55 protein-coding genes and 1 riboswitch (1 of these 56 cut by a window edge) are annotated in these 56056 nt (G+C 57.2%); of the genes, 18 read left to right on the plus strand and 37 right to left on the minus strand.

Annotated features, from left to right (window positions below; genetic code table 11):
* Nucleotides 1-87: 87 nt before the first annotated feature.
* From ACKQTC_RS06150 to ACKQTC_RS06190, 9 genes are all read right to left on the minus strand, one after another.
* Nucleotides 88-516, minus strand: a complete 429-nt coding sequence (locus tag ACKQTC_RS06150; RefSeq protein ID WP_408977557.1) for a hypothetical protein — start codon at nt 514-516, stop codon at nt 88-90.
* Nucleotides 497-1069: a TetR/AcrR family transcriptional regulator gene (locus ACKQTC_RS06155; RefSeq protein ID WP_408977558.1), complete on the minus strand. Its 573-nt coding sequence runs from the start codon at nt 1067-1069 to the stop codon at nt 497-499. The genes ACKQTC_RS06150 and ACKQTC_RS06155 overlap by 20 nt, the downstream gene beginning before the upstream one ends.
* Nucleotides 1070-1209: 140 nt before the next feature.
* A complete protein-coding gene (locus ACKQTC_RS06160) occupies nt 1210-2178 on the minus strand; it encodes a hypothetical protein (protein WP_408977559.1) in 969 nt (322 codons plus the stop codon).
* A gap of 98 nt (nt 2179-2276) precedes the next feature.
* Nucleotides 2277-2540 (minus strand): 30S ribosomal protein S20, encoded by a 264-nt coding sequence (gene rpsT / locus ACKQTC_RS06165; RefSeq protein WP_408977560.1) that lies wholly within the window; start codon nt 2538-2540, stop codon nt 2277-2279.
* 137 nt (nt 2541-2677) lie between these two features.
* The gene (holA, locus tag ACKQTC_RS06170) at nt 2678-3679 is read right to left on the minus strand and encodes a DNA polymerase III subunit delta (protein WP_408977561.1); all 1002 of its coding nucleotides are present in this window, start codon (nt 3677-3679) and stop codon (nt 2678-2680) included.
* Entirely contained in the window at nt 3676-5082 is a 1407-nt protein-coding gene (locus ACKQTC_RS06175; RefSeq protein WP_408977562.1) for a D-alanyl-D-alanine carboxypeptidase family protein, read from the minus strand. The genes holA and ACKQTC_RS06175 overlap by 4 nt, the downstream gene beginning before the upstream one ends.
* Nucleotides 5083-5172: 90 nt before the next feature.
* The gene (locus ACKQTC_RS06180; protein WP_408977563.1) at nt 5173-7395 is read right to left on the minus strand and encodes a DNA internalization-related competence protein ComEC/Rec2; all 2223 of its coding nucleotides are present in this window, start codon (nt 7393-7395) and stop codon (nt 5173-5175) included.
* Nucleotides 7396-7427: 32 nt separating this feature from the next.
* Nucleotides 7428-8069 carry a helix-hairpin-helix domain-containing protein gene (locus ACKQTC_RS06185; protein ID WP_408977564.1) on the minus strand — a complete coding sequence of 214 codons (642 nt, stop codon included), beginning with the start codon at nt 8067-8069 and terminating at the stop codon, nt 7428-7430.
* 9 nt (nt 8070-8078) lie between these two features.
* A complete protein-coding gene (locus tag ACKQTC_RS06190) occupies nt 8079-9584 on the minus strand; it encodes a hypothetical protein (protein WP_408977565.1) in 1506 nt (501 codons plus the stop codon).
* A gap of 222 nt (nt 9585-9806) precedes the next feature.
* Here ACKQTC_RS06190 and ACKQTC_RS06195 point away from each other — a divergent pair, with 222 nt between their 5' ends.
* The gene (locus ACKQTC_RS06195; protein ID WP_408977566.1) at nt 9807-10670 is read left to right on the plus strand and encodes a hypothetical protein; all 864 of its coding nucleotides are present in this window, start codon (nt 9807-9809) and stop codon (nt 10668-10670) included.
* Between the two features lie 50 nt (nt 10671-10720).
* On the opposite strand, the gene ACKQTC_RS06200 is transcribed toward ACKQTC_RS06195, so the two are convergent.
* From ACKQTC_RS06200 to cls, 3 genes are all read right to left on the minus strand, one after another.
* Nucleotides 10721-11515, minus strand: a complete 795-nt coding sequence (locus ACKQTC_RS06200; protein WP_408977567.1) for a PhzF family phenazine biosynthesis protein — start codon at nt 11513-11515, stop codon at nt 10721-10723.
* A 79-nt stretch (nt 11516-11594) separates the two neighbouring features.
* Complete coding sequence (locus ACKQTC_RS06205) at nt 11595-12575, minus strand: DMT family transporter (RefSeq protein WP_408977568.1); 981 nt, start codon at nt 12573-12575, stop codon at nt 11595-11597.
* A gap of 127 nt (nt 12576-12702) precedes the next feature.
* Nucleotides 12703-14250 carry a cardiolipin synthase gene (gene cls / locus ACKQTC_RS06210; protein ID WP_408977569.1) on the minus strand — a complete coding sequence of 516 codons (1548 nt, stop codon included), beginning with the start codon at nt 14248-14250 and terminating at the stop codon, nt 12703-12705.
* Nucleotides 14251-14994: 744 nt separating this feature from the next.
* On the opposite strand from cls, the gene ACKQTC_RS06215 reads away from it, so the two are divergent.
* The 8 genes from ACKQTC_RS06215 to ACKQTC_RS06250 all read left to right on the plus strand — a co-directional run bounded on the left by ACKQTC_RS06215 (nt 14995) and on the right by ACKQTC_RS06250 (nt 21704).
* Nucleotides 14995-15678 (plus strand): ATP-binding protein, encoded by a 684-nt coding sequence (locus ACKQTC_RS06215; protein WP_408977570.1) that lies wholly within the window; start codon nt 14995-14997, stop codon nt 15676-15678.
* Nucleotides 15679-15708: 30 nt separating this feature from the next.
* Entirely contained in the window at nt 15709-15933 is a 225-nt protein-coding gene (locus ACKQTC_RS06220) for a 4Fe-4S dicluster domain-containing protein (protein WP_408977571.1), read from the plus strand.
* 7 nt (nt 15934-15940) lie between these two features.
* Complete coding sequence (locus ACKQTC_RS06225; protein WP_408977649.1) at nt 15941-17002, plus strand: 3-methyl-2-oxobutanoate dehydrogenase subunit VorB; 1062 nt, start codon at nt 15941-15943, stop codon at nt 17000-17002.
* Nucleotides 17002-17763 carry a thiamine pyrophosphate-dependent enzyme gene (locus tag ACKQTC_RS06230; protein ID WP_408977572.1) on the plus strand — a complete coding sequence of 254 codons (762 nt, stop codon included), beginning with the start codon at nt 17002-17004 and terminating at the stop codon, nt 17761-17763. Before ACKQTC_RS06225 ends, ACKQTC_RS06230 begins: the two co-directional genes overlap by 1 nt.
* A gap of 1 nt (nt 17764) precedes the next feature.
* Nucleotides 17765-18334, plus strand: a complete 570-nt coding sequence (locus tag ACKQTC_RS06235; RefSeq protein WP_408977573.1) for a 2-oxoacid:acceptor oxidoreductase family protein — start codon at nt 17765-17767, stop codon at nt 18332-18334.
* On the plus strand, nt 18331-18816 hold the full coding sequence (locus tag ACKQTC_RS06240; RefSeq protein ID WP_408977574.1) for a ferritin-like domain-containing protein: 486 nt from the start codon (nt 18331-18333) through the stop codon (nt 18814-18816). Before ACKQTC_RS06235 ends, ACKQTC_RS06240 begins: the two co-directional genes overlap by 4 nt.
* A gap of 228 nt (nt 18817-19044) precedes the next feature.
* The gene (gene brnQ / locus ACKQTC_RS06245) at nt 19045-20424 is read left to right on the plus strand and encodes a branched-chain amino acid transport system II carrier protein (RefSeq protein ID WP_408977575.1); all 1380 of its coding nucleotides are present in this window, start codon (nt 19045-19047) and stop codon (nt 20422-20424) included.
* Between the two features lie 92 nt (nt 20425-20516).
* The gene (locus ACKQTC_RS06250; protein ID WP_408977576.1) at nt 20517-21704 is read left to right on the plus strand and encodes an aminotransferase-like domain-containing protein; all 1188 of its coding nucleotides are present in this window, start codon (nt 20517-20519) and stop codon (nt 21702-21704) included.
* 214 nt (nt 21705-21918) lie between these two features.
* Here ACKQTC_RS06250 and ACKQTC_RS06255 read toward each other — a convergent pair whose 3' ends face one another.
* On the minus strand, nt 21919-22446 hold the full coding sequence (locus tag ACKQTC_RS06255) for a biotin transporter BioY (protein ID WP_408977577.1): 528 nt from the start codon (nt 22444-22446) through the stop codon (nt 21919-21921).
* Between the two features lie 88 nt (nt 22447-22534).
* Nucleotides 22535-23428, minus strand: a complete 894-nt coding sequence (locus ACKQTC_RS06260) for a DMT family transporter (protein WP_408977578.1) — start codon at nt 23426-23428, stop codon at nt 22535-22537.
* A gap of 136 nt (nt 23429-23564) precedes the next feature.
* Nucleotides 23565-23658: riboswitch (TPP riboswitch) on the plus strand.
* Between the two features lie 52 nt (nt 23659-23710).
* Here ACKQTC_RS06260 and thiW point away from each other — a divergent pair.
* Nucleotides 23711-24199, plus strand: coding sequence for an energy coupling factor transporter S component ThiW (gene thiW / locus ACKQTC_RS06265; RefSeq protein ID WP_408977579.1), 489 nt, complete (start codon nt 23711-23713; stop codon nt 24197-24199).
* A gap of 69 nt (nt 24200-24268) precedes the next feature.
* Nucleotides 24269-25471, plus strand: coding sequence for a putative hydroxymethylpyrimidine transporter CytX (gene cytX, locus ACKQTC_RS06270; protein WP_408977580.1), 1203 nt, complete (start codon nt 24269-24271; stop codon nt 25469-25471).
* 105 nt (nt 25472-25576) lie between these two features.
* Here cytX and ACKQTC_RS06275 read toward each other — a convergent pair whose 3' ends face one another.
* The 3 genes from ACKQTC_RS06275 to ACKQTC_RS06285 are packed head-to-tail and all read right to left on the minus strand — an operon-like array spanning nt 25577 to nt 28887.
* Nucleotides 25577-27628, minus strand: a complete 2052-nt coding sequence (locus ACKQTC_RS06275; RefSeq protein ID WP_408977581.1) for a hypothetical protein — start codon at nt 27626-27628, stop codon at nt 25577-25579.
* Complete coding sequence (locus tag ACKQTC_RS06280; protein ID WP_408977582.1) at nt 27603-28502, minus strand: ABC transporter ATP-binding protein; 900 nt, start codon at nt 28500-28502, stop codon at nt 27603-27605. The genes ACKQTC_RS06275 and ACKQTC_RS06280 overlap by 26 nt, the downstream gene beginning before the upstream one ends.
* Complete coding sequence (locus ACKQTC_RS06285) at nt 28489-28887, minus strand: GntR family transcriptional regulator (protein WP_408977583.1); 399 nt, start codon at nt 28885-28887, stop codon at nt 28489-28491. The genes ACKQTC_RS06280 and ACKQTC_RS06285 overlap by 14 nt, the downstream gene beginning before the upstream one ends.
* 350 nt (nt 28888-29237) lie before the next feature.
* Between ACKQTC_RS06285 and ACKQTC_RS06290 the strand changes: the two genes are divergently transcribed.
* From ACKQTC_RS06290 to ACKQTC_RS06305, 4 genes are all read left to right on the plus strand, one after another.
* Nucleotides 29238-29894: an HAD family hydrolase gene (locus tag ACKQTC_RS06290; protein WP_408977584.1), complete on the plus strand. Its 657-nt coding sequence runs from the start codon at nt 29238-29240 to the stop codon at nt 29892-29894.
* A 64-nt stretch (nt 29895-29958) separates the two neighbouring features.
* Nucleotides 29959-31095, plus strand: coding sequence for an LCP family protein (locus ACKQTC_RS06295; protein ID WP_408977585.1), 1137 nt, complete (start codon nt 29959-29961; stop codon nt 31093-31095).
* Nucleotides 31096-31106: 11 nt separating this feature from the next.
* Nucleotides 31107-31829: a WecB/TagA/CpsF family glycosyltransferase gene (locus tag ACKQTC_RS06300; RefSeq protein WP_408977586.1), complete on the plus strand. Its 723-nt coding sequence runs from the start codon at nt 31107-31109 to the stop codon at nt 31827-31829.
* Between the two features lie 145 nt (nt 31830-31974).
* Nucleotides 31975-32166 (plus strand): ferredoxin, encoded by a 192-nt coding sequence (locus tag ACKQTC_RS06305; RefSeq protein WP_408977587.1) that lies wholly within the window; start codon nt 31975-31977, stop codon nt 32164-32166.
* A 109-nt stretch (nt 32167-32275) separates the two neighbouring features.
* Here the strand turns inward: ACKQTC_RS06305 and ACKQTC_RS06310 are convergent, their stop codons facing one another.
* The 5 genes from ACKQTC_RS06310 to amaP form a co-directional block, all read right to left on the minus strand.
* Entirely contained in the window at nt 32276-34039 is a 1764-nt protein-coding gene (locus ACKQTC_RS06310; RefSeq protein ID WP_408977588.1) for a hypothetical protein, read from the minus strand.
* A gap of 158 nt (nt 34040-34197) precedes the next feature.
* Nucleotides 34198-35187: an Asp23/Gls24 family envelope stress response protein gene (locus tag ACKQTC_RS06315; protein WP_408977589.1), complete on the minus strand. Its 990-nt coding sequence runs from the start codon at nt 35185-35187 to the stop codon at nt 34198-34200.
* Nucleotides 35188-35251: 64 nt separating this feature from the next.
* Nucleotides 35252-35731 carry an Asp23/Gls24 family envelope stress response protein gene (locus ACKQTC_RS06320; RefSeq protein ID WP_408977590.1) on the minus strand — a complete coding sequence of 160 codons (480 nt, stop codon included), beginning with the start codon at nt 35729-35731 and terminating at the stop codon, nt 35252-35254.
* A 71-nt stretch (nt 35732-35802) separates the two neighbouring features.
* Nucleotides 35803-36156, minus strand: a complete 354-nt coding sequence (locus tag ACKQTC_RS06325) for a DUF2273 domain-containing protein (protein WP_408977591.1) — start codon at nt 36154-36156, stop codon at nt 35803-35805.
* Nucleotides 36157-36164: 8 nt separating this feature from the next.
* The gene (amaP, locus tag ACKQTC_RS06330) at nt 36165-36722 is read right to left on the minus strand and encodes an alkaline shock response membrane anchor protein AmaP (RefSeq protein WP_408977592.1); all 558 of its coding nucleotides are present in this window, start codon (nt 36720-36722) and stop codon (nt 36165-36167) included.
* A gap of 381 nt (nt 36723-37103) precedes the next feature.
* Here amaP and ACKQTC_RS06335 point away from each other — a divergent pair, with 381 nt between their 5' ends.
* From ACKQTC_RS06335 to ACKQTC_RS06345, 3 genes are all read left to right on the plus strand, one after another.
* On the plus strand, nt 37104-37244 hold the full coding sequence (locus tag ACKQTC_RS06335) for a hypothetical protein (protein WP_408977593.1): 141 nt from the start codon (nt 37104-37106) through the stop codon (nt 37242-37244).
* 70 nt (nt 37245-37314) lie between these two features.
* Complete coding sequence (locus ACKQTC_RS06340; RefSeq protein ID WP_408977594.1) at nt 37315-38814, plus strand: DUF1538 domain-containing protein; 1500 nt, start codon at nt 37315-37317, stop codon at nt 38812-38814.
* 3 nt (nt 38815-38817) lie between these two features.
* The gene (locus tag ACKQTC_RS06345) at nt 38818-39468 is read left to right on the plus strand and encodes a P-II family nitrogen regulator (RefSeq protein ID WP_408977595.1); all 651 of its coding nucleotides are present in this window, start codon (nt 38818-38820) and stop codon (nt 39466-39468) included.
* Nucleotides 39469-39542: 74 nt separating this feature from the next.
* On the opposite strand, the gene ACKQTC_RS06350 is transcribed toward ACKQTC_RS06345, so the two are convergent.
* The 15 genes from ACKQTC_RS06350 to dnaN all read right to left on the minus strand — a co-directional run.
* Entirely contained in the window at nt 39543-39746 is a 204-nt protein-coding gene (locus tag ACKQTC_RS06350; protein ID WP_408977650.1) for a DUF951 domain-containing protein, read from the minus strand.
* Between the two features lie 23 nt (nt 39747-39769).
* Nucleotides 39770-40819, minus strand: a complete 1050-nt coding sequence (locus ACKQTC_RS06355; RefSeq protein WP_408977596.1) for a mechanosensitive ion channel family protein — start codon at nt 40817-40819, stop codon at nt 39770-39772.
* Between the two features lie 13 nt (nt 40820-40832).
* Entirely contained in the window at nt 40833-41519 is a 687-nt protein-coding gene (locus tag ACKQTC_RS06360; protein ID WP_408977597.1) for a hypothetical protein, read from the minus strand.
* Complete coding sequence (locus ACKQTC_RS06365; protein ID WP_408977598.1) at nt 41516-42754, minus strand: BaiN/RdsA family NAD(P)/FAD-dependent oxidoreductase; 1239 nt, start codon at nt 42752-42754, stop codon at nt 41516-41518. Before ACKQTC_RS06365 ends, ACKQTC_RS06360 begins: the two co-directional genes overlap by 4 nt.
* Before the next feature lie 12 nt (nt 42755-42766).
* Nucleotides 42767-43666 (minus strand): ParB/RepB/Spo0J family partition protein, encoded by a 900-nt coding sequence (locus ACKQTC_RS06370; RefSeq protein ID WP_408977599.1) that lies wholly within the window; start codon nt 43664-43666, stop codon nt 42767-42769.
* Nucleotides 43653-44414 carry a ParA family protein gene (locus ACKQTC_RS06375; RefSeq protein WP_408977600.1) on the minus strand — a complete coding sequence of 254 codons (762 nt, stop codon included), beginning with the start codon at nt 44412-44414 and terminating at the stop codon, nt 43653-43655. Before ACKQTC_RS06375 ends, ACKQTC_RS06370 begins: the two co-directional genes overlap by 14 nt.
* A gap of 325 nt (nt 44415-44739) precedes the next feature.
* A complete protein-coding gene (locus ACKQTC_RS06380; RefSeq protein ID WP_408977601.1) occupies nt 44740-45612 on the minus strand; it encodes an NAD(P)/FAD-dependent oxidoreductase in 873 nt (290 codons plus the stop codon).
* Between the two features lie 216 nt (nt 45613-45828).
* Nucleotides 45829-46542, minus strand: coding sequence for a 16S rRNA (guanine(527)-N(7))-methyltransferase RsmG (gene rsmG / locus ACKQTC_RS06385; RefSeq protein ID WP_408977602.1), 714 nt, complete (start codon nt 46540-46542; stop codon nt 45829-45831).
* Nucleotides 46532-48421, minus strand: coding sequence for a tRNA uridine-5-carboxymethylaminomethyl(34) synthesis enzyme MnmG (mnmG, locus tag ACKQTC_RS06390; protein WP_408977603.1), 1890 nt, complete (start codon nt 48419-48421; stop codon nt 46532-46534). The genes rsmG and mnmG overlap by 11 nt, the downstream gene beginning before the upstream one ends.
* Nucleotides 48422-48435: 14 nt before the next feature.
* Entirely contained in the window at nt 48436-49800 is a 1365-nt protein-coding gene (gene mnmE, locus ACKQTC_RS06395) for a tRNA uridine-5-carboxymethylaminomethyl(34) synthesis GTPase MnmE (RefSeq protein ID WP_408977604.1), read from the minus strand.
* Between the two features lie 122 nt (nt 49801-49922).
* A complete protein-coding gene (locus ACKQTC_RS06400) occupies nt 49923-50204 on the minus strand; it encodes a hypothetical protein (protein WP_408977605.1) in 282 nt (93 codons plus the stop codon).
* Nucleotides 50204-52633 (minus strand): DNA gyrase subunit A, encoded by a 2430-nt coding sequence (gene gyrA / locus ACKQTC_RS06405; protein WP_408977606.1) that lies wholly within the window; start codon nt 52631-52633, stop codon nt 50204-50206. Before gyrA ends, ACKQTC_RS06400 begins: the two co-directional genes overlap by 1 nt.
* Nucleotides 52634-52661: 28 nt before the next feature.
* Nucleotides 52662-54584 (minus strand): DNA topoisomerase (ATP-hydrolyzing) subunit B, encoded by a 1923-nt coding sequence (gene gyrB / locus ACKQTC_RS06410; RefSeq protein WP_408977607.1) that lies wholly within the window; start codon nt 54582-54584, stop codon nt 52662-52664.
* A gap of 196 nt (nt 54585-54780) precedes the next feature.
* A complete protein-coding gene (gene recF / locus ACKQTC_RS06415) occupies nt 54781-55902 on the minus strand; it encodes a DNA replication/repair protein RecF (RefSeq protein WP_408977608.1) in 1122 nt (373 codons plus the stop codon).
* Nucleotides 55902-56056, minus strand: the final stretch of a protein-coding gene (gene dnaN, locus ACKQTC_RS06420; protein ID WP_408977609.1) for a DNA polymerase III subunit beta. It continues 958 nt past the right edge of the window; only the last 155 of its 1113 coding nucleotides appear in the window; its start codon lies beyond the right edge, outside the window — the gene reads right to left on this strand; it ends in the stop codon at nt 55902-55904. The genes recF and dnaN overlap by 1 nt, the downstream gene beginning before the upstream one ends.

Raw genomic sequence — 56056 nt, forward strand, 5'->3', positions numbered from 1 at the left:
CGGTCCCCAAGGACTGTCAACTGCTTTTCTGGTCTTTTTTGCTTTTTTGTAAAAAAAGCCTATCGCCGGGCGATAGGCGGGTCTAGCTTAGTAGGGTTTGGCTTGCCGGCCGGTTAGCCGGTACTGGCGGAAGAAGAGCAGGCCGGCCAGGCTGAGGGCGGCACCCAGGCCGCTGTAGAAGACGGCGATGCAGACATCCGGTAGGAGCTGGAGCTGGCGGAGGCTAATGCCCAGGCTGATCATGAGGGTCATGACGATGAAGCCTTTACGGTCTAGGAAGCGGTAAAAGGGCTGGAGGGTTGGGTAGGCGGTAATACGGGCGGTGTTTTTGCGGACCAGGGGCCCAAAGACAAAGTGGATAAAGGCGTAGAAGATGGCCAGGGTCAGGAGGCCGTCCGGGCAGTTGAGATAGCCGGGAAAGGCCCTAAGGCCGATGCGAAGAACATTTAGGCCGGCAATGAGCCAGACCAGGCCGGCGATAAAGAGGAGTTGCTGGTTAGTAAAGGCTGGACGCATGGGGATCCTCCTTTTCTAAAAGGGCGGCCAGGATGGCCAGGAGGTCCCGGCAATCAGCGCGGTGGTCACTGGCGGCGTATTTGAGGTGGGTCAGGGCAAAGTGGACGACTTGGTCCGGGGATAGGCCTGTCTTGGCGGCGGTGGCGGGCCAGTGGGGGTCGGCTTCCAGGGTCCGGACCAGGGCGGCTTGGATGTGGGCGTGCATGGCCTGAAGGCCGGGGCTGGTGGCCATGATGGTCCGGTGGTCATGGGCGGCCATGAGGTCGGGGTACCGGGCCTGGGCAGCCTGCATCCGACTGTAGACCCAGGCCAGGGCCGGCAGGAAGGCTTGAGGCTGCTGCTGGTTTTGACCATGGAAGACTTGGAGCCAGACGGACCGGATGACGGCTTCAATAAGGGCTTCTTTAGAAGGAAAGTAGTTGTAGACGGTGCCGATGGAAACGCCGGCGGCGCCGGCCAGTTTTCTGACGGTCAACTTTAAGAGACCGTCTTGGGCGGTGAGGGCCCGGGCGGTGGTCAAGAGGGCTTCTTTAGATGTAATGGGGCGGTTCATGGGCATTCCTCCATTAGGGCCGGCAGTTTCATAAAATGAACGTTGTTCATTTTATATTATAGCAGGCCACAGGACCGCTGAAAAGAGCCCGGCTTAAAAAGGGCATGAAAAAGCCCATCGCTGGGCGATGGGCGGATGATTTATCTGGGCCGGTTCATTTGAAGTTCTTCTAAGATATCATCAATGGTTTGCAGGTCTTTGCTGATGACGTCCATTTCCCGCTCGAAGATGTCGGTGACCTTGGCTAGGACAAGGTCGGACTGTTCCAGAGCGGCCTGGAGGGTTTTTTCGGCCCGGACCCAGTAGCCCTGGTAGTCATCTTCGGCCTTATCCATGTAGCGGTTTAAGATATCAACAGCCTGCTGGCGGGAGCTGGTTAGGGCGGTGCGGGCTTCGGTGAGCCGCTGTTGGGATAGGATTTGGGCCCCGTCCAGCTTGCTTTTAATATCGGCGTCGACTTCATCGTAGCGGGCTTTGATTTGCTCTTCGGTATCCTGGAGGAGCTCCTTGGACAGGACGCGGGCATCGTTAACAATATTGTCCGCTTGAACGGTGGCTTCGGCGATGACGACTTGGGCCCGGGCTTTGACCCGGCGTAGGGGTTTGTAGGTCTCATCCTTGTGGCCATCGGCGGTAAGGGCGTCCATGAGGTTGTCATCGGCAGCGGGGCCTTCAGACTCGCAGTAGGCCAGGAGCTCTTCGACCAGGGCTAGGGTTGAGGCCCGGTCGATGATGACGCTGTCTTTACGCAGGAGGGGGCTGGGGGCATCGATGAGTTCATCGGCCAGGGCGGAGAGTTTTTCCGTTAGGGGCCGGCTGCCGTCGGCGATGATGTCGCGGTGGCTGGCCGGCTGGTCGGGCGTGTCATCGGCTGCCAGGGCCTCTTCCAGATAGGGGTCGGCCGGGGTATCCAGGTCGTCTGTGGGGGCGTAGTCGTCGCCTTCATCTAATAAGCTTTCGTCCAGGGGGCTATCGGTAAAATAGACTTCGGATGGGTCTTCTTCATCTATGGCCCCCGGTGCCCGGGAGACGTCTCGCGGGTCCTCAGCCTGGGATGCGGACGCATCAGGCGGGATTTGGGTATGGGGCCGGTATTTATCGTCTGACATCTCTTTCCTCCTCAGGGTTCACCTAGTTGATGGGCATGGGACGGCAGGCTAAGGCCTGCTATAAAAAAAGCCACCGACAGGTGGCACAGCAAGCGTGATTACGCCATGTTGTTAAAAGCTTTTGCGATTCTGGATTTTTTGTTGGCCACGTTGTTTTTGTGTAAAAGCCCTTTGGAGCCGATTTGGTCAATGCGTTTGACAGCAATGGCCATGGCTTCCTTAGCGGCCTCTTTATCTTGAGCTTCAACGGCTTTGTCAAAATTCTTGATCGCGGTACGCATAGCAGTCAGTTTGCTGTTGTTGCGCACCCGGCGAACGTCAGCCACTTTAGCACGTTTTTTAGCGGATTTAAGATTTGCCATGCAAAACACCTCCCTTGCCTTGGGTTACAAATAGCATGGGCTTGCCCGATGCCATGAACCATTTATTGTAACAATCCTCATTATATCATTTGAAAGCTATGACTACAAGAAAAAGTTTGCAGGCATAAGGGACCGGTCTATTTTTTTCGGTCACTTGGCCGGCTGGTGATGGCGATAAGGGTTTCCCGGACGAGGGATTCTTCATCGAGGCCGGTCAGGGTCTTGGCCCGGATGTCCTGGTCCAGGAGGTAGCTGAGCCGGTCGACTAAGAGGTCGGTGGGGATGCCCCGGGCCTGGCTCAGGGATTTTTTGATGACGAAGGGGTGCTTGCCCAGGCGTTTGGCCATGTCGGCCTGGGTGCGGTGCTCGCTCTGCAGGCCCTGGACAGCCAGGAGGGTCCGGGTGGAGTCGATGAGCCGGGCCAGGACCTGGGGGGCGGACTTCATTTCGCCGGTGGCCAGGAGGTCGTCATAGGCGGCCAGGGCCTGGGCGGTTTGGCCGGTCATGGCGGCATCCAGGAGGGTAAAGATGGTGGTCTGGACGCTTTTGGAAAAGACCCGGGCCAGGTCCTGGGCGGTAAGCTTGTCCTTGTCGACGTAATAGAGAAGAACCTTGTCCAGCTCGGCCTGGAGGGTGGCGGCGGTCCAGCCCCGGGCGGCCTGGAAAAGGAGGGCATCGGCCTCGTAGTCCAGGCTTTTGCCGACGGCTTTGAGGCGGTCCCGGGCGGCCCGGTGGAGGCTATCGGGCTTGGGTTTGGTGCAGTCGTGCCAGTCGGCTTTTTCGGCCAGGGCTTTGAGGAACTTGCCGGGGGCGGCGTCGGTTTCCAGGCGGAAGATGAGGCCATGGACCGGGTTGGGGTTATCCAGGTAGGCCAAGAGGGCCTTTTGGTCCTCGGTCAGGTGGCCGCCGGGGCGCTTTTCCAGGGCAAAGGCGGGGTTTTTGACCAAGGTCAGCCGCCGGTCGGCGGCAAAGGGCAGGGTGGCGGCGGCTAGGATGACGGCGGCGGCCCCGGTATCCGGGCCCAGGGTTTCAAAATTAAAGGGGCGCACCTCTGCCGGGAGCGCCCCTTGGATATAGTTGTCAATGCCTGTGTCTAAGGCGTAAGCGTCGTCACCGTAGAAGACAGCGAGGGCCTTCATCGGTCATCACCCGGGTATTCCCGGTGGATGGTGTAGGTGGTGCGGCGGTTTTGCTCCTTCCGCACCCGGTCTTCCAGGCCGCGCCGGCCCCGGTCAGACCCCTGGGAGGGGTTGTGAGGCAGGCTGGGCTGGGCCGGCTGGGCACTTTTCAGGGCCCGGGTCGGGGGCCGGCGTTTTTGTCCCTGCTTGGGTCTCTTGGGTTGGCTGGGCGGGTTGGGCCGCCGGCGGCTCAGGGCGTAGAGGCGGATAATGACCAGGGCCAAAAGGGCTAATAATAGGACAATGGCCAGGCACTTCCACCAGTCGAAGGGTTTTTTCACGTCATCCAGGGCGACCAGAGGGACGCCGGTGGCCTTGCTCCCCTCACCGACCTTGGCTTCCCCGACGACGTCCCCTTTTTTGATGGGGAGGTCGATTTTATTGAGGACGGTGGCGACATCCGGTCGGAGGCTGTTGCTGGAGACGGTGGTGACGCTGACGTCCTTTTGGGCGGCGACCCGGAGTTTCTGGTCACCGGCCAGGGTCAGGGTGGCCAGGGGGGTGTCCTTGCTGATGAGCTTCATGCTCTTGGTGTTTTCCATGCCGAAGGTGAGCAGGTTTTCGATATCGACATAAAGGCCCGCTTCGCTTTCGGCACCGGCTACGACAGCAATGACGGTCCGGCCGCCATGGGTATAGCTGGCAGCCAGGTGGAGCTTGTCTTCCTTGCTGCCCTTTTCATTGGAGAGTTTGAGGCCAATGCCGTCTTCCATGATTTGTTGGAAGCCATTGGCATTGGGGATATTGTCATGGGCGAACATTTCGCCATTCCAGTTCATGGTGGGCTTGAGGGTGTATTCGACGTATTTTTTCAGGCTGGAGGCCTTGGCGGCCAGGAGGGCCATGTCGTGGGCGGTACTCTTTTGCCCCTTGGCGCCACCGTAAACACTCTTGAATTCGGTGCTGTTCATGCCCAGTTCCTTGGCCCGGGCATTCATCATGGCCAGGAATTTTTCCTCGGACCCGCCAATGTGGACAGCTGCGGCATAGGCGGCGTCATTGGCATTGTAGACCAAGATGGCTTCCAGGAGCCGGGAGAGCTTGAATTCTTCATTTTTCCGCAAGAAGACGGTATTGCCGGAATTGATGGCGGCCGGCATTTCCGGGGCGGTGACGGTATCTTTTAAGTTGCCCTTTTCGATGATGAGGACAGCGGTCATCATTTGGACCAGGCTTTGGGGGTCAAAGGTTTGGTCGTATTTTTTACCAAACAGGACTTCATGGCTATCGCCGTCCATGACCACGTAAGAGGCCCCGGCCACTTCAGGCAGGCCTTCTTTGAGGACATCGGCATGGGCTGCCGGCGGCAGGATGCCGGCCACAAGGGATAGCAGGAGCCATAGGGCTACAAGCTTCTTCTTCATTCGATCACTCCTTGACACAGGGTTGGATTTTTTTATCATTATACCGCTTTTTTATAAGAATATCCATAGGCAAGACCGGGGCCGGTCTTTTTAGGCATAGGGGGTGTGGACTTCCAGGCCTTCCGGCATCCGGAAAATGTAGAGGCTGCCGGCCTCGGCGGTCAGGTAAAAGGGGATCTCGGCTCGGCGGTAGGCGGCCCGGACCTGGGGATGGGGGTGGCCGTAGCGGTTGTGGGGGCCGGCGCTGCAGCAGGCCAGCTGGGGCCGGTGGGCCCGGAGGTCGGCCGGGTCCAGGCTATAGCGGCTGCCATGGTGGGGAACCAGGAAGATATCGGCCGCGGGCCGGTCCCAGTGGGCCAGGCTATCGGCCGGGCTGTCACCGGGGGCGGCCAGGGAGAGGCGACCGTCTGCCAGGTGGGCGGCGAGCTGGTTGGCATTGGCCTCGTCTTCGCCGCTATTCAGGAGGGTCAGGCGGAGGGCCAGGTCCTTGAGGCTGAGCCTTTCCCGGTCGGCCACCGGGACCAGGGCCGTATCAGTCAGGCGGGGGGCCAGGGCTTGCAGGGCCTCTTCCTTCATTAAAGGCGCGGGGATAAAGAGCCGGTCCACCCGGACGTCATCGAGGAGCCGGGCCAGGCCATTGATGTGGTCGCTGTCGCCATGGCTCAAGATGACCCCGTCCAGGCGGTTGACGCCCAGGGCCCGCATGGCGGCGGCTGCCCCATCGGTGCCGGGGCCGGTATCCAGAAGGAGCCGGGTGCCAGCGGGGCTCTGCCAGAAGGCGCAGGACCCCTGGCCCACATCCAGGACCAGGCAGCTGAGGTCATCCCGGACCGGGGCCCAGAGGAGGGCCACCATAACCGCCGGCAGGGCCAGGGCCAGGACCCGGTGGCGCCAGTCGATGGCCTTGAGCCGGTGGCTGACAATCAAGCCCAGGATGAGCAAGGCGTAGGCCAAAAGGACCATCTTAAAGCCAGGGGCGCCGATGTTCACGTGCCGGTCGGCCAGCCAGGCCCCGGGGACCTGGACCAGCCAAATGAGGAGGGCTGCCAGCCGGTCTGCCAGCCAAAATAGGAATAAGGATAAGGGCGGCAGGAGGGGGCCGGCTAAAAGGCCCAAAAGGACCAGGGGCACCAGGACCCCGACTATCGGCACAAAGAGGACATTGGCCAGGACGGATAAGGGGGTCCAGAGGTTGAAGTAATAGGCCAGGAGAGGCGCCCCGGCCAGTTCGGCGGCCAGGGCCACAGCCAGGGCACTGCTTAAAGCCGGTGGCAGGGGGGCCAGCAGGCGCTGAAGGGGCCGGATGAATAAGAGCAGGCCGGCGGTTACGGTAAAGGACAGCTGGAAGCCGATTTGCCAGAGGCAAAAGGGGTCCATGAGGACCAGGGCCAGGCCGGCATAGGCCAGGATGCTGGGCGGGTCCCCATAGCGGTAGCTGCCCAGGGCCAGAAGGGCTACCATAGCCATGACCACCGCCCGGATGGCCGATGGCGGGGCCCCAACCATGAGGGCATAGCCGATCAAAAGCGGGGCGGCCAGGAGGAGCTTGGCCCAGGGCGAGGCCACTTGCAAAAGGTGCAGGATGGCCATAATGAGGCCCAGAATCATCCCCACATGGAGGCCGCTCACCGCAAAGACATGGACCATGCCCAAGAGCTGGGCCCGGTGGTAAAAGTCCGGGTGGAGGCCGGCGGTTTCCCCCAGGAGGATGGCCCGGCTCAGGGCGGCCCCTTCCGGGGAGAGCCGGTCATCCAGGCTGGTCTGCATATACCGGGTCACCCGGTCGGGCAGGGTATCCGCCGGGGGCAGGGCCCGGACCGCTTCCTTGGCCCGGGCCACAGCAAAGGCCCCCTGACCATGGAGGTATTGGGCCTCATCAAAGCCGCCCGGGGCCCGTCTTTGGCCGGGGGATTCCAGGCTGGCGGCCACCCGGATCCGCTGGCCCCGGCGGAGAAGGTCTTCATCCCCGTAGGCCCGGCGGAGGGAGACCCGGAAGGGGTCATCCAGGGGCCGGTCATCGACCCGGTCCACTTGGACCAGCTGGCGAGTCGGGGTGCTTTTGACCACCTGGGCGGTCAGGAGGACTTCCTGGCCGGTATCCAGGGGCACCGGGGGCAGGGCGACCGCCCCCTGGCCCCAGAGGCCGCCGACCAAGGCGATGATGACGGCCAGGGGCAAGGCCCACCGGGCCGGTCGGCAGGCCCAAAGGAGGAGGGGGACCGCCAGGAGGGGCCAGTAGACGCCGGCCACCAGGAGGCGGCCGATGATAAAGGCCAGGGCCAGCCAGGCGCCGGTCCTTTTCAGATGCCACATGCTATCACCCCCGATGCTGGGTCGTCAGTGTACTAGAGTTGGATATCAGCCGCCAGGCGTTCGTAGGTTTTTTCGCCAATGCCGGAGACTTCTTTTAATTCTTCCAGGGCCCGGAAGCCGCCATGGGCCTCCCGGTAGGCCACAATGGCCTGGGCCTTGGCCGGGCCGACGCCGGGCAGTTGTTGCAATTCTTCCACAGAGGCGGCGTTGATGCTCACCGCCCCGGCTCCGGTTGACCCGGTGCCGACGGTACCGGGTGCCGGGGCCGGGGGCGTTTCTCCCTGGCGGGGGACGGCGATTTTGGTCCCGTCGATGAGGGGCTGGGCCAGGTTAAGGGCATCCAGGTCGGCCTCGGGCAGGGGGCCGCCGGCCACTTGGATGGCGTCATTGACCCGGGCATCCGCCGAAAGGGTGTAGACGCCGGGCTTGGCCACGGCCCCGCTGACGTGGACAGTGGCCTCGGTGGGCTTGTCCTTGTCCTCATCCAGGGCCTCAAATTCATCCGGGCGATCGGTCTTGATGAGCTTGGCGTTATCGGCAACGACCGGCAGGCGGTCTTCGCGCGTGGGGCCCTGCTGCCAAAACCAGGCCCCGGCGAACACCAGGGCCAGGATGACCAGGGCCCAGGTCTGTCGACCGCCATGGTCATCCAGCCAATTGAAAAACTTCTCCATGGTCCCCTCCTAGTCTGTGACAGAGAAACGGATGATCCGCCACTGGCCGGCAAAGAGCTGGTAGCGGATGGCAACCTTCCGCCATTCACTGCGGCCGGCATCGTCTGTGGCCACCAGCTGGAGGTTGCCTTCAGCCAGGCCGGAGACCGGGTTGATGACCCCCTCTGCCCAACTGCCTTCCACGTGACGGTTGGCCGCCAGGGGCTTGTCGGTATCGCACTGGTCGGCCATGGTCTGCTTAACCAGGTCTGTGCCGGCCAGGTCCTGGAGGCTGGCCAGGGCCGCCGGGTCGCCCAGGAGGCCGTCACCAAAGTAGCGGACGGTATCGGCCAGGGCCTTTTCCAGGCCCAGGGGGGCGTAGAGCCAGGGGCTCTGCCAGGTTTTTTCGGTAACCAGGCTGCCGGTGGTCAGGTCCACCTGTTCGGCGGCCGGTCCGGCACACTGGGCCCTTTTGCCGGTCGGGTCGACCAGGAGGCCGGCACCGGATAGGGTCAGCCGCTTCTGCTCGTGGCCATCCGGGGCCAGGATATGGCAGAGGTAGGCATCGTTATCGGGCTTGGCAGCCTGCTGGATGCCGTTATCCCCAATCCAATAAATGCCGCCATCGGCAAAAAAACCGGCCTGGTAGACGTATTGGTCGGTGATTTTAAGGGCCTTTTCCGGGGCATTGAAGTCGGTCACCAGGGTCAGGCCAAAGCGCTGGTCGCCCAGGATGAGGACGCCGGTGCCATAGGCATCCAGGTAGCTGCCCCGGCCCAGGACCCGAACTGCCTCCCGACGGTTATCGGCAATAACAGTCCAGAGGCCCTTTTCCAGGTCCTTTTCTTCCTGCCGCCATTGGTTGGCGTAAAAGTAGGTCTTGCTCAGGGGGGCCATGTCGTAAATCCGCTCCTGCATTTCATACAGGGGAACGCTCCGGCCGGTATCCGGGTAATAGGCAAAGGTGCCCCGGCCCTGGGGGGTCATGTAGAGCTTGCTGGATTCCGAGGGGGAAATGAAAAGGTCAGCCAACCGGGTGGGGCTGGTCATATCCGCCGGGCCATCCAGGCTCTTGCGGCGGAGGTCTCCGGTGTAGAGCTGACCGCCGGCCAGCCAGTAGAGGCGGCCGGTGGCCCGGTTGACCCGGACCTGGTCCGGGGCCGGCACATAGCTGTCTAAAACAGACCGGGTCCCGGTTTGGAGGTCTTCTATAAAGAGGGTACCCCAGGCGGTGGGCGGGGCCAGAATCCCGGTGGATTCGAGGCCCATGGGGTTGGAATCGGCCCGAAAGAGCCACATGACCTGGGCATTTTCATCTATATAAATAGGCACTTCATTGGGGGCCGGCGTCACCCCTAAGAGGGCATCGTCCTTAAAGGGCTGGGGCCCGTCAGCGGTAATGACGCTCACCAATTCGTCTTTATTGGTCTCCCCCCGGTTGACCATGTAGACCTGGTCGTCCCGGTAGAGACTGTTCTGGCATGCGCTGGTCAGGAGCAAGATGGCCAGCAAGCATGCTGTTCCGGTTTTTTTCATTGTAACCTCCTCCGGCCACACCGCCACCCGGGCCGGTTTATCGTCGCCGGGTGGGAGGATCCCTGACCCGGCCCTTGTATATTCGCTGCCGTATCCTTATAATAAAGCCACCGCCCGGGACGGGACAGAGATGGCCCGGTCCGGCCCGGTGGTGTAAGATTATCTTAAGTATACCTATTGGCGCGGCGCTCGTCTAGTAAGGCCGGCAGAAAGGAGACCGCCATGGCATTTTACCCCCAGCTCTTTAACGCTTCGCTCCCGGGCAAGCGGGATGACACCTTCTACCTCCACCACGACCCGGCAGCCTTTGAGGCCCTCTGGCAGTACCCGGACAACCGCTACCACAGCCTGGCCGCCTGGCAGGGCCGGTATGACCTGGTCAGCCTGCCGGTGGCCCATGACCTTATTGATATCATTATCTACCGGCCGGAAGGCAGCGGGGCCCTGCCCAGCTACCACGCCCATATGAACGGGCCCTCGGTCTGGGAGCTCCTGCCCCAGTATGCCGCTGTCCAGGACCTGCCCGAGGCCCATGTGGCCACCATGATCATGGGCCTCTTTACCCCCCATGTCCAGGTGGTCCTGCCGGTGGATGTGCCCACCCGGCATGTCCTGACGCCGGAGGCCCAGATAGAACCCTTTTCCGCCCAAATGTGCCTCCTGGCCAAGTCCCTGGACCTCTTCCGGACCGAGAAGGAATACCTGAAGACCCTGGTCCAAACCGATGGCCTCCCGGTCATGCCCGGGCTCATTGTGGCCCCGGCCTTTGCCATGAACCGGACCACCACCGAGGACGGCGACTATGTCATTGACCATGAGGCCCACTGGGCCGCTGACCGGGTGGACCGACGGGAGAATTATGTGGTTGGCTGCGGCCAGGTCCGCTACCTAGAAGACCTGCACCTGAACGGAGCCCCCTTCGCCTGTGCCATCCAGCTGAATACCTTTTTTGGCGGACTCACCCTCTGGGCCAGCCCGGAAAGCCTTGACCACCGGCAGGCCCAGCCCGGCGACTTATGCTACTTTATCGGGAACCTATCCGCTGACTGCGCCATCTATGCAGCAGCTGGCGGTTTTGGCCATTAAAAAACCCGCCCTTGGGCAAGTTGAGCCGAAGGGCGGTTTTTTTTGATGCTTTATTCGTCACGCTCATCATCCGGGAGGAAAATGTCGCTTCGGGAAAAGAGGGCTGCCTGCCCACCGAGCTGGACCCGGTCACCGACCAGGCGGCCATCGATTTCGCCACCGCGGGCTGAGGCCTGGTAGCCCTTGAAGGCCGTTTGGTCCAGGGCCCCGGCCCAGTAGGGGAAAATATGGCAGTGGCCGGACCCGCAGACCGGGTCTTCCGCAATGCCAATCTTAGGTCCGAAGGACCGGGAGACCATGTCATAATCCTCTCCCCGGGCGGTCACATGGACCAGGAGCCCGTCCAGGTCAGCCAGTTTATCCTGGTCCGGGATCAGGTCGCGGACCTCCTCTTCCCGGTCCAGCCGGCAAAGGAGGTCCCTACCCAGGTAGGCCTTGGTCGGGCGGACGCCCAGGGCCTCGGCCATCTGGTCTGTTACCGGGACCTCGGTCAGGTCATAGGCCGGAAAGTCCATCCAGAAGAAGCCATCCTCCCGGCGGACGGTCAGGGTCCCGCTTTGGGTTTGAAAGGCCACCTCATCCTTGTCCGGAGTCAGGATGGTCAGGACCACAAAGGCAGTGGCCAGGGTGGCATGGCCGCAGAGGTCTATTTCCGCTTCCGGGGTGAACCAGCGCAGGCGGTAGCCGCCTGCTTCTTCGGTCAGGAAGGCCGTTTCGGACAACTTGTTTTCAGCAGCGATGTTTAACATGGTTTCATCGGTCAGGGGCCGGTCCGGCAGGCAAACCGCCGCCGGGTTCCCTTTAAAGACCTGGTCAGTAAAGGCATCTACGATAAACTGTTGCATAGCAATCCCTCCTAAGATAAACGTCGGGGCTTTGCTCACTACTTACCCATGGAGCCGGGCCTTTTAAAAGGCAGCGGTCTTAGTCGAGGGCCTTTTCCCGGGCCAGGCTTGTCCGCCGGGTGGCCGACCGGCCAGCCCGGAAACTTTCCAGGGTAATGACCAGGGAACCGACGGCGACGATGATAATCCCCAGGATGGCCAGGAGGCCCTCCTCTTCCCCTAAAATAAAGTAGCAGAGAACCGGGGCCAGGACCGGCTTAATAAGGAAGGCAATGGAGGCCACCGTTACCGACCCATGCTCAATAGCCAGGCCATAGGCGGCAAAGCCGAGGCCGGTGACAAAGATAGAAATATAGAGCAGGAGGGGCAGGCCGGCCAGGCTGATGCCGGCGAAAAAGGGGACCTTGACGAAGGCCTCCAGGCCCAAGCCGGTCAGAAAATCGCCCACCGGGGCCAGGTGGGTCAGGCCCATGAGAACTAAGAGCTCAGCGGTCCCCAGGAGGAAGGTGTAGGCCGTCGGAATGAGGCCATGGTAGGCACTCTTGCCCTGGCCCAGCTTGACCAGGACCGCATAAATGGCAAAGAGGATGGCCGACCCGATGGCCAGGAAAATCCCCAGGGCGTCCCCGCCCATGTGGAGGGGGTCCATGAGGATAAAGAGGCCGGTAAAGGCAATGGCCAGGCCCAGGCTCGTGGCCCGACTCACCGGCTGGCGGAGGAAGGCGGCGGAAAAGAGCACCGCAAAAAAGGCATTACAACTGAAGATGACCGCCACTGTCGAGGCATCCGTATAACGGATGGACAGGAGGTAAACGGTCATGGAGAGGACAATACAAACAAAACCCGTGAGCCCGTAAAAGGCATACTCCCAGAGCGGCAGGCAGCGGGGCAGGTCCCGATTCTGCCGGTGGGCCAAGGGGAGGAGGATCAGCCCCCCGATTAAAAAGCGCAGGGCATTCAATTGTAGGGGCTGGTAGCTGGTACCCGTCATCTTGAGGGCAATCTCCATCGAACTGAAGAGGAGCGCTGCCAGCAGCATATAAAAGATTCCTTTTTTCATTTTTAGCTATTCCCTTCTTTCTTCCACCCCGTTATAACGCCGGCGGCGGTAAAAGTCAAGGCAAAGAAAAAAGACCGCCCTGAGGCGGTCTGGCGGCATAATCCCCGGTAAACAGCGGCCCGGCCCTCTACATGAGGGGCCCGAAAATCCGCATCACCCGGCCAATGGCCCGGTGGTGCCAGGGGGTCATATTGTAGTCATCGATGGTCATCTGGTGGCTGACTTGGGCAGAAGCCTGGAAGTCAGCCTCGACCTGGGCAGCAAATTCATCGTTATAGACCAGGACCCCGTTTTCAAAGTGGAGGTAGAGGGACCGGTAGTCCAGGTTGATGGTCCCTACCACCGCCAGGCAGTCGTCAGAGACAAAGGTCTTGGCGTGGACAAAACCCGGTTCGTATTCTAAAATCCGGACCCCATGGCGGATCAGCTCCGGATAAAAGCTGCGGGCAATGTAAAAGGGAATCTTCTTGTCCGGCACATGGGGCATGAGGATGGCCACGTCTACCCCCCGCCGAGCGGCAAAGATCAGGGCCTGGACCATCTCATAGTCCAAAATTAAATAAGGGGTCATAATATGAACATAGCGGGTGGCCATGTTCAGGATGTGCATGTAGACATGCTGGGCCAGGATAGCCCCGTCCTCCGGGGCGTCCGCATAGGGGATGACCCAGTTGGGCTCATCGACCGGCAGGACGTGGGGCTTCCGGTCCAGCCAGCGGGCGTAATCAGTCCGGTCCTCCTCTTCTACATGCCAGAGCTGGAGGAAAATGGCCTGGAGGGACTGGACAGCATCCCCTTCCAAACGGATGACCGTATCCTTCCAGTGGCCGAACCGTTCTTTTTCATTGATGTACTCATCGGCCAGGTTAATCCCCCCGGTGTAGCCGACCTTGCCGTCAATAACCAGGATTTTCCGGTGGTCCCGGTTGTTCTGGTAGGTGGAAAAAACCGGCTGGAGGGGGGAGAAAATCCGGCAGTTGATACCGGCATCAATGATCTTCCGCTGGAAGCCCTTGGGCAGGGAGAACATATTGGTCCCGTCATACATAAAGCGGACGGTGACCCCCTCGGCAGCCTTACGCTTCAAGACCTCAAAGAGGGCATCCCAGAATTTTCCCTCCGCAACGATGAAGAACTCCATGAAGATGTACTCTTCCGCCTTTTCCAGGTCCTCGAGCATGGCCGGGAAGGCATCGTCCCCCAGGGGATAGTAACGGGTCCGGGTATCCGTGTAGGTGGGGTGGACGCCAACCTTAAAGAGATAGTCGGCCAGGCCGGCAAAGCGGGCACTGTGCTCTCGCAGGCTTTCAACGGCGGCCTTGTTTTGGGGCAGGAAGTTGGACGTAGCCCGTACCCGCCAGGTCACCCGTTCCGCCAGGCGGCGGGTCCCGGGGATGAGCTGGATGACCAGGAAAAAGAGCCCCCCAAAGATGGGCATCAGACACATGATAATGACCCAGGCGATTTGATAGGCCGGGTTTTGATGTTTATTCAGCAGGTAAATGACCAGGCTAATGGCCAGGGCATACCAGACAGCTGTCGCAACTTCCAGGTAACTGCGCAGGAGGTAATACCCTGCAAATATCAATAAAATCTGTAAAACCAGAAGGATGGCCATAATGCCAACCGGCTTCATGATAACCTCTTTTGGCTTACTGGTATTGATTTTAGACACTGGACGCCCTCCTTTTTAAGGCTTCTTCAAAGCATTTCTACAAAAGACCTCTACAAAAGGTTATAACTCTATTATATGAAATAAGGCCAGGGGTGACAAGGCTCTTTCACAAGGCCCCCAATCGGGCGGGGCTATCCATTTGAAGATGTAAGCGGAAGGTAATATATATTGTCCGGGGCCGCCAGTCTTTTAATACGTAAAAGGGCTCGGCCTAAAAATCGGCTATAGACCGCTTATTTCATACTCAGCAAAGTCATGTTAACCGGCCAGTCAGGACTTTAATCACATCTATTAGTTTTGCTTATATATCCTTTTTTGTTCTTATTTGCATGAAACATTTATTATTTTATTGGCTAAATTAGTCTATGTGTGGGTAATTGTGCAAGTTTTCTCATAATTGTTATACAATACCTTTACAGATCAAAAATACCCCTATCCGGGGGCAAGGGGGCCCCTAAACCCCGATAAAAATAACTTTTTTCCGCTATTTCTTAACTTTTTTTGTATATTATGAACCCCTGAACCAGGTCCTTAAAAACTTGTTTAAATTTTCCCGGAAACTGTATTATAATATCTATTCGTTGTATATTATTTATGTCTTTGCATTCATTTTATCTGAGAGTTTTACGTATTCCCTGTTTTTCATCTTCACCAATTGTTGATTTAAGCCCTTAATTGAGATATTATAAAGGTAAAAGATATCTAAATTATCGCATTATTCAACCTCTTGAAAGGGGGACCGCCATGGAAAATAAGCAAGGTCAAGCACGGATCCACCTGATTAGCGGTCATTACGGCAGCGGTAAAACAGAGTTTGCTCTGAATTATGCCCTCCGCCTCCGTCAAGACCACCAAAAGGTGGCCATCGTGGACTTGGACATTGTCAACCTATATTTCCGTAGTCGTGAGTATGAAGATATGCTGGCAGCGCATGATATCCAGGTCTTTGGCAGTTCAGTAAAGGGCAGTCAGGTCGACTTACCGGCCCTGGCCGCCAATATCCAGATGCCGCTCCAGGATGCAGCCTACCAGGTGGTGGTCGATTTAGGTGGAAACCCTGTCGGTGCACGTGTGCTCGGGTATTACCGCGATGTCCTGGAAGGGCGCAGTGCGGAATTATTATTTGTTGTCAACCGCCACCGGCCTGAAACGAGTAACCTGAAGGATACTGAAGTCTTTATGCAGGATATTGCCCGTCTGGCCCGGATGCCGGTCAGTGCCCTGGTCAATACCACCCACCTGCTCAAGGAAACAACCGTCCAGGATATCTTATATGGCCAGGAACTTTGCGAGGCCATCCGGGATAAGTACGATATTCCCATTCGTTACATTGCTTGTCGCTCTGAAATCTGCGATAAATTGCCTGAAAATTTAGATGGCGAGGTCTTTCCTCTAAAGATTTTCATGCGCGCAGATTGGATGCTATAAATATGCCAAGAGGCAATTGGAGGTAATCAAATGGCAAAACCAAAAGGAAAGGTCACATTCGATTCTAACCTGTGCAAGGGGTGTGGCGTCTGCGTGGCATCATGTCCCGTGGGCATTTTAGCCCTGGACACGTCCGTCATCAACGACAAGGGCTACAGCCCGGCCGTTTGTGTCGAGCCGGACAAGTGCATCGCCTGTGCCAGCTGTGCAATCATGTGCCCAGACTCAATCATCACTGTTGAAAGAGTTCAGTAGGAGGTAAATTATGGCAAAAACACTAATGAAAGGGAATGAAGCCTTGGCAGCTGCGGCCATTGCCGCTGGCTGTAAATACTTCTTCGGCTATCCAATCACCCCTCAGAGTGAAGTGCCCGAGTATTTCTCCCGGGAACTACCCAAGGTCGGCGGGGTTTACCTGCAGGCGGAATCCGAAGTGGCTTCTATTAATATGGTTTACGGGGCTGCCGGCGCCGGCGCGCGGGTTATGACCTCTTCCTCCAGCCCGGGGATGGCCCTCATGCAGGAAGGGATTTCCTACATTGCAGGCGCCGAACTCCCCTGCTTAATTATCAACATGATGCGTGGGGGCCCCGGTCTCGGTGGGATTCAGCCTTCCCAGACTGACTACTATATTGCCACCCGCGGCGGCGGTAACGGGGACTATCGCCTGATCTCCTTCGCCCCGGCCAACCTCCAGGAGATGGTTGACCTCATCGGCGAAAGTTTCGACATTGCCGATAAGTACCGGAACCCGGTTATGATCATCGGGGATGGGATGCTCGGGCAAATGATGGAACCGGTCGACATTAAAACCCGCGACCAAAAGGCCATCGAAAAGCCCTGGGCAACGACCGGTACCGAAGAAAAACGGGAACCGAACATCATCAACTCCCTCTACCTGGACGTTGAAGGCCTGGAAGCCCACAACAAACACTTACAGGAAAAATATGCGGAAGTCACCAGAAATGAAGTTCGTTATGAAACCCAGGACCTGGAAGGGGCCGAAATCGTCCTCTGCGCTTATGGGACGGTCAGCCGGATTTGTAAGTCTGCCATGCAGCAACTGGCCGACGAAGGCATTAAGGTGGGCCTGATTCGCCCGATTTCCATTTGGCCTTACCCCTTCCAAGCCTTTGAAGAAATTGATGACACAACTAAGAACCTCTTAGTTGTAGAAATGAACACCGGGCAAATGCTCGATGACGTCAAGATTGCTTCTAACGGCAGATGGCCGGTTCACTTCTACGGTCGCCAGGGCGGGGCTATTCCGTCTATCGAAGAAATTGTCGACGAGGTCAAAAAGATTGTGGGAGGGACGAAATAATGTCAACGATGACACAAGACAACATTGTCTATAAAAAAAGCAAGGGTCTGACTGACGCCGTCCTCCACTACTGCCCGGGCTGCACCCACGGTGTGGTACACAAACTGGTTGCAGAATGCTTAGTGGAACTTGGCGTCTTAGGAAAGGCTGTCGGTGTGGCCCCGGTTGGCTGCGCTGTCTTAGCCTACAAGTACTTTAACTGCGACATGCACGAAGCCGCTCACGGCCGGGCACCGGCTGTAGCCACAGGCATTAAGAGAACCCGCCCGGATAACTTCGTCTTCACCTACCAGGGGGACGGGGACTTGGCCTCCATCGGGACGGCTGAAATCGTTCAAGCCGCTCACCGGGGCGAACACTTCAGCACCATCTTTATCAATAACGGGATTTATGGGATGACCGGCGGACAAATGGCCCCGACCACCTTAGTGGGCCAGGTCACCACGACCAGCCCCCTGGGCCGCGACCAGGCCCACTGCGGGAAACCGATCCGGATTGCTGAAATGCTGGCCACCATTGACGGGGCACGGTTTGTTGAACGGGTCGCTGTCAATAACCCGGCCAATGTCCGTAAGGCTAAACGGGCCATTATGAACTGCTTCAAGAACCAGCTGGAAGGTAACGGCTTCGGGCTTGTTGAAGTCCTGTCTACCTGCCCGACCAACTGGGGCTTAACCCCTGTGGATGCCCTAAAACGGGTGGAAGAAGAAATGATGCCTTACTATCCGCTTGGCAACTTAAGAAACGGGGAGGGCTTATAATATGGAAGAACGTATCTTATGTGCCGGTTTTGGTGGCCAGGGCGTTATGGCCATTGGCCAGATGCTCACCTATGGCGGCATGGTAGATAACTATGAATGCTCCTACCTACCGTCTTACGGCCCTGAAATGCGCGGGGGCGCAGCCAACTGCTCGGTCATCCTATCGGACAAGCCGGTGGGATCACCAAACGTTACGGCACCCGGCGTCCTCATTGCCATGAATAAACCGTCTTTAGAAAAATTTGTACCGACTGTTGTCCCCGGCGGGGTTATCTTCGTCAACTCCTCCTTAATTGACACCAAGGTAGATCGGACAGATGTGAAGGTCTTCTACATCCCGGTTACGGATATTGCCCGGAATGATATCGGCAATACCAAGGCTTCCAACATGGTTATGCTCGGGGCCTACCTGGGCTACAGTAAGCTCCTTACTGATGAAGCTGTCAAGGATGCCTATATGCATGTTTTTGGTGAACGGAAGGCTAAATTCTTTGACATGAACCGTCGGGCCATGGACGCTGGCATTAAAACTGTTCAAGAACAGCATGCTGAAATGGAGGGGGCAAAATGACTGACATCAAAGATATTATCAACCAGGCCATCTTAAATGAAGTGGAAGGCGCCCAGTTTTATCGGATGGCCGCTACCCAAAACACCACCCCTGAGGCTGTAGAAGCCCTCAATAAGCTGGCTGAAGAAGAGCTGGCCCATATTGACTACCTGAAACGCTTTAGCGATGAAGTGGCCGGCGGCGATATTACTGTCGATGAAGCCTTAAGCGCTAATGTTCCTTCCCCGGAAATTTACAGCTGGGGTAAATTGGACAAACAAAGCCTAAACCTAGCTCTTTCTGTCTTTAGCGTTGGTATGCAGATGGAACGCGACTCCATCGCCTTTTATGAAGATGCTAAAAAGAAAGTCGATGATCCTAAGGCTAAAAAAGTTTTTGACGAACTCATCAAGTGGGAACAAGTGCACTTAGACCAATTTGCTACCCAGTATGACATTCATAAGAAAGAATGGTGGGCTGACCAAGGCTTCTCTCCCTGCTAATCCTCCTGTGCTACCCTAGAATATAATCAGATAAAGTGATCGCGCCCTCGAGATTTTGACAATTGTTAACTCTTTTTGCTAAAAGGCTCGACAGGCGCGATTCTTTTTGCTATTATATAACACACCTATCTCTAAGAGGCCTCTCCCAGCTTCTTGTTATAGGTCATAAGGCAACTATGCCGGCAATGGGCAAACACAGCCTATATCACTGAAAAGAGGGGAAATTGTATGAACAAGAAAACAAAAGACGTCATTATTGTAGGTTTTGCATTATTTGCCATGTTCTTGGGCGCCGGGAACTTAATCTTCCCGCCCTACCTAGGCTTTAACTCCGGGACGGCCTGGCCCATCAACTTATTTGGCTTTATTCTTACCGGGGTAGGTTTACCCTTCTTAGGGGTCTACTCTACCATGAAATCCGGCGGTAACGTCATGACCCTGGGCCGGTATGTCGGTCGGGGCTTCTCCATCGTCCTTGGGGTGGCTATTATCTTAGCCATTGGGCCCTGCTTCGCTATTCCACGGACCGCAGCCACCACCCACGAAGTCGGCGTTATGCAGTTTGCACCCAACCTGCCGCCGATTGTTACCAGCTTAGTCTTCTTTGGCCTAGTTATTTTCTTCTGTATCAACAGTGCTAAAGTTATTGACTATATCGGTAAGTTCCTAACACCCTTTTTGATGATTACCTTGTTCTCCATCGTTATTCTAGCTGTTATTAGACCCATTGGTGCCCCTGTTGAATTAACTGGCGAAAACGTTTACAACTTTGCCGGCAGTTTCACTGAAGGTTACCAAACCCTGGACGCCTTGGCTGCTACCATGTTCTGCGGGACGGCCTTAGCTTCTATCGTCAGCCGGGGCTATAACACCTTAAAGGACCAGCTGAACCTAACCATTTACTGTGGGATCATCGCTGCCGGTCTCCTGGCCATTGTTTACGGCGGCCTGCTCTATGCCGGTGCTTCCGCTTCCGGCACCATGACCTTCCCGGAAGATGTTACCCGTCCGCAAATGCTGATCCAAATCGTTCAAGAGATCTTCTCCGGCGTGGCCACCAGCTGGGGGCCCATCGGTGCCGGCCTCTTGGCTTTAGCCGTTTCCCTGGCCTGCCTGACCACGGCTGTTGGGCTCGTTACCACCTGTGCCCAGTACTTCAATAAGCTCTCCAATGGTAAATTAAGCTACCGGATGCTGGTCCTAGTCACCACCGGTTTCTCCTTCCTGGTCTCCATCATGGGCGTTACCTGGATCATCAACGCCGCTGTACCGGTCCTCTATTTAATGTACCCGGTCCTGATCGTCCTCTTGATCTTTACCGCCTTTGATAAGTTTATCCCGAACAAAAACGCCTACACCGGCGGCATCATCGGCGCTTTCTTAATTTCTATCATCGACGCCCTGGCGACCTTGCAAGGCGGCTTCGGCTTTGAATCCAGCTTCATTGACAGCTTAGTGGCCTTCAAGAGCCGGATTCCCCTGGACAGCTTCGGCTTAGCCTGGGTCATCCCGGTTATCGTCTTAGCCGTCATCGCCAGCTTCTTACCGCGTAAACGGGTTGACCAGGAAATGACCGAACTGGTTTACTTCGAAGAAGGCACCAAGTAATCACCTAACTGTAGATCGGAAAGAGGCAAAGTCATTTGCCTCTTTTTATAAAAGATACTGTCCGACAGACGATTGAAAGGAGTCTTAACGTTATGGCACTTAAATTTGCAAAGCGCATGGACAACATGAAGGCATCGGAAATTCGTGAACTTTTAGCCCTGACCGCTAAACCGGAAATCATCTCTTTTGCAGGTGGCCTCCCGGCCCCGGAGCTTTTCCCGGTCAAGGAGTGGAAGGAAGCTGTCAATAAGGTCTTAGACGAAAGAGGCCAACAGGCCCTCCAATACGGCCCGACTGAAGGCTATGAACCCCTCCGCAAGCACATCGTCCAACGGATGAACAAGGTTGGCGTGAAAGACGCGAAACCGGACGACTTCCTGATTTTATCCGGGTCCCAACAGGGCTTAGACTTTATGGCCAAGGCCTTTATCGACCCCGGTGACCAAATCATCGTCGAAAGCCCCACCTACCTGGGCGCCTTAAACGCCTTCAAGGCCTATGAACCCTCCTTCCTGGAAGTTGAATTGGACGACAATGGCATGAAGATGGACCAGCTGGAAGACCGGCTCAAAAATAATGACCGGGTGAAATTCATCTACGTTATTTCCGACTTCCAAAATCCCTCCGGCAAAACCTGGACCATGGACCGCCGGGAAAAACTCATCGAATTAGCCAACAAGTATGATGTAGCCATCCTGGAAGACAACCCCTACGGGGAATTACGGTTCGAAGGGGAAATCCAGCCTTCTCTGAAGTCTCTGGATACCGAAGGCCGGGTCGTCTTCATGGGGACCTTCTCCAAGGTCTTCTCCCCCGGGATCCGCTTAGGCTGGTTCTGCGCCGCCCCTGAAATCTTAGACAAGTTCAACAAAATCAAACAGGGCGCCGACCTCCAAACCTCTACCATCTCCCAGATGGAATTAGCCCAGTGGCTGGACGACAATGACCTGGAAGCCCATATCCAGAAGATCATCGACGTCTACGGCAAACGTAAAAATGTCATGGTTGACGCCATGAAGGAATACTTCCCTGAAGGCGTCACCTTCACCAACCCTGAAGGGGGCCTCTTCCTCTGGGTTGAACTGCCGGACTATATGAATGCCCGTGACCTGGCTGTTAAGGCCATTGACAAGAAGGTCGCCTATGTACCGGGCGGTGCCTTCTTCGCTGACAATATCCGCGAAAACTGCTTCCGTTGCAACTACTCCTGCATGGACGAAGAAAAGATCGTCGAAGGGGTTAAGCGGTTGGCAGAAGTCATCAAGGCTGAAATGAAATAAGACCAAGGCCCCTCAAGGACCTAAAATCCCATAGCTAAAAGTCCCTCCTCAATACGAGAAGGGACTTTTTCTTTGTATGTAACCGAACCCGGTAATCGGCAGGTAGACGCCTGGTGACGGACCGCCAGCGGTCGGCATAAAAAAGGCGGGTGAGAAGGATAAGGCCTTCTCACCCGCCTCCTGGCTTATCGATTTTTGGCCGCCGGCCGCCCGCTTACAGGGGCAGGCGCCGACGGATTTGTTGGGCCAGGAAGTAGCCCAGGACAATGCTCAGGACGTCTTTAATGACGAAGGGGGCCACGCACATGAGGACCGCTTCGACCAGGCCATTGCCGGTCAAGAGGATGAATTGGAAGACCCCGGCGGCGTAAAGGACCAAAAGGCCCAAAAAGCCGCTGGCCAGAGCCGGCAGGGGGCCGGCGTCTCTTTTAAGGCCGCAGAATAAGGCAGCCAGCCAGAAGGCCCATAAGAAGCCCCCGGTCGGCCCCAAGAGGGCGGCGGCTCCGGCTTTAAAGTTGGCAAATACCGGGACACCTACAGCCCCTAATAATAAGTAAACCAGGACCGCTATAGCCCCCCGTTTGGCCCCCAGGGTATAGCCGATAAGGGCCAGGGCAAAGGTTTGCAGGGTAATCGGTACCCCTGACGGCATGGGAATCGCCAGTTGGGATAATACAGCCAGTACCGCTGCAAACACAGCTATGAAGGTCATATCTCTTGTTTTTATTTTTTGAGCAGTCATTACCACCCCTCCTTAGTGGCATTAGTATACGCCGGCGGCGGGTCTATTGTCAACCTTTTTATTTTTAATGGTTGACAATAACTTTTATCTACTTGGCCAGGAGGAAGATGGTAGCCATGATACAGGCAAAGCCTAAAATATCCATGTCCGTAAAGACCGTCCCTAAGAAGACCGCCGAGCAAATGGCCGCTGAAAGGGGCTCGGTTGAGGCCAGCATTGAGGCCCGAACCGATCCGACCATGACCAGGCCCTGCATAAAGATGATAAAGGCCCCGATGGTCCCCACCAGGACCAGGACCAGGCAGCCCAGGAAGACGCCCAGGTCCCAGTTAACTGCTGCCTGCCAGGGGTTTTTCATTAGGGACAGGAGGATGCCGGCCAGGACCAGGGCACTCCCGGTGGCGGTGGCATTCCCCCAGCGATGAATCAGGGGCTCAGAGGTGATGAAGTTAATAATGAGCCCCAGGGCGGCCAGGAGGCCCCAAAAGAGGGCCGCCGGCGACAGGGATAGGGAACCGATGGACCCGTGGGTAGCAATAAAGAAGGTCCCGGTGACCGCCAGGATAATGGCGGCCAGCTCCCGGCCCGTCGGCCAGCGCCGGGCGATTAGGCACTGGTAGAGGAGGACCCCGATGGGGCCGGTGTACTGGAGCATGGTGGCCGTCCCGGCATTCGAGGCCTCAATGGCCAGGACATAGGCATACTGGGCCAGGTTCATGCCGATAAAGCCGAAGGCCAGGAGCCGGAGGACGCTGGGCAGGTGCCGCCAAAGGGCAAAAATCCCCAGGCCCTGGCCCTTAAAGGCATAGAGGAGGATAATCCCCCCGCCCAGGAGCATGCGTAGGACAGAAATCCAATCGGCCGAGAGGCCCTTGTGGGCCATGAGGTACTCGGCGGTGGTGCCGGAAATCCCCCAGCAGATACCGCCGATGACGCAGTAAACCGTCCCCATGACCAGGGCTTGCTTGTCACTTGTTCCCATCTGATCCCCTCCTGGGCTCATTTTAGCCACAATTTCAGAGACCGTCAAGCAGGCCACCGGCCCGGGGTCGGTCACTTTCGACCGAGGATTTTGCCATCAGGGCTAGCCTTTAATAGATAAGGTATGCTATACTATACAGCAACACTAGGGGCGTCTTGAGAAAGACTGAGAAAGCACTCTTTGAACCTGATCTGGCTGAGACCAGCGTAGGGAAGTGACATGACTGTTTTTTGAGCGCCTACAGCTTGTAGGCGCTTTTTATTTTAGAAAGGAAGGAAACCGATGAATCGAACAAGGAAATTGGTAACGGCTGGCTTTTTTATTGCCCTGAGTGTGATTTTCAACGCCCTTATTGTCTTTCCCATCGGGGTGGCCAAGGTGGCCCCGGTCCAGCACCTGATGAATGTAATTGCAGCGGTCTGGCTGGGCCCCGGCTATGCCCTGGCCTGTGCCTTTGTCACCTCGGTCATCCGGAATATGACGGGCATGGGGTCCATCTTCGCCTTTCCGGGCAGTATGGTTGGGGCCCTCCTGGCGGGCCTGGCCTACCAGCGGTTCAAAAAAATCAGCCTGACCGTCTGTGGGGAAGTTTTAGGGACGGGCATTCTCGGGGCCATCTTAGCTGGCCTCATCGCTGTGCCCCTCATGGGCAAGGAAATGACCCTCTTCGTCTTTTTGCCCAGCTTTTTTGTCTCCTCCCTCGTGGGAGCGGCCATTGCCGGGGTCCTCTTAAAGGCCCTGGAAAAGCGGGGTTTATTGGATAAAAGGTAGACAAGCGGACTGGTTTTGAACAATTAAAAACAAATGACGACCCTGGTCGTCAAATCAAAGGAGGCTATTATGAGCGACGATACACGTACTTCTGTGACAACAAATGGGATGCTATGGCTGGGGGCCGCCATCGGCATTGCTGAAATTTTTACCGGGACCCTCTTTGCCCCCCTGGGCTGGCAGACGGGGCTCCTGGCCATTGTGCTGGGCCACCTGATTGGGGGCGTCATGCTCTTTTTGGTGGGTCGGATCGGGGCCCAAACGGGCCGGACGGCCATGGAGACCCTAAAGATTGCCTTTGGTGAGAAGGGCGGCTTATTTTTCGCCGTCCTCAATGTCCTCCAGCTCCTCGGCTGGACGGCGGTCATGATTGTCAGCGGGGCCAGTGCCGTCAATGTCCTCTTTGGCCGGCCTGATGCCAGTGTCATTGGGGGCTGTGTCTTTATCGGCCTCCTCATTGCCGCCTGGCTCATGTATGGCCCCCATTCCCTGGGGCGGGTCAATTCCCTGGTGGTCCTGGGTCTGGCCGCCCTCTGTATCTTTTTAAGCTACCGGATTGCGACCACCGATGTGGTCACCAGCCAATCCTTTGAGGCCATCAGCTTTGGGGCCGCTGTAGAGCTGGCCGTGGCCATGCCCCTGTCCTGGCTGCCGGTCATTTCAGACTATACCTCCCGGGCGGAGAAACCGGTCTTGTCCAATACGGTGAGCAATATCAGCTACTTTATCGGGTCCTGCTGGATGTACACCATTGGTATGGGGGCAGCCATCAGCACCGGCTATACGGACTTATCCATGCTCATGCAAATGATGGGCTTTGGGGTGATTGGCCTGGGGATTATCGTCTTCTCCACCGTCACCACCACCTTTTTAGATGCCCGATCGGCAGCCATCAGCTTCCGCAGCATCAATACCAGGATCGCCGAAAAGCCCCTGGCCCTCCTGGGGACGGCCATCGGAACCCTGGTGGCCTGCTTTGTGCCCATGACTTCTTATGAGTCCTTCCTTTACCTGATTGGGTCCTGCTTCACACCCATGGTGGGGATTTTACTGGCCGAGTACTACCTCTTAAACCATAAGGAGGTCCGCCAGGCCATCAGTGGGGTCAACTTCATCATCTGGTGCCTAGGCTTTATCATCTACCGGGTGGTCCTGGGCATGGCCCCGGTCACCGGGATTACCCTACCGGTGGTCCTCTTGATTACCCTCCTCACCTATCTTGTCCACCGGATCCTGGAAAAAGAGGGGCCCGTCAGGGGCCTGTCCCATTAGAGCCTGTCCAACCCTTAAATCGCTATAGACTGACAAAAGAGACGCATCCAACCGGGTGCGTCTCTTTTGTCTTGGTCTATTTTTCATGCCGTCAGGCTGGATTGGTTAGTTTTGACCTTTTTCCAGGCCCTGGGGTTCATGGCCCCGTAAGACATAGAGGACATCGATGAGCCCCCCTCCGTCCAGGGTGTAGGCCTTGTTATAGTCCAGGCCCGGGCCAATGAGGTATTCCGGCACCGTAAAGGGCAAGAGGTCCCGGATGGCAGCCGGGTCAGTGACCTGGAGAACTTCCTCGCCATCGACGGCCTTCCGCAGGGTGAGGCTGCCGGGTTGCAGGCCGGGGTCAGCCAGGTCTTCGGGCCCATCCAGGTGACCGGTAAGGGTCAGCCGGTTTAAGAGGGCCATAAGGGCCTGGTCATCGGCGTAGATGGGGATTTCCATATTGAAGGCAGATTGCTTTTCATAATTGCCCCCGTCTTCCAGCCTAGGTGCAAAGATGAGCTCGGCCACAGGTGGCTCTTGGCGGATGAACTGCCGCCGGGCCGCCAGGTCTTCTTTGAGGGCGGTGATGATTTCGGCCCCGGAGACCGGTTGGCCGCCAACCGGGTTGGTGGTGTAGGTATCCCGGACATTTGGCTCGCCATGGTAGAGGACCTGCTTATATTGGAGACTAAGACTTTCCAGCTTTTTGGGCAGGTCCTCGCTAAAGAGGTCCTTGTAGAGCCGGGCCCGGTAGGCGTCATCGGCGTAGACCGGGGCATAGGCTTCATTTAAGCTGGGCCGGTCCATGGTGTAACGACGGACAATGGTCTGGCCATTGTCAAGTTTCCAGGTCACCTGGCCCCCTTCCAGGGCTTCTTCTGCCAGACGCCCCGCTTGGACCCGGTCGGCATCCTTGGCATAGCCGGCCTGGAGGTTCTTGGCCAGGGTCAGACCCTGGGGTAGGAGCGGCCCGGATAGGCGGACTTCCTGCTTGGGGTTTTCAATAAGGGTCCGGTTGCCGCTGGCATCGGTCACGATCACCTGGCGGACATCTTGATCTTCAGGCAGGTAGTCGTCAAAGCCGAAGATATCCTGGTGGAGGACTTGGAAAATCCCAAAGGAAATCAGGATACAAATCCCGGTGGCGATGAGGCCCCGGTGCAATTGGTGGACATTCCGGTGGAAGAGGAGGCTCAAGATGACGTGGAGGATAACGCCCCCTATAATGAGGCCCACGATAAAGGCCGGGACGGCGTCTTCGGTCATACTGTAGAAGGCGAGACCGGCCAGGAGGGTCCCGGCAACGACCACCAGCCCCTTGACCGGGTACTCGGTCACCGGGTAAATAAAGGTATAGCCGCTCCGTTCAGAGGGCCGGCGCCGGTAGAGGACCAGGGACAGGGCCAGGGCCAGGATAATGACAGCCAGGAGCCAGAGCCGGGTCCCCATGGGCAGGAGGGCAATCCCGCCTTCGCCATAATCCAGGCCAGTCAGGAGGAGGGTAGGTAGGGACCACATGGCCAGCTTATCCAGCCAGTCGACACTGACAAAGGTATCCAGCTCCATCTGCATCCATAAGGTCAGGATCAGGGCCACCGTCGGCAGGCCCAGGTGGAAGAGGGCGGCCATGCCCACATGGCCGACCATGTTGCCGGTCAATTGGCCGGCCAGGAGGGTCACTGCATAGGCGGCCAGGTAAAAGATCAGGGTTTCCAGCATAAAGCGGAGGTGGAGGACCAGGGACATGTCCGGGTAGAAGGCCCGGCAAATGATATAGCTGGCCGCCCCCATAACCAGGAGGACCCCGGCAAAAATCAGGAGGCCGGCGGTGGAATAGAGGACCATCCAGCTGGTCCGCTTGACCGGCAGGGCATGGCGGTAGTCCACCTGGACCCGGTCGTGCTGGTAGGCACTGAAGATAAAGGCAAAGGCCAGGCCCAGCATAACCGCCACCAGCATGCCGGGCAGGTAGAGACCGCCCTCGGTCAGCTGCCGGTAGGCACCCGCCCGGTCAGCCAGCTGGAGGGTCGACCGGATGCTGTAGAGGCTAAAGTAGGCCAGGACCGGACCGGCCAGGAGCATGAAGAGGCCGGATAAGAGACCCAGCCACCAATAAGCCTTCAGATAAAGGCCCAGGCTCCGGCTAAAGCTAAAATGCGACGATTTCGGTGTCATAACCCTGCACCTCCATTTCTGCTATAAAGACTTCTTCCAAGGTCAGGGGGACCTGTTCCAGGTAGAGGGGGTTCAGGGCCCGGACCTGGGCCATAACGGTCGCCAGGTCACCCCGGCAGATAAACTGAACCAGCCGGCCCCTTTGGCTGAACTTGACCAGGTCCAGGGCCTTAAAGGCTTCAGCCCCGAGGGGCTCGTCAAAGGCACACTGGATGTGGTGGAGCTGGTCGGTGAGCTGGCCCATCTCCCGGTCTAGGACCAGCCGGCCCTCATGGAGGAAGGCGATGTGGTCACAAAAGTCCTCCAGTTCCCGAAGGTTGTGGGAGGTGATGATGACCGACCGGTCGCCATCGGCAATGAGGTCAGCCAGGATGCGTTTAACCAGGAGCCGCTTGACCGGGTCCAGGCCGTCAAAGGTTTCGTCACAGAGGATGTAGGGGGTATTGGCGGCCAGGGCCAGGATGATATGGGCCTGGCGCTGCATCCCCTTGGAGAAGGTCGACAGCCGGGCGCTTGGATTGAGCTGAAAGCGCTTGGCCAAGTCCTGGACCTGGGCCAGGTCATAGTTGGGGTAGTACTGGCTGTAGTCCCGGGCCAGGTCATTCAGGCTGGCCCCACCGGGAATATAAAAGGCATCGGGGATAAAGAAGATATTCTCCTTGGCGGTGGGGTTTTCAAAAATATCCGCCTGCTTGTAGAGACAGCGGCCCTCATCTGCCCGGTAGACCCCGGCCAGGAGGCGTAAAAAGGTACTCTTCCCGCTGCCATTAGACCCAATCAGGCCAAAGATGCTGCCCGGCCGGATCTGGCTAGTGACCTTGTTTAGGGCGGTATGGTCACCAAAGGCCTTACTTAACTTGTCAATCTGAATCATCTGCCGCCCTCCTTTCGCTTGTCTGGGCATAAATGCGGGCCAGCTCCCGGCTGGCTTCTTCTTTTGTCACGCCGACTTCTTTGAGCTGGAAACCGGCTTCCTGAAAGCGGACCAGGGCCTCCGGCCGTCGTCGGGCTTGGAGCGCCGCCCGGTCCAGGGCGATAAAGGATCCCCGGCCCGGCAGGGAGTAGATAAAGCCGGATACTTCCATGAGTTGGTAGGCCTTGGCAATGGTATTGGGGTTGATGGCCAGGTCCTTGGCCAGGGACCGCACACTGGGCAGCTGGTCTTCCCGCTTGAGGGCGCCAGCCAGGACCAGGGCTTCAAAGCCGGTCTGGATTTGTTCATAAATCGGGACCCGGCTCCGGTGGTCGATATGAATCATGCCCGTGCCTCCTTTCTTTGGCTTGTCATTCAGCTAGACACTGTTAATGGTGTACTAGTTGTGGTAGTACAGTTATTATACATCCGGCCGGTCCGTCCTGTCAAGAGACAACCAGAGGAAAGGGACCTATATGTAAGCTTAACAAGATGTTATTATTTTCTACACAAGTTTGTTACGATTTCTTAACGCCCATCCCTTATACTAATAACCAAGACGAGGTTTTCTCTCCCTTTCCTCGTTGCACAACAACCAACCATACATTGCAATCCTTGACCGCCGCCATCCCCCTGATGGCGGCGGTCTCCTTATGTGGTAAAATAAGAAAATACATCTTGGACAAGGAGCTTATGATGACAGCCTTATTAATTGATTGTGACGGGACCCTCTGCGATACCCTCTCCATTTGGACCCACCTGGCCGAAGATGACCTCATCGCCCGGGGACTCAAGCCTGAAGCCAGCTTAAAAGAAGATATTGCCCCCTTCAGCATGGCCCAGGCCGCTTACTTTATCTGTAGCCGGTATGGCCTGGGCTGCGGGCCTGAGGCCGTTATTGCCGCCTGGGAGGACCAGCTCAGCCACTTTTACCGGGCAGAGGCCCCGGCCAAGGCCGGCGCCCGGCAGTTTTTGGAAAGGGCCAGCCAGCTTGGCCTGCCGGCCTATTGCGTCACCCTGACCCCTTTGAGCCTGGTCGGCCCCCTCTTGGACCGGACCGGCCTGGCCCCCCTTCTGGCCGGAATCTTTAGCGGCCATGACCTCCGCCTGGGCAAGGACAGCCCGGCCCTCTACAGCTATGCCGCCAAGGCGGCCGGCCGGGCGCCTTCCCAGTGCCTGGTCATTGAGGACTCCCTCTTTGCCCTCCAGGTGGCCATGGATGCCGGTTTCCAGGGCTGGGCCTTTATCGATGACTGGCATGGCCCGGACCAGGCCGAGGCCTTAAAGGCCCAGGCCCAGGCAACCCTCTACCGGTGGCCAGAAGCGGAAGCCTTACTAACCGGCCTAAAATAATGGCCGGGGTTCTTGCAGTGGTCCATGGCCTCTGCTAAACTGATACGGTAAAGGAGGCTTTCCTATGCGAAGCTCAGATGAAACCATCCGCCTGGATCACCATCCGGCGGTTGACGATACCCGCCGCCTGCCCCGGCACCGGTCCCAGGGCGGGCGGCCCCACCGGCAGGGGCCTGCCCCTCGCCGCCAACCGGCCAGACCGGTCCAGCACCGGCCTGTGGCCGGCCAGCCCCCGGTCCAACGGCGGCCGGCCGGTCCCCCACCGGCCCAGCCGACCCCGCCTAAGAAAAACCGCCAAGCCCCACCGGGCTGTGGCTGCCTGGTGACCCTTCTGGTCATTTGCCTGGCCCTGGCCGCGGCCTTCGCCGCCTTTTGGTTTTTCTCCGCCCGGCAGGTGCCGGCCCCCATCGATAGCCTACCGGCCAGCGAGCAGAAGGCCGAGGCCATCCAGCGGGCAGGTAAGAATACCAGCTTTCTCCTGGTCGGCGATGACGAACGGACGGAAGGCGAGCAGGCCCGGAGCGATACCATGCTCTATATGGTCATGCGACCGGTCGATAAAAAAATCAGCCTGGTCTCCCTCCCCCGGGACTCCCTGGTCACCATTCCCGGCCATGGCGAGGACAAGCTCAATGCAGCCTTTGCCTATGGCGGGATAGACCTCCTCTTGCAGACGGTCACCGACCTCATCGGCCCCAAGGCGGACCATACGGTCCTGGTCAACTTCACCGGCTTTGAGAAGATGGTCAATGCCGTCGGCGGGGTCACCATTGATGTCCCCCAAAAGATGTATAAGCCGGAAGAAGGGATTGACCTGGAAGCCGGCCGGCAAAAGCTCAATGGTCATGATGCCCTAGCCTTTGTCCGCTGGCGGGATGATGGCCTGGGGGATATCGGCCGGATGGACCGGCAAAAGGAATTTATGGCGGCCTTTGCCAAGGAGTGCCGGCTGATGTGGCCCTGGCAGGCTGTCCGCCTGGCTTGGGCCCTCCACCAGGCTGTCGACACTGACCTCTCGGTCCTGGACAGCCTGAAGCTGGTGGTGGACATGGCCGGCATGGGGCCGGACGCTGTCCAGGTAGACCATTTCGAACTCAACCCCCAGTACATCAATAATGTGAGTTACGTCCTGTTAGACCCGGCCGACGTCCGCCGCACCATCGAACGGGTCTACTATGGCATTGAAATCAGTTCAATTTAGGAGGATAAGGGATGGAATTATTCGGTATCCGGATTGATTCGGTGACCCGGGCGGAAGCCCTGGATCAGATTATAAGGGCCTGTCAAGACCAGGCCAGCCTGCAGGTCATTACCGCCAACCCGGAAATTGCCCTGGCGGCCAAGGAAGACCCGGCCCTGCGGGACCTGATCAACAGCGCCGGCCTGGTCACCCCTGACGGCAACGGGATCCTGCTGGCGGCCCGGCTCTTAGGCGACCGCCTGCCGGAGCGGGTCACCGGCATCGACCTGGCGGAAGACCTCTGCCGGATCAGTGGCCAAAAGGACCTGGCCCTTTACTTTCTAGGCGGCAAGCCCGGGGTGGCCCAGGCGGCCGCCGACCGGATGGCCCGGCTCTACCCGGGGGTCCGGGTGGTCGGCAGCCGGCATGGTTACTTTAGGGGCCATGAGGAAGAGGTCCTGGCCGATATTAAGGCCGCCCATCCGGATATCCTCCTGGTGGGCCTTGGGGCCCCGGCCCAGGAAAGCTTTATCCGCCGCTGGCAAAAAGACCTGGCTGTGCCGGTGGCGATCGGGGTCGGGGGGTCCTTTGACGTCATGAGCGGGCAGATCCGCCGGGCCCCGGACCTGGTCCAAAGGCTCCGGCTGGAATGGGCCTGGCGGATTTTTTCCGATTGGCGCCGCCTGCCCCGGCTCCTGAATTTGGTCCGCTTTGTCGGGGCCGTCTGCCGGGAGAAGGTCCACCGGCGCCGGTAAGCGAGGCTGCCTATATATTTTTCTTATGATAGGCATTTTGCCCCTTTTTGGCTGCTTTTTGCCTTGAATTGGCCTTTTATCTATAGTACACTTTGAGTGGTGAGATACGACACAATATTTGTATTTTTAAAGGAGAGATAGAGTTATGTGGTTAATGGTAGATCAAGATGCATGCTTAGGTTGCGCTTCCTGCGAAGCAGTTGCTCCGGAAATTTTCAGCATGAACGCTGACGGTAAAGCTGAAGCTTTAAACGAAGTGACCGAAGATCAAAAAGCAACGGCTCAAGAAGCCATCGACATTTGCCCGGTTTCCTGCATCAGCTGGGACGAAGAATAATTTATTGTTAGGGCCCCTTAGGGGGCCTATTTTTTTATGCCTGGACGAACCGGATACCAGAAAAGCCACCTGCGCGCGCAGGTGGCTTTTCTTTATCATTTGAAGGTCCTCATTCTTTATCCTTATCTTTGGCCTTTTTCTCGGCCCGCTGGTCTTTTTGCTTGTCCGGGGCCTGGCTCTGATACCGGTCATTAAAGTCTTCCCTGACCATAATATCGACCACTTCCACATGGCAGGTATGGACGCTGAGACCGGCCTGGTCTTGGAGGGCGGCGTCCAGGCTGTCTGACAGGGCCCGGAAAACTTCCTTACCCTTGGCCCCATAGGCGAGGACTGCCTGGAGGTTCAGGTCAACCTGGCCGGCTGCCTGACCGGCCTCACTGCTAGCCATGTGCCCGTCTAGGGCCAGGAGCCCGTCAATATCTGCAACGGCCTGGGCAAAGACCTTCTGCAGGGCCTCCCGGCTCAGGGAGAAGGTCCGAGACTGGCCTTGGCCCTGGTCGCCGGCCGGCTGGCCAGCAGCCGGGGCACTTACCTGGGCGGGTTGAGCCGGCTGGGCTTGTTGCGCCTGTTGGGCCTCTTGGTCAGCTTGAGGCTGCTGGGCGCTCTGGGCGGTCGGGCCCTGGTAGTTGATGGCGCAGTAGCCGTCATCGCCGCCGGTGCCATAGTAGCAGTCGTAGGCGTTGGCGCCGTAGTCGCCGTCGGCATGGGCCGGGGCCCGGTGGGGGGCTTCCTGGAACATGCCGGGCCCTTGGGGGCCGGCCGGGCCGGCTTGGCCGAACTGCCAGTCGCAGTAGCCATCGTCCTGGCCGGTGCCGTAGTAGCAGTCATAGGCATTGCCCTGGTAGTCGCCGGTATAGGTCATGGGGGCCTTGGGCCCTTGGGCCTGTTGACCAGCTTGAGGCTGCCGGCCGCTCTGGGCGGTCGGGCCCTGGTAGTTGATGGCGCAGTAGCCGTCATCGCCGCCGGTGCCATAGTAGCAGTCGTAGGCGTTGGCGCCGTAGTCGCCGTCGGCATGGGCCGGGGCCCGGTGGGGGGCTTCCTGGAACATGCCGGGCCCTTGGGGGCCGGCCGGGCCGGCTTGGCCAAACTGCCAGTCGCAGTAGCCATCGTCCTGGCCGGTGCCGTAGTAGCAGTCATAGGCATTGCCCTGGTAGTCGCCGGTATAGGTCATGGGCGCCTTGGGCCCTTGGGCCTGGTAGCCAGCTTGGGCCGGCTGGCCGCTCTGGGCGGTCGGGCCCTGGTAGTGGATAGCGCAGTAACCGTCATCGCCGCCGGTGCCATAGTAGCAGTCGTAGGCGTTGACGCCGTAGTCGCCGTCGGCATGGGCCGGGGCCCGGTGGGGGGCTTCCTGGAACATACCGGGCCCTTGCGGACCGGCCGGGCCGGCTTGGCCGAACTGCCAATCGCAGTAGCCATCGTCCTGGCCGGTGCCGTAGTAGCAGTCATAGGCATTGCCCTGGTAGTCGCCGGTGTAGGTCATGGGCGCTTTAGGGACCTGGGAACTGCCCTGGCCCGGCTGGACATACCGGTCATAGGGGGCAGTGGCCCCGGTATACTCCCGGCCGTAGGCGCTGGCATAGTCACCATAGCGGACCGGGATCTGCCGGCTGGTTTCCAGGCTGCCCCGGCGGAGGCCGGTCGGCCCTTGGGGGACATTTTGCTGGCCCTGGCGCCCATGCTCGCCGCCGCGGGTCCGATGGACCAGGGGCGGGACGCTATCGCCGGAGACGTAGGCATCATAGGGGTTGTGGCCATAGTCGGCGGCATAGTCCTTGCTGCTCACCGGGCCTCTGGCGGTCTGGCCCTGGTGGCTGGAAAAATCGTAGTAGGGGCGTTTATTCTTCTTATTTTGCTTTTTCTTTTTACTCAATGAAAGCACGTCCTTTCATATGGAGAAGCCGGTGGGTTCATATATGTCATGTACCCGGAAGGCCCCCGGTTTAATAGGCGCCGGGACCTGGGCAAGATTGTTTGAAAGCGAACCATGAACGATAAAAAGCGCCCCTAAGGGCGCTCATGTGTATAAGCTTAGAAGTTGCCGCGATAACCGCCTTGGGGAGCCGGACGGCCATAGCCCTGTTGATAGCCTTGTTGAGGGCCGTTGTAGCCACGGTTGTTCCGGTAGGATTGGTCACGACGATCGTTGTATTCGTCTTCATACCGGTTGATGAACCGTTGGCCGGCCTGGTCATAGGTGTTGAACCGGCTTTGAGCAGCCTGTTCAAATTCTTCCCGGGTCATGACATCGGTGACTTCTACGTTTAATTCAACGAGTTCTAAGCCGGTCATGACAGCCAATTGACGGCCGATGTGTTCACGCAGTTTTTTGAAGATTTCCGGTGCCGGCGCGCCATATTCCAGGATGGCCTTGAGGTCAACGACCACTTGCTCGCCACCGATTTCTACACTAACGCCTTCCTTGGGGTCAGCGCCGCTGTTGCCATCATCAATGTTATTCATGATGCTGCCGGCTAGGCCGCTGATGATGTTGCCCTTGAGAGCCATAACACCTTTGATTTCGCGGGCGGCAATCCCGGCAATTTTTTCGATAACGCTATCAGCGAAAACGAAGCTGTCTTCATGGGGACGTTCGTCAACGTCAGCGGTTGCTTCTTCGTATTTTTCAGTGACAAAGTCTTTGCCCTGGGCAGCCTTTTCCTTGATGGCATCCTTGGCGTCACCGGCTTTTTCCTTGACGGTTTCAGCGGCATTGCCGGCCTTTTCTTTAGCGGATTCGGCAGCGTCGCCAGCCTTATCGGACAGGTCTTTGTCGTCTCTCTTACGGCCGTAGGCATTGGGTTTATGGTTGGGATTGCCGCCTTCTTTATTGGCAATCGGCGTCCCTTGGGCCTGCGGCGCCAGTTTCGGGTCTGCCGGTTCATTGAGTTCGCAAGAACCACCGGGGGGAATTAAGGGGTTATTACCTTCGCCATCGCCATTGCAGCCGCCTTTGATATCCGTTTTAGCGCGGAGGGCGTCCATTTCTTTTTGAGATTGTTTTTGTTTTTTATCAGCCATTTCTGGGCTCCTTTCTTCACGTTAACCGTTGATCTGTGGATCAGGTAAGACCCGCAAGTGGTGTTTAATATCCTTGAGGAAGACCAGCTTGGCGGTAGTTGTTTTCCTGACGATTGTCGCGGTTTTGCTTTTCGTATTCTTTTTGGGTCATGACATCAACGACACGGACATTTAATTCACGGAGTTTCAGGCCGGTCATTTGGAAGAGTTGAGCCCGGACCCGTTCTTTCATTTCAGCAAAGATATCCGGGGCGGAAGCGCCGAATTCTAAGATAAGCTTAACATCTACGGTGACGTCTCTTTCATTGACATCTGCAGAAATCCCCTTGGTCACGTTCGGGCCGGAGGTGAAGTTTTCGGCAATGCCGCTCATGAAGTTGCCCTTCATGTCTAAGATACCGGGGATTTCACGGGCCGTAATCCCGGCGATTTTTTCAATGACGGAGTCGTCAAAGGAAAGGGTGTCGGTATAGGTTTGCCCTTCAATTTCATCTTTATTGTAGGCATCCGGTAAGTTGGCTGCGTTTTTGTTTTGTTCAGACATAATTGGCCTCCTTTTAGGCATTTGATTGTTTATTTTTACTTGGAAAAGACTTGCTTGGATTTTTTGCGTCTTTATAAGAACTTACTGAGTAAAGCATATACAATCGGGTTACCGTCACGCCAACCGCCATAGACGTAGGCGATGGCCACGAAAATCGCCCCCAGTAAAGTATATCCGAAACCGAAGATAGCGATACATAGGGCCAGTACGACAGCAATGAAGATGCTGGTAATGGTGTGACGCCGTCTTTGCCATAAGGCCTTTACCGCAGGGCTGGATAATTGACGTTCCACCCAGCCTTGGGCAGGTTGATTATTCATAGGCATGTTGCCCTGATAGCCGGTCGGTTGGTTTTGATAGGGCTGATTTGTCTGCGGCGGAGCGTCAGGCGCATCATAGCGGTCCCAGTTGATTCCGTTAGACATGATCTCACCTACCTATTCTTTGCGTCAGCCGGATCTGCTTCGTAAAAAGATACTTGGACATCTTCAACGGGCAGACCGGTTAAAGTAGTAATTTCTCGACTAATCCGGTCTTTAATGGCTTGGCCGTACTGGTCCAGGTTGGCCCCATGACGGATACCGCAGTTGACCTTGGCCCGAATACTGGGCTCGCGGCCGTCTTTAATATCCATCTGGACTTCGCTTTCCTGGATGCCGTCATAGCCGGCCAGGGTAGACTGAACAGCGCCGGAAATCGCTTCTTCGCTCACTTCAACCGATCCATCATCATGGTTAAAGGTCAGCTTGCGATCGCGCCGGCGGGCGAATAACCCCTTCAGCATGAGGAATAGCCCCACAAGGGCGGTAATGGCCGCCAAGGCACAAGTCACGTAAAATCCTGCATAAAACATATTGTCTGTAAGGCCTAAGCCTTGGGCCCAATACCGATTCAGGAACATAAACCGATAGATTCCGTAAAAGGTACCGGCCACGTATAAGACGACAAACAGGCCTAAGAAAAAACTTAAAATCTTTGTTGCTCTGCGCACATGCTCACCTCCGGATATATGCTCATTTTCATCAGATTAACAGCGACAACGGTATTATCTCTACGCTTATAAATATAACCATGAGTAAAACGGATTAAACATATTTTTTATTAATTTTTTCAAAATTGTTTTAAATTAAAAGATTCATCTGGACCGGCAGCGGACTTTGGGCTGAACCGGCAGCCGTCGGCCGGAAAAAAAGCCAACCTCTTATATCATGAAAGTTTGTAAAAGGGCCGCCGGGCGACTTTAGACCCCTTTTTCTTTAAAAGACCGTTTAAAATAAAGCAAAAGGGGTACTTATAGTTATAGAGTTTACCGTACAAGTATGGTATTATGGTATTGGATAATTCATATGAAAACGAACAGGAGGAAATGACCATGTCTTTAGACAAAGATGCAATTGAAAAAGACCCTACTAAATTAACAGAAGGGCATGAAGAAGAAGATTTAGACGCTTTAAAGGGTAGCGGCACTGAAAATATGGAAAGCGCTAACCTGGATAACGATTCCAAGAAATAATATATGCCGGCGTTTTAAGGGCTCGTCACTGCGGCGAGCCCTTCTTTTTATAAGAATGGGGTGATGGTCTTTGGGCGTATTATTATCAAAATTATCCGAGACAGTTATGGCGGTGGTACCGGTGAGCATCCTGGTGCTCCTCCTCCACTTTACGGTGGCGCCGCTACCGGGCCATGAACTGACGAACTTTCTCATTGGGGCTGGACTCATTATCCTGGGCCTGGCAGTCTTCCTCCTGGGGGTCGACCTGGCGGTCACCCCGGTTGGGGAAAATGTCGGTAGTGCCCTGGCCCGCAGCCGAAACCTCCCCTTGATGATGGGGGGCGGGCTGGTCCTGGGTTTCTTCATTAATGTCGCAGAACCCAACCTCCTGGTTATTGCCGGCCAGGTTTTTGAAGCGACCGGCGGGGCCATTAGTATCTTTTCGGTGGTCCTCTTGGCCTCTATCGGGGTGGGGTTGATGATTGCCATTGGCCTCTTACGGATTATCATGCAGTGGCCTCTCAATAATACCCTCCTCCTTTTTTTCGGGATTATCTGCCTCCTGGCGGTTCTCTCGTCTAATGACCTCCTGGGAATTGCTACGGATACCAGCGGGGCCACCACCGGGTCCATGACGGTGCCCTTTATCCTGGCCCTGGGCATTGGGGTCAGCCAGGTTCACGGGGGTAAAAAGGCGGAGGAAGACAGTTTTGGGCTGGCCGGCCTCTCCACAGCCGGGCCGATGAGTGCGGTCATGATCCTGATTATCATCAAGGGCCTGGATAAGGTGGACGGGGGCTTAAGTGAAAGCGGGGCCAGTACAGCCGATACCTGGACCTACCTCCTTGAGGTGGTCAAAGGGGTGGTGATGGACGTCACCAGCGCCATTGTTCCCCTTATTATCATTACGATTATTGCCCAGTTTACCCTCTTAAAGCTGTCCAAACGGGCCTTCACCCGGATTTTAATCGGCTTTGTCTACACCTTCTTTGGCTTTATCCTCTTTTTAAGTGGGGTCAATGTGGGCTTTATGAACGCCGGCAAGGTCATCGGCGAGGCCCTGGCCAACCAATCGGTCCCCCTGGTGATTGCGGTGGGGGCGGCCATTGGCCTCCTGGTCATCCTGGCCGAACCCTCTGTCCACGTCTTATGTGCCCAGATTGAGGATATCACCGCCGGGGCGGTGACCAAGAAGCTTATTTTGGCGACCCTGGCCATTGGGGTTTCCCTGGCCATTGTCCTCACCCTCATCCGGTTGGCGGTTCCCGGCGCCCAGCTCTGGCATTTTCTCCTGCCAGGGTATATGATATGTATGGTCCTCTCCCGGATGACCCCGCCCCTCTTCGTGGGGATGGGTTTTGACTCGGGGACGGCCGCTTCCGGGCCGATGACGGCAACCTTTATTTTAGCCTTCACCCAGGGAGCAGCGACGGCTTGGGGCGGGCCCTCGGGGCTGATTGATGCCTTTGGGGTCATTGCCATGGTGGCCATGACGCCTATTATCTGTGTCCAGGTCTTAGGGATTGTGGCCAACCGTAAAGAAACGAAAGATGATCCTGCTGCATTGTCGAAAGCAGAAGAGAGGTAGATTATGGCTTGTCAATTTAACCTTAATATTGTTTTCCTAGATCCTAAAGACGATAAAAAGGCCCTCCTGGCCGCCGCCCACTCAGGTATTTCCGGCGCCACAGTCTTATACGGCTTAGGGACCAATGCCAGCAAGCTCTTAGCCCTTTTAGGGATTGACCAGTTGCGAAAAGAAATTATGTTGCTTGTGGCCCACGAATCGGCGACCGATACCTTCCATAAAGAGCTGCACAAGGCCTTGGAATTGGATAAGCACGGCCACGGCCTAGTGGTCACCGCCCCCTTGAACCGGGTCTTGGGCTTAAAGGAATTAAATGAGGCGTGTTGGAAAGGAGATGGCAGTATGGACTACGAACTGATTACAATTATTGTCGATAACGGCGTGGCCGATGATATCGTGGCGGCGGCCCACAAGGGCGGCGCCAAGGGGGCAACCACCCTCCATGGCCACGGAACAGCCAGTCATAAGGCAGCCAAGTTTTTTAACTTGGAAATCGAACCGGAAAAGGAAATCGTGCTCATTGTCGCCCCCGGGGACCAAGTGGAAAGCATTATCGGCTCTGTCCGCGCTGCCCACGAATTTGAAGGGCCCAACAGCGGCGTCCTCTTTTCCATGAACCTGGATAAGGTCACCGGCCTCTTTAAGGGCGAATAAGACCCCGACAGGACTGTAGAAAATCAACTTGCATATAAAAGAACCCTTGGGGCCAGCGTCCCCAAGGGTTCTTTTTATTCTTCTTCCAAATCACGGGGGACCTGGTAAAGTACTTTTTTAATCATCTTTTCAAATTTCGGTCGGGCCAGCCAGACTTCCCGCTCGCAACCCTGGCAGCGGATGCGGAAGTCCATCCCCCGGCGGAGGATTAACCACTGGTCGCTCCCACAGGGGTGGGCCTTCTTCATCTGAACCACATCCCCGACCTGTAAATCCATGGGCATGACGCCACCTCCCTTATCTAATCCTGGGACTGCCCGACCTTGGCCTTTTCCCGGTCGGCACCGGCATCAGTATTTGGCCCCGTCGCCTCCCGGATGACCATCTGGTCATAGGCCAGGGTCAAGCCCCGGCGGTCGAATTCATCCTTAATCATGACCCGGAGCTGGCGGCCATGGGTCCAGTGGCTCAGGTTACCCGAGGCAAAGGTCAGCCGCCAGAGGGCCCGGCCCGGTTCAAAGGCGGCAATATCCAGAACTTCCGCCGGGCTATAGAGGTTTTCATTGGGCTGGACATAGGCATTAAAGGTCTCGCAGACCGCCTCCAGGGCCGCCCTGACCTCTGCATTCCTGTAATTACAGGAAACAGGGACATCCAGGAAGACGATATTGGGGTACTTGGAAAAGTTGACCACCACATCAATGAGGCCATTGGGAATATAAACTGTTTCCCCGTAGTCGGTCCGTAAAACCGTTGACCGCATGCCAATACTCAGGACCTCGCCTTCATGGCCGGCGGCTAAGATGCGGTCACCGACATCATAATTCCGTTCGATTAAAGTAAATAAACCGCTGACCCAGTCTTTAATGATGCTCTGAGACACAAAGGCGATGAGGACCCCGGCTAACCCGGCACTGGCCACCAGGCCCCGGATATCAAAGCCGATGATGCTGAGAATCCCCATGATGCTGATAAAGATCATGAAATAGTTGAAGATGCTTTCAATCAAGTGGCCGGCTGTCGTCAGCTGGACGCCACCGGCTGCCGAGGCGCCCCGGCGCTGTTGGCGCATGATCCGCCGGATGAAAAAGCGGCCAATCCGCCAGATGACAAAGACCACCAGGAGGAGGATAAAAATCCGTATTCCATTTAAGGCATAGGCCCCGAGCCGGTCGGCTGTAAAGAACTGAGCCACAAAGTTAAGCTGGTCCACGGCCGCATCGGCCCCGGCAGAAGCCGCCTCCTTGGCGACTTCCTTGGCTTCAGCCACCTCTGAGCTATCAGCGGCAAAGGCCGGCCGAGAGCTGGCCAGGAAGGTGGCCAGGCCAGCCATCCATAATTTAGTTTGCATTCAAACCTTCTCTCTAAGACATAAAGGGGCTGGTGCCCTGTAAAAAGACACCGACCAGGTACTTGAGGGCCGGCAGGAAAAAACTTTCTTCTGCCGCAGACCCGACGGTGGTCCCCACTCCAAAGGTAACCGTCAGGAGGCTGATGAAACCCATGAGGACCAGCGACATACAGGCACTGACCAGGGCCCCGGCAAAGGCATCAGCCGTTAAGAGCAGGGGCACCTTCTTTAATAAGCGAAAGACCAGGTGGCCCAGGAGGTAGAGGCAGGCCAGGCCGGCCAGCCATAAAAGCACAAATAGTAAAATCCGCCAGCAGGGCACCGAAAGGACATGGGCCACATGGCTGTAAATGCTTTCTGTGGCCTGGGCGCTTTGGGCCATGATCTGGTCATTGAGCCGTTCGCCAAAGTTGCCCGGAAGGGGCAGGGAAGCGATCATATTTCTTAGGCCGGTGGTATCCAGGGCCTCCTCGCCACCGGTCCGCTTGTGGAGGTAGTTTTCAATGAGTTTTTGCACGGTGGCCCGGCCGTTGATTTGCCGGTTCACCGCAGGCTCAATCCGGTCGATTTCCCGCCAGAGAACAAAGAAAATCATGAGAGACCCGACCCAGCCGCCGAGCCGGCGCAAGAGCCCCTTCCGGTAACCCCGGGCCAGGGCCAGGGCAATAACCCCGACGACCAATATATCCCATCCGGTCATAACTGACCTCCTTCACTCGCATAACGGGCTGCTGATAGCCCGGCCAGACGACCGCTGGCCCAGGCCCACTGTAAGTTATAACCGCCACAGTCCCCGGTGACATCCAGGACCTCTCCGCAGGCAAAGAGGCCGGGGACCAACCAGCTCATGAGGCTGTCCGGGTCGAAATCAGCCAGGTCAATGCCACCGGCTGTGACCTGGGCATCCCTATAGGGCCGGAGACCGGTAACTTGTACAGGGTAAGCCTTAACTAACTTAACAAACCGATCCGGAAAATCAGCCGGTAGACCTGCAACCGAGTCGGTCATTTTCCCCTGGACCAGCTGGCGCAAGAGGGCCAGACCCAGAGGCTTGGGCATGAGGCCGGATAAAAAGTCCTCAATCGGCCGGAAGGCCAGACTGACCTGGCGGTCGGTCAGATGGGCCAGGAGCCGGTCTCGGTCTACATCCGGAAAGAGGTCCAGGACCAGCTTACATTGGCCGGATTCGGCTGCGCCAATAGTGTAGGCTAAGTCAAAGGCCAACGGCCCACTCAAGCCATCTTCATTAAATAATAGCTCTCCGTCGGCCAGCAGGTCCCTCCGGCCTGCCTGTAAAGTAGCCTGGGCCCACCAGCGGACCCCCTGGCAGCCGCGGATGGGGTCTTTTTCCGTCAGAATGGGGCAGATGGCCGGATACCGGGCCGTTGACTGGTGGCCAAAGCCTTCCAGGAGCCGGTAGCCATCGGTCGTGCCCCCAAGCTGGGGCGCCGCTTCTCCGCCACAGGCCACCAGGGCTGTAGCACCCTGGATGGCAAAGCCCTGGCCCCGGGCAGTAAAGGCCCCATATTGGCCCTCAAGGGCAGTGACCCGGCAGTCGGTCTTGATGGTCACCCCCAGCTGGAGGGCCCATTGGCGGAGGGCATCGGTGACCATGGCCGCCTTCCGGGCATAAGGGTAGACCCGGTCCCGGTCATCGATATAGGGGGGCAGGCCCACTTGGCTAAAAAAGGCCATGACGGCCTTTTCGTCAAAGCCGGTCATGGCCGGCAGGAGGGCATAGGGGGCAGTGGTGTGGTAGTGGTCCATGCTGATGGTCCGGTGGGTATAGTTGCACCGGCCATTGCCACTGGCGGCAATTTTCCGCCCGACTCTGGGACCGGCCTCCAGGAGGCAGACAGCTGCCCCTTCCCGGCCGGCGGCAATGGCTGCCATCAGGCCCGAGGCCCCGCCGCCGATAATAATCAAATCTGGCATATGGGCAGCCTCCTAATGGATATCCTGCTGCAAGAGGTCCAGGATCCGGGTCAGATCTTCTTCACTGTAAAATTCAATCTTTAATTCCCCCACCCGGCCCTTTTTCTGGATTTGGACCTTGGTTTGGAGAAAGTCGCTCATTTGCCGGCTGACAGCCGGGTAGAGGTCCTTGCCGGGCGCGGTCTTGGCCTTTTTAGGCGCCGGCTGGGAAACCGGTTCTGAGTCATCCTTTAACCGGCGGGCCAGGTCTTCTACCTGGCGGACGGAATAGCCCAGCTGGGCTGCTTCCTGGGCCAGGGCCACCAGGTCCCCTTCCTCGGGAATGCCCAGGAGGGCCCGGGCATGGCCGGCAGAGATTTTTTGCTCAGCCAGGAGGTCCAGGACCGGGGCCGGCAGGTCCAGGAGGCGGACCATATTGGCCACATGGGCCCGGCTCTTGCCGACAGCGGTTGCCACCTGGGCCGCGCTCTGGCCACTCTTTTCCATAAGCCGGGCATAGGCCCGGGCCTCTTCTAAGGGGTTGAGGTCTGCCCGCTGGATGTTCTCCACCAGGGCAATGGTAGCCATGGCGCTGTCATCCAGACTCCGGACGATGGCCGGAACCGTTGCCAGGCCGGCTATTTTAGCGGCCCGGAGCCGGCGTTCACCACTCACCAGGAGGGTTTCTCCATCCCGTTCAACGACCAGGAGGGGGGATAAGACCCCTTCCTGCTTGATAGAATCAGCCAGGTCGGTCAGGGCCTCTTCATCAAAGGTCTGCCGGGGCTGCCAGGGATTGGCCTGGATGGTCTCAACCGGGATTTGCTGGATGGTTTCCAGTTTTTTGCCCCGCTGCAGGTCCGAGATGTTTTCATTTAAGTCAGGAATCAGGGCCCCCAGGCCCCGTCCTAAGCCACCTTTATTCTTTGACACGGGCGATCACTTCCTTTGCCAATGCTTTATAGGTCCAGGCCCCCTTAGACAGGCGGTCATATTCAAAGATGGTCTGTCCATAGGAAGGGGCTTCCGACAGGCGGACATTCCGCGGAATCAGGGTCTTAAAGACGGCCTGGCCAAAGGCATTCTTTACTTCTTCAACCACCTGCTTGGCCAGCCGCATCCGGCCATCATACATGGTCATGACAATGCCGAAGATGTGCAGGTCGGGGTTGGCACTTGCCTGGACCTGTTTAACGGTTTCCATCAGTTGGCTCAAGCCCTCCAAGGCATAGTATTCGCATTGGATGGGAACCAAGAGACCATCTGCGGCGATTAGGGCATTAATGGTGAGTAGGCCCAGGGAGGGCGGACAGTCAATTAAGATAAAATCGTAGGTCGATTCAAAGGGGGCCAGGCATTTTTTCAGGCTCAAGGCCCCTTCTACCGACTCGCCCAGGTCCTGCTCAGCAGCTGCCAGGTCAATATTGGCCGGCATGACGTCCAAGTGGTCTCGGACGGCCACCAGCCGGCAGGCCTCACCATCGACTTCGCCGATGAGGCCATGGTATATGGTATGTGTCAGCTCATTTTTATCAATGCCTAGGCCACTGCTAGCATTACCCTGGGGGTCCAGGTCCACTAAAAGGACCTTTTTCTTGGCCCGGGCCAGGCCGGCGGCTAAGTTAACCGCCGTCGTCGTTTTGGCCACGCCACCTTTTTGGTTGACCAATGCCAATATCATCAAATCGCCTCCTCAATGAGGCCATTATACCATAGAGATGGCCCTGCTTCATCTGCTTGCAGCAAAAAAGAACTGTTTCACGTGAAACGAATCCTTATTTCAGCTCTTCGCCTGACGTGTTTCACGTGAAACATAAAAAGAGACCGACAAATGTCGGTCTCTTTTTGAAAGGGTCATGCAATGACAAAAGCAAAAAAAACGAAAGGAAGTTTAACCACTGCTTTCATTATACCACAAGCCTGTATGAATGCAAGTGCTTTCTTATGAGCGAGGGTATATGTCTATGAAACCGGTAAAAAACCGTCGGCTGAGGCCGGTTAACGCCTTATTTACAGGCCATAATACCGGCCAGGCAACCATCAGCGACGGCTGTGGCAATCTGTCTGACGGTCTTAACCCGGATATCCCCGGCAAAGAAGAGGCCCTCTGTTTGAGCAGCCAGGTCTTCAGCCAGGAAGTTACCTTCCACTTTGGCGAAGGGGGCCAGGAGGTCGGTATTCCCATTTTGGCCGATTTGGACATAGACTTCAATGCCGTCCTCATCGGTGATTTCTTCCCCGCCCAGGTTGACGGCTCGGCAGACCCCATCTTCCACTTTGATGTCCTGGACTTCGCAGCCGGTGTGAACCACGATATTATCAGCTGCCTCAATTTGCTGCTTAAATTCATCAATGCAGAGGAGCTTGTCCTGGTTTTGGACCATGTGGACCGCCTTGGCCTTTTGGGCCAGGTAGAGGGCCTCTTTGCTGGCCCCGTCAGAGCCCCCATTGATGACCACGGTCTTACCGGCGTAGCTCTCTTCCTGGCCTAGGGGCCAGTGCTTGGTGGCAAAGCCGGCGGGCAGGTCGATGGGGAGTTCTTTCAGGCTATTGCCGGTGGCGGCAATGACCTTCTTAGCCGTATGGCTGCCCTGGTTGGTTTGAACGGTAAAGCCTTCAGCGGTTTTTTCAATGCCGGTGGCCTCTTCAAAGAGGACCGGGATATCGGAATACTTGACCTGGTCGGCCAGGCGGTCGGCAAAGGTCGGGCCGGTTTCCCCGTCGCCAACACCGGCAAAGTGGCTGACCTTGGAGACATTGGCAATAAGGCCACCGATTTTATCCTTTTCCAGGAGGAGGACGTCCTTGCCTCTGGCCTTGGCATAGAGGGCTGCGCTCACGCCGGCCGGGCCGGCACCGATAATAATAATATCTTTCATAAATACACTCCTTACTGAATTGGTCATTCTTTCTACTGTATACCTTTCTTGACCCCTTTATTATCCGCCTCCGGGCAGATTTTCGCCAATTTAAATTTGTTATAGCTAACTTAACTTGTTTTTCTAGCCGGTTGGAAAAGGCCATAAAAAAGCCCCACCGCTGGTCCGGTGGGGCTTGGCTGCATACCAATAAAAAAGGCTGATTACCGGCCCTCTTTAAATGAGGGGTTTATTTTTCATGGCCTTGGGCCGGCGGGGGTAGCGGTCGGGGCTGGCTGCCAGCTTATCAAAGCGCCAGAGCCGGCGGCTGTCACCGGCCGGGAGGGCATAGGTCAGCTGGTCCCGGTAGGCCCCACCCAGGGTCTCTGCAGCTGCCCGGATGGCGGCCAGGCTCCCTTCCTCCCCGGGGCCCTTCATCACCGCCACTAGGCCGCCGGTTTTGACAAAGGGGAGGGCATACTCTAAAAAGCCCCCCATCCCGGTGACGGCCCGGCCGGAGGCCAGGTCATAGGCTGCCCGGTGGTCCGCCTGGTGGGCCAGATCTTCGGCCCGGCCATGCAGGGGCTGGACCCGGTCAGCCAGGCCCAAGTCAAGGGCCAAACCCTCTAAAAAGTGGACCCGCTTCTGCAGGCTATCCAGGAGGGTGAAGGTCCAGTCGGGCCTTAAAATGGCCCAGACCATGCCCGGAAAACCGGCCCCGCTGCCGATATCGATGACCCGCTGGGGGCCGGCGGGCAGGTGGGGGAGAACCAGGGCACAGTCGATAAAGTGCTTTTCCAGGACCGCTTCCGGAGCGGTAATGGCCGTTAAGTTGACTTCTTGGTTGGCCGCCCGCAAGCGGGCGTCATAGGCTAGGAATTGGTCGGCCTGAGTCAGGTCCAGATCCAGGCCGGCCCGAGCAAAGGCCTCCAGGATGTCTTTAGCGGTCATCGGCGCCTCCCTGGCCAGCTTTCTTCAGGCCCACGAGGAGGACGGTGATATCCGCCGGGTTGACCCCGGAAATCCGGCTGGCCTGGCCCAGGGTCAGGGGACGGATTTTCTGCAGCTTTTCGCAAGCCTCTTTCCGGAGGCCAGTCACCTGGCTGTAGTCAAAGTCAGCCGGCAGCTGCTTATTTTCCAATTTTTCCTGACGGGCAACCTGGTCGGCCTGTTTGGTCAGGTAGCCTTCATATTTAATGGCGGTTTCCACTTCCCGCCAAACCCGGGCCGGGAGGTCAGGGTCCCCGTAGCCCAGGTCCACTAAGTCGGTATAGGTGATTTCCGGCCTTTTTAAGAGGTCAAAGGCCGTTACCTTCTGTTTTAAGGGGCTGGACCCCCGACCGGTCAGGTGGTCCGCCAGGCGCCGGTCATCGACCGGGACAGCCAGGGCCTTGAGCCGGTCCTCTTCGGCGACCATCTGGTCCCGGTCAGCGGTGAACCGGGCCCATTTGTCATCATCGATCAGGCCCAGGTCCCGGCCGTAGGGGGTCAGGCGGAGGTGGGCATTGTCCTGGCGGAGGAGGAGCCGGTATTCACACCTAGATGTTAACATACGGTATGGTTCTTCCGTTCCCTTGGTGATGAGGTCATCGATGAGGACCCCAATATAGGCCTCATGGCGACGGAGGATAAAGGGATCCTTCCCGTCCAGGCTCAGGACCGCATTAATCCCCGCCATGAGTCCCTGGGCTGCGGCTTCTTCATAGCCGGAGGTCCCGTTCATCTGGCCGGCAAAGTAGAGACCGCTGATGTCCTGGCATTCCAGGGTGGGGTGAAGCTGGAGGGGGTCGATGAGGTCATACTCAATGGCATAGCCCATCCGGACCACTGTGGCCTTTTCCAGGCCGGGCACCGAATGAACCATCCTTTCCTGGACATCCACCGGTAGGGAGGTGGCAAAGCCCTGCATATAGTAGAGGGAGGTATCCAGGCCTTCCGGCTCAATAAAGAGCTGGTGGCGGCTTTTATCGCTAAAGCGGTGGACCTTGTCCTCAATGGAGGGGCAATAGCGGGGCGGGGCCCCGGTGACCAGGCCAGTCTGCATGGGCGACCGGTGCCAGTTTTCCCGGATGATGTCATGGGTCTGGGCCGAGGTATAGGTCAGGTAGCAGTCCCGTTTATCCAGGCCATTGGCCGCATCGGACCAGTGGGAAAAGCGCCGGTCCGGGGCATCCGGGGGCTGGGGGACCATGACGGTCCGGTCCAGGGTCTGGCCGGCCACCCGGGGTGGGGTCCCTGTTTTAAAGCGCATGGTCTTTAAGCCGGCATCTTCAGCCAGGGACCGGGAGAGTTTCTTAGGTGAAATATGCCCACCGGGGCCGGCGTCCTTGGTCAGGGGGCCAATGATGATCTGCCCGCCCAGGTAGGTTCCGGTGCAGACAATGACCCGGGGAGCCTGCCAATGGCTGTCATATTCATCGACGACCCCCTTAACGGTCCCCTCTTCAATGAGGAGCCGGTCAACAACCCGTTCCAGGACAGTAATATGGTCTTCGGCCCGAAGCCGGTTCCGCATATAGGCCGAATACCGGGCCTTATCGATTTGGGCCCGTAAGGCATGGACAGCCGGGCCCTTATTGGTATTTAAAAGGCGCATCTGGATTTCAGTGGCATCGGCCGCCTCTCCCATGACCCCACCCAGGGCGTCAATTTCCCGAACCAGGTGGCCCTTGGCCGGCCCACCAATGGAGGGGTTACAGGGGAGGAGGGCGATATGGTCCAGACTCAGGGTCAGGAGGAGAACTTCTTTCCCCATATGGGCAGCTGCAAAGGCTGCTTCCAGGCCGGCATGGCCGGCGCCTACCACAATTACATCATATGCACTTGGCATTGGATTCACGCTTGTCACTTCCCTAAGCAAAACTGTGAAAAAATCTGGTCTAAGAGGTCATCGGCAGCGGTTTCCCCGGTAATGAGGCCTAGGATTTCCCAGGCATGCTGGAGGTCAATGACCAGGAGGTCATCGGAAAGGCCCTGGTCCAGGGCGGCAATGAATTGACGGATGTCCTGCAAGGCCGTTTCCGCCAGGGCCACCTGCCGGGTATTGGTTAGGTAGAGGGCATTTTCTGCAGCCGGGGCCTCTTTCAAAGCCGCTGCCTTCAGGGCCCGGCCCAGGTCATCGATGCCGGTACCGGCCAGGGCGCTGGTGGTGACCACCGGCCAGGGGCTGGCGCTGGCACTTCCTTCAGCCAGGTCGGTCTGGTTGATGACCAAAAGGCCCACCTGGTCGGCATGGTCTGCGATAAAGGCCTCATCCTCTGGGGTGAGGCCGGTGGGGGCATCGACACAGTAGGCGATAACATCGGCCCCTTTGACGATATCCCGGGCCCGGTCGACGCCGATTTGCTCGACCAGGTCATCGGTTTCCCGGAGGCCGGCGGTATCAACCAGGCGGAGGGCCATCCCTTCCACCTGGACGGTGGCCTCAACCGAATCCCGGGTGGTCCCGGGGATATTGGTCACGATGGCGGTATTGCGGCCGGTCAGGGCATTGAGGAGGGAACTCTTGCCAACATTGGCCCGGCCACAAAGGGCCACGGTAATCCCCTCCCGGTAGAACCGGCCCCGGGCGGCTGTATCCACCAGCTTAGCCAAGTCCTCTTCCAGGGCCTCGGCCCGCTGGCGGTAGGTCGCCCGGTCAAGCCGTTCAATATCATCTTCAGGAAAGTCCAGGTCGGCCTGGATATAGGCGATGAGCTCTAAAATTGACGCCCGGAGGCCATCGACGACCCGGGCGGTGGCCCCGGACTTTTGCCGGGCCGCCAGCTTTAAGGCCCCATCACTCTTGGCCTCAACCAGGTCCATAATGGCTTCAGCCCGGCTGAGGTCCAGCTTGCCGTTTAAAAAGGCCCGGCGGGAAAATTCCCCGGCCTCAGCCAGCCGGGCCCCATGGGCACAGGTCTCCCGGAGGATTTCCCCCAGGGCCACCGGCCCCCCATGGCACTGGACTTCAACAACATCTTCCCCGGTATAGGACCGGGGCCCCCGCATGACCATAAACAGGGCCTCATCAAGGGGTTCACCCTGGCGGTTAACCACCCAGCCGTAATGGATGGTGTGGCTGGCCACCCGGCTGATTTTTCCGGATCCACCGGCCAGGGCATCCGCTATGGCTAGGGCTTCATCCCCGGAAATCCGCACAATGCCAACGGCCCCCTTGCCCGGTGCCGTAATGATTTGAGCAATGGTTTGGCTTTCATTGATGTGCAAAACCGGTCATCCTTTCTTTTAAGAGGTCACTTTTATACTTTCATTCAATAGGAGCTGGCTATTAAGTACCCATAAAGCCATCATTGAAAAACGGAGACAGGGGCTGTCTCCGTTCATGATGCCTATAACCGCCCGCTCTTGCAGCGTTCGGCGAGTTGATCGATGTAACTTTCAGCAAAGGCCTGGCCATGGAGGGTCTTCCGGCGGAAGAGCCTGATGGCCCCGTCCCGGTCCCCATGCTGGAGGTGGGTGCAGAGTTGCTGAACCAGCTTGCCGGTAATCATGACCTTATCGTAGTCGGCCTGGTGGCGGTTATCAAAGCTGTGCTTAATCCACAGGATGGCCGTTACCAGGACAACAAGGCCCACAACAATAAAAAAGCCATTCCAAAATGTTGGTCCCATTAGTCTTCCTCTTCAATGATTCTTGCCATACCGACCACTTCATCATCGCCTTCCAGGTGCATCATGGTGACGCCCTGGGTGGCCCGGCCGGTTTGAGAAATATCGTTCACAGCAAAGCGGATGAGGGTGCCTTCCCGGCTGATGGTCATGACTTCTTCCCCGTCACGGACCACCAGAGCCTGGACCAGCCGCTGGCCCCGCTTGCCGAGTTTTACGGTAAAGACGCCCTTACCGCCCCGGTTTTGCAGGTTGTATTCGGTCAGCTTGGTCCGTTTACCGAAACCCTTTTCCGTGATGACCAGGAGGCTGGCATCCTCTTGGACGATGTCCATATTAATGACCTGGTCCCCTTGGGCCAGCTTAATGCCGATGACACCGGCAGTGTAGCGGCCGGTCGGGCGGACATCCTCTTCATTAAAGCGGATGGCATAGCCCCCCTCGGTGACGATGATCAGTTCATCATGGCCAGCGGTCAGCTTCACAGCCACCACTTCGTCCCCATCATCCAGGCGGATGGCTAAGATGCCGTCCTTGCGGTTGGTATCGTAATCCTTTAGGGCCGTTTTCTTGACCTTGCCCAGCTTGGTAACAGCGGTCAGGTAACGGTCATCAAAGTCCCGCAGGGCGATGACGGTGGCCACCTTTTCCCCTTGATTGAGGTTGAGGAGGTTGATGATGGCCATCCCCTTGCCGGTCCGGCTACTTTCCGGAATATCAAAGGCCCGGAGCCGGAGGACCCGGCCGGTATTGGTGAAGAAGAGGAGCTGGTGGTGGGTGGTGGTAATGAAGATTTCCTCTATCCAGTCTTCTTCCTTCATCTTGGCCGAAGAAACCCCCCGGCCGCCCCGTTTTTGACTCTTATAGGTGTCCATGGGCATCCGCTTGATGTAGCCGTCATGGGAGAGGGTAATGACCATGTCCTCATCGGCAATGAGGTCATAAATATCCATATCCTGGTCATCCAGGGAGATTTCGGTCCGGCGGTCGTCGCCGTATTTGTCGGCGATTTCCGAGAGTTCTTCGGCGATGATCTGCCGGACCAGGTTGATGTCAGCCAGGATGGACTTGTAATAGGCAATCCGCTCCCGTAATTCGGCCAGTTCTTCTTCCAGCTTGGTGACGTTCAAGCCCTGTAACCGGCGCAGCTGCATTTCAATAACGGCCTGGGCCTGGCGGTCGCTCAGGCCAAAGGCCTCGCCCAGCCGGGCCTTACTTTCAGCGTCATCATAGGAGGACCGGATGATCCGGATGACCTCGTCAATATTATCGACGGCAATCTTTAGCCCTTCAACGATATGGGCCCTTTCTTCCGCCTTGCGGAGGTCAAACTTGGTCCGGCGGATGATGATATTTTCCTGGTGGTCCAGGTAGTAGGCCAGCATCTGGCGGAGGTTGAGGATTTTCGGCTCGCCGCCGACCAGGGCCAGGTTGATGACCCCAAAATTTTCCTGGAGCTGGGTGTGCTTGAAGAGCTGGTTGAGCATGACCCGGGGGTTGACATCCCGGCGCAGCTCGACCACGATCCGCAAGCCCTTCCGGTCACTTTCGTCCCGGAGGTCAGTGATCCCGTCTAAGACCTTATCCCGGGTCAGTTCGGCGATTTTGGTGATAAGCCGGGCCTTGTTGACCTGGTAGGGGATTTCCGTCACCACAATCCGGTGCTTGCCGCCGCTCATCTTTTCGATGCCGGTCCGGGCCCGGACGGTAATGCTGCCCCGGCCGGTTTTATAGGCATTGCGGATACCATCGGTCCCCATGATAATGGCCCCGGTCGGAAAGTCCGGGCCCTTGATTTTTTGGTAGAGGGTCTCGTCAGAGACTTCCGGGTCTTCAATCATGGCCAGGACGGCATCGGTCACATTCCGGAGGTTGTGGGGGGGCATATTGGTCGCCATCCCTACAGCAATCCCCGAGGATCCGTTGACCAGGAGGTTGGGGAACCGGGCCGGTAGGACCACCGGCTCTTCCATGGTATTGTCATAGTTAGGGGTATAATCGACGGTTTCCTTGTCGATATCCCGGAGCATTTCCCGGGCCAGCCGGCTCATCCGGGCCTCGGTGTACCGCATGGCTGCGGCCTGGTAGCCGTCAATATTCCCGAAGTTCCCCTGGCCATCTACCAGGGGGTAGCGCATGGCAAAGGGCTGTTCCATCCGGACCATGGCATCATAGCAGGCGGAGTCGCCGTGGGGGTGGAGGTGACCCAGGACATAGCCGACAATATTAGCACTTTTAACAGTGGGTTTATCCGGGGTAAAGCCGGCCTTGTGCATGCCGAATAAAATCCGTCGGTGGACGGGCTTGAGCCCGTCGCGGACATCAGGTAAGGCCCGGGAGGTGATAACGCTCATAGAATAGTCCAAAAAGGACGTCTTCATTTCTTCAACGAGGTGGATGGGACGAATACTCCCATGGGTGTAATTTTCCAAAAGACTGCCTCCTTTCTATAGAATTCGATTAAGTATCGATGTTTTTAACATACTTGGCATTGGTCGTGATAAAGTCCCGCCGGGGGCCGACCTTTTCCCCCATGAGCATGCTGAAGACATCGTCTGCATGGGCGGCATCTTCCAGTTGGACCTGGAGGAGGACCCGGTTTTCATTGTTCATGGTGGTTTCCCACAATTGTTCGGCGTCCATTTCCCCAAGCCCCTTGTAGCGCTTGAGGTTCTTTTCCAAGGTCTCGCTGCCCTTTTCTTCCCGGTATTTTTCCAGGGACTCATCATTGTACAAGTAGGTGAGTTTTTTCCCCTCTTTAACACTGTAGAGGGGGGGCTGGGCGATGTAAATGTAGCCCGCATCAATAAGGGGTGCCATATACCGGTAAAAGAGGGTCAGGAGCAGGGTCCGGATGTGGGCCCCGTCGACGTCGGCGTCGGTCATGATGATGATCTTATGGTAGCGGGCCTTGGCCAGGTCAAACTGGTCGCCCACCCCGGTACCAATGGCGGTGATAAGGTTTTTGATTTCCTCACTGTTTAAAATCCGGTCCAAACGGGCTTTTTCAACATTTAAAATTTTCCCCCGCAGCGGTAAAATCGCCTGAAAACGGCGGTCCCGGCCATCCTGGGCCGACCCCCCTGCAGAGTTCCCTTCGACGATGAAGAGTTCGGAAAAGGCCGGGTCCTTGACGGAGCAGTCCACCAGTTTCCCCGGTAGGGAGGTGGATTCCAGGGCGCTCTTCCGCCGGGTCATATCCCGGGCCTTCCGGGCAGCTACTCGGGCCCGTTGGGCGTCGATAGCCTTGTTAATGATGGCCTTGGCCTCACTGGGGTGTTCTTCCAGGAAGGTAGAAATCCCATTGCCGACAATAACGTCGACAATGCCCCGGACCTCGCTATTGCCCAGCTTGGTCTTGGTCTGGCCCTCAAACTGGGGCTCAGGGACCTGGACACTGATGACCGCGGTAAGCCCCTCCCGGATATCATCCCCGGAAAGGTTATCTTCTTTTTCTTTTAAAAGGTTCATCCGCCGGGCATAGTCATTGACAGACCGGGTCAGGGCTGTTTTAAAGCCCACTTCGTGGGTCCCGCCTTCAACGGTGTGGATGTTATTGGTATAGGAATAAATATTTTCGCTGTAGCTCTTGGTATATTGCATGGCAATATCCACAATAATCCCATCCCGGTCCCCTTCAAAGATGACCGGGTCCTTGTGGATGGGGACCCGGTTCCGGTTGAGCCAGGGCACATAGTCGGCCAGGCCGCCGGGGTGGTGGTAGGTTTCCGAATAAACCTCTTCCGGCCGTTCATCGGTTAAAAGCAGGGTCAGGCCCCCGTTTAAGAAGGAAAGTTCCTGTAAGCGCCGGGCCAGGATCTCATATTCAAAGGTGATTCCTTCTTTAAAGATTTCGATATCCGGGTGGAACCAGATGGTGGTCCCGGTGTGGGAACATTCCCCGACCACTTCCAGCTCGCTTTTAATTTTCCCCCGGGAAAAGTGCTGCTCATGGACCTGGCCATCCCGGCAAATTCTGACCCGCATGGCGTCAGACAGGGCATTAACGACGCTCATCCCGACCCCGTGCAGGCCCCCGGAGACCTTATAGCCCCCTTCGCCGAATTTCCCCCCGGCGTGGAGGACGGTCATAACCACTTCTGAAGTGGGCCGCCCCATTTTAGGGTGGATATCGACCGGGATTCCCCGGCCCTGGTCCCGTACAGTGATAGAATTATCAGTATGTATGGTGACCTCAATGGTATCCCCGTAGCCGGCCAGGGCTTCGTCAATGGAGTTGTCTACAATTTCATTGACCAAGTGGTGTAAGCCGGCGCTATCCGTTGTTCCGATATACATCCCCGGCCGTTTCCGGACCGGTTCCAAGCCTTCCAGGACCTGGATTTCATTACCTGTATAATTGCCTTCCAAAGGTGTTACCAAGGAAGCACCTCCTTATAACAAAATAAAGGCGCCACCAGGTGCGCCAGTTGTAAAATAAGTAGGGGAGGGTTAATTGTTTGAATACAAACAATTAACCTGACCCGGTGGAAAGGCAGACCAAGTGCTTTTCCATACCCTTCTAATTATACCAAAAACCCCCGTTATTTGCAAAAAATACAAGCAAAAAACGAGGGTTTTAGCCTTTTGGAATGATATTTCCCTCTTGAACCGAAAAAACCTTGCTATTTTTAAATAATTCATGGCTAAGATCCAAGTGGGTACTGCTGATAAAGGTCTGAAGGTCCTGGTCCACCACCGCCTCCAGGAGGAGCCTTTGGCGGATGGGGTCCAGTTCACTCAGGACATCGTCTAAAAGGAGGATGGGCTGGCTGCCACAGCGTTGGCGGATGACATCCACTTCAGCCAGTTTCAGGGCCAGGATGGCCGTCCGCTGCTGACCCTGGCTGCCGAAGGTCCGTAAATCCTCCTGGCTGGCGTAAAAAACCAGGTCGTCCCGGTGGGGGCCAATACTGGTGCTGCCCGCCCGGATATCGTGTTGGCGCTGGTCAGCCAGGGCCTCCAGGAAAAGGCGCTCCAGGTCTTCTGCCCCTTCATTTTTGACCTGGGCCCCCAGGGAGGCCTGGTAGGTAATATTAAAGCCGGCCTTCCGGGCCATGTGCTCATGGACTTGCCGGGCTCGGGGAACCAGGTGGCGCAAAAAATCCAACCGATCAGCGATGAGCCGCGCCCCGGACTGGGCCAGGTTCCGGTCCCATACCGAAAGCTGGCCGGTCTCGGCCCGGCCGGCCCGGATATCCTTTAAAAGTTCATTGCGCTGGGCCAGGAGCTTGCGGTACTTCCGCCTTTCTAGGTCATAGCCGGGGTTGACCAGGCCCAGTTCCCGGTCTAAAAACCGCCGCCGCTCATCCGGGGACCCCTTGACCACAGCCAGGTCATCCGGGGTGAAGAGGACAGCCAGGAGTCGGTCCGGCAGGTCCTGGAGCTGGCGGTAGCTGACCCCATTGAGCCGCCAGCGCTTGGCGTGGCCGTTAAAGGCCAGCTCCAGGGGCAGCTGGCGACGGCTCCCCTCGGCCTGGATAATGGCCTTTAACCGGGCGGCCTCAGCCCCATGGTAGATGAGGTCCCGGTCCTTGGCGGCCCGAAAGCCATGGCCTACAGAAAGGGTATAAAGACTTTCGATCAGGTTGGTCTTGCCCTGGCCATTGGGCCCAATGAGGAGGTTCAAAACCGGGGCCGGACTGATATCAACCCGGCGGTAGTTGCGAAAATAGGCCAGCTGGAGCCCTTGTATCAACATTAGCGACGCAGGGGCAGGATGAGGTAGAGGTAGTCCTCGCCGGCCTGGGGCTTCATGACACAGGGGCCCATGGACCCGTTAAAGGTCACATCCAGGTGGCTGTCATCCATGGCCTTTAGGGCATCGATCAGGTAGCGGGCATTGAAGGAAATAT

Source organism: Peptococcus simiae (genome assembly GCF_046097595.1).
Classification (GTDB): Bacteria; Bacillota; Peptococcia; order Peptococcales; family Peptococcaceae; genus Peptococcus; species Peptococcus simiae.

Coding starts and splice junctions, on each gene's coding strand:
- rsmG (WP_408977602.1), bottom strand. CDS start 46,542: ATGACCGCTAAAGACATCCTGGAGGCCTTTGCTCGGGCCGGCCTGGAT.
- ACKQTC_RS06320 (WP_408977590.1), bottom strand. CDS start 35,731: ATGTCTGAACAAAACAAAAACGCAGCCAACTTACCGGATGCCTACAAT.
- ACKQTC_RS06220 (WP_408977571.1), top strand. CDS start 15,709: ATGGCAAAACCAAAAGGAAAGGTCACATTCGATTCTAACCTGTGCAAG.
- ACKQTC_RS06250 (WP_408977576.1), top strand. CDS start 20,517: ATGGCACTTAAATTTGCAAAGCGCATGGACAACATGAAGGCATCGGAA.
- ACKQTC_RS06300 (WP_408977586.1), top strand. CDS start 31,107: ATGGAATTATTCGGTATCCGGATTGATTCGGTGACCCGGGCGGAAGCC.
- holA (WP_408977561.1), bottom strand. CDS start 3,679: ATGAAGGCCCTCGCTGTCTTCTACGGTGACGACGCTTACGCCTTAGAC.
- ACKQTC_RS06380 (WP_408977601.1), bottom strand. CDS start 45,612: ATGAAAGATATTATTATTATCGGTGCCGGCCCGGCCGGCGTGAGCGCA.
- ACKQTC_RS06155 (WP_408977558.1), bottom strand. CDS start 1,069: ATGAACCGCCCCATTACATCTAAAGAAGCCCTCTTGACCACCGCCCGG.
- ACKQTC_RS06400 (WP_408977605.1), bottom strand. CDS start 50,204: ATGGGACCAACATTTTGGAATGGCTTTTTTATTGTTGTGGGCCTTGTT.
- ACKQTC_RS06260 (WP_408977578.1), bottom strand. CDS start 23,428: ATGGGAACAAGTGACAAGCAAGCCCTGGTCATGGGGACGGTTTACTGC.
- cytX (WP_408977580.1), top strand. CDS start 24,269: ATGAGCGACGATACACGTACTTCTGTGACAACAAATGGGATGCTATGG.
- mnmG (WP_408977603.1), bottom strand. CDS start 48,421: ATGCCAAGTGCATATGATGTAATTGTGGTAGGCGCCGGCCATGCCGGC.
- ACKQTC_RS06275 (WP_408977581.1), bottom strand. CDS start 27,628: ATGACACCGAAATCGTCGCATTTTAGCTTTAGCCGGAGCCTGGGCCTT.
- ACKQTC_RS06280 (WP_408977582.1), bottom strand. CDS start 28,502: ATGATTCAGATTGACAAGTTAAGTAAGGCCTTTGGTGACCATACCGCC.
- ACKQTC_RS06365 (WP_408977598.1), bottom strand. CDS start 42,754: ATGCCAGATTTGATTATTATCGGCGGCGGGGCCTCGGGCCTGATGGCA.
- ACKQTC_RS06190 (WP_408977565.1), bottom strand. CDS start 9,584: ATGAAAAAAACCGGAACAGCATGCTTGCTGGCCATCTTGCTCCTGACC.
- ACKQTC_RS06215 (WP_408977570.1), top strand. CDS start 14,995: ATGGAAAATAAGCAAGGTCAAGCACGGATCCACCTGATTAGCGGTCAT.
- ACKQTC_RS06375 (WP_408977600.1), bottom strand. CDS start 44,414: ATGATATTGGCATTGGTCAACCAAAAAGGTGGCGTGGCCAAAACGACG.
- ACKQTC_RS06180 (WP_408977563.1), bottom strand. CDS start 7,395: ATGTGGCATCTGAAAAGGACCGGCGCCTGGCTGGCCCTGGCCTTTATC.
- ACKQTC_RS06355 (WP_408977596.1), bottom strand. CDS start 40,819: ATGCAAACTAAATTATGGATGGCTGGCCTGGCCACCTTCCTGGCCAGC.
- ACKQTC_RS06285 (WP_408977583.1), bottom strand. CDS start 28,887: ATGATTCATATCGACCACCGGAGCCGGGTCCCGATTTATGAACAAATC.
- thiW (WP_408977579.1), top strand. CDS start 23,711: ATGAATCGAACAAGGAAATTGGTAACGGCTGGCTTTTTTATTGCCCTG.
- ACKQTC_RS06205 (WP_408977568.1), bottom strand. CDS start 12,575: ATGAAAAAAGGAATCTTTTATATGCTGCTGGCAGCGCTCCTCTTCAGT.
- rpsT (WP_408977560.1), bottom strand. CDS start 2,540: ATGGCAAATCTTAAATCCGCTAAAAAACGTGCTAAAGTGGCTGACGTT.
- ACKQTC_RS06150 (WP_408977557.1), bottom strand. CDS start 516: ATGCGTCCAGCCTTTACTAACCAGCAACTCCTCTTTATCGCCGGCCTG.
- ACKQTC_RS06230 (WP_408977572.1), top strand. CDS start 17,002: ATGTCAACGATGACACAAGACAACATTGTCTATAAAAAAAGCAAGGGT.
- ACKQTC_RS06305 (WP_408977587.1), top strand. CDS start 31,975: ATGTGGTTAATGGTAGATCAAGATGCATGCTTAGGTTGCGCTTCCTGC.
- ACKQTC_RS06185 (WP_408977564.1), bottom strand. CDS start 8,069: ATGGAGAAGTTTTTCAATTGGCTGGATGACCATGGCGGTCGACAGACC.
- ACKQTC_RS06325 (WP_408977591.1), bottom strand. CDS start 36,156: ATGTCTAACGGAATCAACTGGGACCGCTATGATGCGCCTGACGCTCCG.
- ACKQTC_RS06295 (WP_408977585.1), top strand. CDS start 29,959: ATGCGAAGCTCAGATGAAACCATCCGCCTGGATCACCATCCGGCGGTT.
- ACKQTC_RS06290 (WP_408977584.1), top strand. CDS start 29,238: ATGACAGCCTTATTAATTGATTGTGACGGGACCCTCTGCGATACCCTC.
- ACKQTC_RS06315 (WP_408977589.1), bottom strand. CDS start 35,187: ATGGCTGATAAAAAACAAAAACAATCTCAAAAAGAAATGGACGCCCTC.
- ACKQTC_RS06335 (WP_408977593.1), top strand. CDS start 37,104: ATGTCTTTAGACAAAGATGCAATTGAAAAAGACCCTACTAAATTAACA.
- ACKQTC_RS06240 (WP_408977574.1), top strand. CDS start 18,331: ATGACTGACATCAAAGATATTATCAACCAGGCCATCTTAAATGAAGTG.
- ACKQTC_RS06345 (WP_408977595.1), top strand. CDS start 38,818: ATGGCTTGTCAATTTAACCTTAATATTGTTTTCCTAGATCCTAAAGAC.
- ACKQTC_RS06360 (WP_408977597.1), bottom strand. CDS start 41,519: ATGACCGGATGGGATATATTGGTCGTCGGGGTTATTGCCCTGGCCCTG.
- ACKQTC_RS06350 (WP_408977650.1), bottom strand. CDS start 39,746: ATGGATTTACAGGTCGGGGATGTGGTTCAGATGAAGAAGGCCCACCCC.
- ACKQTC_RS06235 (WP_408977573.1), top strand. CDS start 17,765: ATGGAAGAACGTATCTTATGTGCCGGTTTTGGTGGCCAGGGCGTTATG.
- ACKQTC_RS06160 (WP_408977559.1), bottom strand. CDS start 2,178: ATGTCAGACGATAAATACCGGCCCCATACCCAAATCCCGCCTGATGCG.
- ACKQTC_RS06195 (WP_408977566.1), top strand. CDS start 9,807: ATGGCATTTTACCCCCAGCTCTTTAACGCTTCGCTCCCGGGCAAGCGG.
- ACKQTC_RS06175 (WP_408977562.1), bottom strand. CDS start 5,082: ATGAAGAAGAAGCTTGTAGCCCTATGGCTCCTGCTATCCCTTGTGGCC.
- ACKQTC_RS06255 (WP_408977577.1), bottom strand. CDS start 22,446: ATGACTGCTCAAAAAATAAAAACAAGAGATATGACCTTCATAGCTGTG.
- brnQ (WP_408977575.1), top strand. CDS start 19,045: ATGAACAAGAAAACAAAAGACGTCATTATTGTAGGTTTTGCATTATTT.
- ACKQTC_RS06200 (WP_408977567.1), bottom strand. CDS start 11,515: ATGCAACAGTTTATCGTAGATGCCTTTACTGACCAGGTCTTTAAAGGG.
- recF (WP_408977608.1), bottom strand. CDS start 55,902: ATGTTGATACAAGGGCTCCAGCTGGCCTATTTTCGCAACTACCGCCGG.